This window comes from Caldinitratiruptor microaerophilus (assembly GCF_025999835.1).
GTDB lineage: Bacteria > Bacillota > Sulfobacillia > Symbiobacteriales > ZC4RG38 > Caldinitratiruptor > Caldinitratiruptor microaerophilus.
In genome coordinates, this window is the sequence record NZ_AP025628.1 from 1,371,618 (window position 1) to 1,427,966 (window position 56,349).

A 56,349-nucleotide genomic window follows, 5' to 3' on the forward strand; every position below is an offset into this window, starting at 1 on the left:
TGCGGCTCCTGGATGCCAGCAACGCCGTGGTGGATTCCTGGACGTGGACCGCGACGAACGTTTATGACCTGGCCGGCGCCTGGGCCGGAGTCCGGTATGTCGAGTGGGAAGCCCATGATGCCGGCCCGTCCGGGTCCTGCACGGGCTCTTGGGAGTTGCAGGTGTACGGCACAGCCACAGGGGCCCCACCACCTAGTACGACGGATTGGACCAAGAAGCTCTACGACTACCTGACTGACCCGCCTCCGGCCCCGTCTGCACCGGCCCTCCCCTCGTTCGGCGGCTGGACGAGCGTAGGTTCGCCTGGCACGATGGTTCCCCTGCCGAATCCACCACAGACCCAACATTCGGCCGTCACGACGGTGCCGGCGCGGCAGTTCCCGGTGCCGCCGGCCATGCCGGCCCCGCCGCCGCTTCCTCCTCTGCCGGAACCGGATACAACTCCCTTTTGGGACGTACTGGACCCCGTGCCTTCGGCGGACCCCCTGCTCCCTTCGGACCCGGCGCAAGCACCGGACCCGCCGCGATCCGCCGATCCTGTGATCCAGCGTGACGCGCCGGCCGCGAATGACCCGGTTCAAGCGCCGGACCCACCGCAAGCGAAGGACCCGGTGATGCCGCCCGACTACATGCAACCTGACCCGGTGCTACAGCGGGATCCTGTCATGGGAAAGGATCCTGTAATGCAGATAGACCCAATCATGCAACCAGATCCGTCAGGGTAAATTCCGATATGTCAACGGATGTGACTGCCATGTTCAGGCGTCTTGTCATAATGATTGCAGTTGCGATCATGGGTGTGGGTAGTCGTGTGGTGGCTGCGGGCGATTTGCTGCGCGGGGTTACCCCTACGTGGGACGGCTGGAGTAGTGTGTCCAATCCTGCAGCGGCAACTGACGGGGACCCGACGAGCTATTTGAACGCGTTGTTGCCGGCCGGTCGCAACGACGGTAATTTGTATTGGTCTATGTCAAGATCGTACGTGGCCGAATTGCGGATACGCTTGAAGTGGACTGCGGGCACTAGCGTTGTTGGGCCGATGAGTTTAGAATTGCAGAACAATGGGACTCGGGTTTGGTTTAGTTATCTTGCACTTGGTGATAATACTTATGTCTTTTATCCTAACGTTACAGCAAACAGAGTAAGGTTGTTTCTGAACGATAATTCCAGTTATGCTCAAAATGTTGAAGTTTACTGGTTAGAGGCGTATAGCGAGGTACGGGACACTACGCCGCCTTCTGCACCGAGTGGAGTGCAGGCGGTCGCGGGAGATACTACGGTAACGATTTCGTGGTCAGCGGTGCCTGATACCGACTTAGCAAAGTATCGAGTGTACCGTGACGGAAGCTTAATTGCTGAGGTAACAGGAACTACCTACATGGACGCGAATTTGACTAACGGTGTAACTTATACGTATGAAGTGTCAGCGGTGGACAAGGCGGGGAACGAATCGCCAAAGTCTGCTGCTGTGACGGCAACTCCTATGGGACCACCGCGGTCCCCCGTGTTGCAAATTACTTCTCTATCTCAAACAACTGTTGATATAGCTTGGGAGCCAATCGGTAACGCTGACGGATTTCGCATGTACCGTAATTCACTTCTAATAGCACAACTGCCTTCGGGGAGCCAAGCATTCCATGACTCTGGTTTAAGCCCCGAAACTGAATATACCTACAAGCTGGTTGTTTATAACAAAGTCGGGGAATCTCAAGCTACTGTAACTGTAACCACGCTGCCGCCTCCCCCACCGCCACCCGATCCCCCTGGCACCCCGGTGGGCCTGGGCATCTTAGACGTGAGTAAAACGACAGCATCACTGGGATGGTCGGTGCCCTTGGGTCTTGTTCGAGGCTATAGGGTATATCGAAACGGCCTCCTGGTTGCTGAAACTCGCGACACGGTCTTCGTAGACCGTAATCTCTTGCCTCAGACCCGTTATTACTACCAGGTAGTCGCCTGGAACGAGGGCGGCGAGTCGACCCCGGCCGCCGTGGCGGTCACTACGCTGGCGGCATCCTTTAGTGAGACTGTCCGGGCGGGCCTCGAATCGAGCCTTGGACGGGCCAGGGATTATGTCGTCTCTGCGGCCGGGGGCGTGGCCCCTTGGATCGTGGTAATTGCTGCCCTCGTAACTGCCGTCAAGTTGGGGAACTTCTTCCTCGGTTTGTGGAGGTGAGCCCTGTGGGCGTGATCGAAGGGTTCGGCCCCGTAATCCAGGAGTTGGTGCCCGGCCTCCTCGTCTGGTTCGGGATTGTGGCGGCCGGGAAGGTCGCGGTGCAGATGCTCTGGTGGCTCTCCCTGGTGGGCCGCGGGAGGCGGTAGGCCGTGTGGGACTGGTTCGAGTCGGTCTGGAGGCGTGGGCTGGACTGGTGGCGCACCACGATAGGCGGCGCTGTAGATGCCGTTCGAGACTACATCGCCGGCGCCGTCCGGGACATAGGCAGGTTCTTCCAGGATTTCGGCTCCGATCTCTCGGCTGCCCTGGCGCATCTTTTCGGCCCGATATGGAGCTTCTTGTCCGACACCTGGTACCTGATCGAGCGTGTGATCGGCCTGGTCGGTCTACTCCTTCGTATCGTCCTTGAGGTGCTCCAAATCCCGGTCTCACTGGGAGCCGGAATCATTAACACACTGGCCTCTGTCGCTCTGTTCGATCCTGCGGCAGTGGCGCCGGCGCCAAAGAGCCTGTACGCGAGTGGGGTTGACTGGGTACTGGGCCTGATCGGACCCTGGGTGTCGCCCCTGGCCGGGATAATTGAGGTCGGAGTGTGGCTCGCGGTCGGGTTCGCCGTGTTCCGCATTCTTGCGCCGGCGGCCTCGGACGGGTGATCGCCGATGCGGAACATCATCGATGCCATCTTCGGCCCCGTTGTGGACATTCTGAACAAGATCATCGAGTGGCTCGGCCAGGTGCGCCTGATTGCTGCACACGGGTTTGACCTGGGGATATACCTCGGCTACGTGGCGTGGCTGCCACCGCCCTGGCTGTCCCTCGTGAAGACGGTTGCCCTCGGTGCCCTCCTGGTCGCCGTGGTGTGGGCCGTCCGGGCTCTCTGGAGCCTGTACCTGACTCTGAAGTCCTCCGTGAAGTGGTGGTGAGTGAATCCGTGAGGCGCAAGCAGCGCGACGCTGGTGATATTGCCCTGGTGGTTACCGACGATGTGGGCCAACTGGAGCCCGTCGAGAGAGCGGACGCGGACACGATCGCTCTACCCTCGGGCACGTATCCTCGCCAGGACGTGCGCCGGGTCGTGCTGTCAGATGGCAGGAGCCTCTACCTGATCCATGCCGACCTCCCGGCTCGGGCTGAGGCAGCTCGCATCCGGCAACTGGAAGAGGCCGCCTTCCTCCGGGCGCTGTTCCGGCCGAGCCGCCCCGTGGGTCCGGGCGGGGTACCGCTCCCCTACTGGCTCCTCATGTTCGCTCTTGTGGTCGGGATGGTGATCTCCGGTGCGCGATGACCTGGAGCAGCTGGCGCTCGCAGAAGGTTACGACTCGCCGGCGGACGCGATTCAGGCCGACGTGTTCGAGGACGGTGGGCAGGGGGTCCCTGTAGGCGGGCAGAACGACGGCGCAAGCCTCCTGGCCGCCCTGAGCACCATCGAGCGTCACATTCACCCCCTGGCGCCGGATCAACTGGCCGCCGTGCTCTTCCTGCGCCACTTCGGTCCCGAGCGCCTGAGGGCGGTCGCAGACGATTACCTCGCCCTCTACAACCTCCAGGCTGGGCCGGATGCCCTCCTGGCCGCCCTGGAGTCGGCCGCTCTCATCCGGGCCTTCAAAGGCTACACGACCAGCGTCCAGGCTGGCGGGGTGTCCAGTCCTCTCCGGCGCCTGGGCATCAGGCGGTGACGGTGGTGATCGTAGCGTTCCTGGGCGCCCTGGGCGCCGGCAAGACTCTGCACGCTACCCGGTGGGCGATCCGGTACTCACTGGCTGCTCGGGGGGCAAATGTATATTCCAATATCTGGCTTAACGAGAGCTTCTTCCGTGAGCACAAGCGGATCAACCCAGCCTTCCAGCTCGGTCGCATAGCTACCGTCGACGACATCGTAGAGATGGCGGCGGCCGGTGGCGGCGTCCTCCTGCTGGACGAGGTGCACCGGTTGTTAGATGCCAGGCTGAGCATGCAGGCGCAGAACATCTTCCTGTCCGAGTTCTTCATGTTCCTCCGCAAGATCCGGGCGACCACCCTGGTCACGTTCCAGTCCCTGCGCATGGTCGACGTGCGGCTGCGCAACGCGTTGGACCTGGTGGTCATGTGCCGTGCCCGGGGGCCGCGCGGCCGGCGCACGTTCGAGCAGTTCGTGTACGACTACCAGGCAACGCCGCCGGTTCTGCGCAAGCACGAGCGACAGACCGAGGAAGAGGTGTTGCCGTACTTCAGCGCGTATGACACCTATCAGTTTGTCCGCTCCCTGAAGTTCCCCGCCACCAACAAGGAGTTCGACAAGTTCATGTCCCGGATCGAAGAAGCTGCGGCTGCCAGGAGGGAGAAGCGAGTTGGCTGAGAAGCCATGGGACGTGCCGGACCGGCTACCGGTGGACCCGGGCCGGGTGCTGTACCACCACCCCATGATCCCCCGGGCGCGGCTCATTACCCTGGCCCGGGAGCACGAAGAGGCCACGGCCTTGCTGCTCACCCGGGACGCGCTGCGCCAAGTGGGTTACGATCTCTTGCCCTCCTGGGCGGCCCCCTGGTCCTGGCGGAAGGACCCGTACCGGCCTCGGGTGTACCTGCGCCGGCGGTGCTACTACATCGCCCCGGCGGCCGAAGTGGCGGACAGGCGCCAGCGGCTGGCTCAACGGGAGAGCCGGGCCGCAGCGCAGGAGGGGTAGGTCGTGCTGACGGTGTGGGCGTGGTTCGCGGCTGCTGGGTTCGGTGTGGCGTCTGGAGTTGGCCTCGCGCTCTGGATCGGATACGAGGTGTACCGCCGGCGCTACCTCCGAGGACCGAGGGGGCTGCTGTAATGCGGCTGCTTCTGTCTGCGGCTTCCTGGGTGATCACCCTCTACGTGGGCGTCGGCCTGCTCGGGCTCGCTCTGTCGAAGCTCCGCTCGTGGCTCCAGCCGGCTACCCTGCCCGCCGTTCGCCGGTGGCCGGCCATCCTGGTGCTCGTGCCCGCGCACAACGAAGAGGCCGTGATCGGCCCCTGCGTGGCCAGCATCGGGCACGCAGCCCATCTTTACCCAGGCCGCGTCCGGGTCATCGTCGTCGCGGATGGGTGCATCGACTGGACGGCTGATGTGGCCCGCCAGCACGGGGCCGAGGTGATCGAGATACCGGACGGCGGGCGAGGCAAGCAGGTGGCCATCGCCCGCGCACTGGCGCGGGTGTGGCACGACGACTGGGACGCCCTGGCTCTGGTGGATGCCGACAACCTGCTGGATCCCCGCTTCTTCGTGGAAGCCGGCCGCCGGCTGGCCGCCGGGGCGCCGGCCGTGCAGGGGTACATCGCGACGGCGAACCCCACCGCGTCCTGGGTGTCCAGCGCATACGCCCTGGCCTATTACTGGGCGCACGCCATCGCCCAGGCCGGCCGGGAAGCCCTGGGACTCTCGGCCATGCTCGGGGGCACCGGCTGCCTGATCTCCCGCGCTACCCTGACCCGGCTGCCCTGGTCCGGCCGGACGGTCTCGGATGACCTGGAGTACACTGTTCGCATGGTGGCCTCGAGGTTGCGGGTTCACTACGAACCCCGTGCGCTCGTGTTCGACCAGAAACCTACGTCCCTGCGGGTGTCGCTGCGGCAGCGAACGCGTTGGCTCCGGGGGCACCTGCAAGTATACGCTGCCTACGGTGCACACCTAGTCCGCCGGCTGCCGACGCCGGCGGCGTTAGACCTGGTGCTGTATGGCCTCTACCCGTTCGCTGCGGCCGTGGCTCTACTCCAGGTGGTGGCCCTGCTGCTGTCCGGGCACGCCGTATCGGCCATGACCGGCCTGGCCATCGGGGCTCTGTTCATGGCGCCGGCCGCGCCCCCCCGGTACTGGGGTCGCCTGTGGCTCATGCCCCTGTGGAGCCTTACATGGTTGGTGCCGTTTTGGGTCGCCCTGGCTACGTGGCGGCAGCGGGCGTGGTATCACACCCCCCACGTCCCGCAAACGGGCTGACGGGGGGTGTAACGCTGTGGGCAGGCCTGGATTCTGGCGGGGTCAATACGTGCGGCTGCGGTCCGGGGGGCTCGGGGTGATCGTGTCGGTTTCCGCTGGGAGGCAGCTGCTCAGGGTGCGAACCGACAGGGGGCGGGAGGTCCGAGTCCGAGCCTCCGCGGTGCGCCCCATGGACTACCTGGACATGGCCGCTCTCCGTATCCGCCGGTTGACCCGGGGTGTGCAACCCAGTCTGCTGCTTCGTCGAGATCCCGTTCTGCACGCTCGTCGAGGTAGAGTTGAACCTGCAGCCCGGCGAGAAGTGCGAGGAGATCGACGTCAAGAAGCTCAAGTGCCAGCTGGAAGAGGGCGACGTGGTGGCCCAGAGCGAGGAGTTCGAGCGCGACGAGGACGGCCACATCTGCCGGGTGATCGAGAAGGACGTCGTGCGGGTGGTCGTGAAGGTGGTCCGGGAGGAGCAGCTCGAGATCTCGGCCGTGCCTTGCCCGCCGCCGAAGATCTGCTGACGAGAACGAGAGGGTATCCCGGCGAGGGGATACCCTCTTTCCGTTGGCAGACCGGTGCCCTCAAGACGTCTCCGCCGCCCCCTCTCCCCAGCGCACCTTCGCCTCGACCACCTGGATGTCTCCCAGCGGGCCGATCACCCGGGCGAGGACCGCCTCCGGCGTTGGCCCTGCGGGAACCGCGTCCTCTCCTCCCGCCTGCGCCCGAGTGTCGGGCTGCGGCCCGGCCGTGCCGTCTCCCGGGCTTGACTCGGCACCCCGAGGGGGTGGCACGGGCGTGTCAACCACCCGCATGCGGGGGGCGCCGCCGTCGGCGGGCCGCCGCCCTCCGGCAGAGCCGGCGCGGCTCTCGCGCTCGCGCAGGAGCTCCTCCCGCTCGGCCAGGAGCGCCGCGCGGGCTGCCAGCGCCTCCTCCTGCTGCCTGAGGATCTCGCGGCGCGCCTCCAGCGCCGCCCGCTCAGCCTGCAGCTGCTGGGCCAGGCCGGCCAGCTCGAGGCGCTGCTCCTGCATCTCTCGCAGGGCCGCCTCCAGCTCCCGCTGGCGCTCGGCCAGAATCCCCTCGCTGCGGGCGAGCGCCATCGCCCGCTGGGCCAGTTCCTGCTCCTGTCGCCGCGCCCACTCACGAAGCTCCTCGACGAGAAGCCCGAGCCCCTCTATGTGCCGCACCAGTTCCGAGCGCAGGATGGTGCGCGGCAGCATCGGCATCCCCTCTTCCGCGCCTCGTCGCCGTGGGGTGACCTCGCCCCATAGTATGTGGCCGCGCGCGAGCACGGCACGGCCCATGCCGGCAGGCCGCCCGGATGCACGGAACTACAAGAATAAGGAGGCGACCTGCCGTGGCGGATGCCCGCTTCCAGCCCGGGAGGCCGGAATCCCGCTGGGTGGCACTGCTGGTGAGGGCCGGGGTCTTCCTCGGACTCTGGTTCGTGCTCGGCAACCTCTTCGTCCAGATCGGCGCGCTGGTGGTGATCGCCTCGGGGGAGCCCACCGGGACCATGAGCACGAGCGCCGCGTTCCGGACGTGGAACTGGGCGTCGTGGGCCCTGGGCGCCCTCCTGAGCGCCTGGAGCTATCGCCGGCTCATCCGGACAGCGGGCGACTGAGGTCCGCCAGCACCGCCTCCACGTCCTCGTCCCGAACGTGCTCCGTCACCTGCACCTGGCCCACGCGGACCGGCAGCACCCAGCGCAGCCGGCCGGCGCGGGCCTTCTTGTCGTAACGCATGGCCTCCCGCACGGCCGCGAGGTCGGTGCCCGGCGGCAGGCGCACGGGCAGGGTGAGCCGGCGCAGCAGGTCCTCGAGCCGGCCCGGCAGGTCGTCCTGGGCGAGCACCCCGGCGCGGCGGCTGAGCCAGGCGGCCGCGATCAGGCCGATGCTGACGCACTCTCCGTGCAGGAGTCCCTCGCGGGGTGTGGCGCCGGGTTCGCCCTTCTCCACCCGCCCGAGCACCGCCTCCACCCCGTGACCGACCGTGTGGCCGAGGTTGAGGATGGCGCGCAGGCCGCCCTCGCGCTCGTCGGCGCTCACCACGGCACCCTTGATGCGGCAGTTCCGTTCGACCAGGTCCTCGAGCAGGGCCGGGTCGCGAGCCAGCACGGCGGACGTCTCGTCCTCGAGCAGGGCGAACAGACCCCGGTCACGCAGGAGGGCGTGCTTGACCACCTCGGCGAGCCCGGCCACGTACTCCCGCGCCGGCAGGGTGGCGAGGGTGGTCACGTCGGCGACGACCGCCCGGGGCTGGTGGAAGGCGCCCACCAGGTTCTTGCCGCGGGGCAGGTTGACGGCGACCTTCCCCCCGATCGACGCGTCGACCTGGGCCAGCAGGGTCGTGGGCACCTGGACGAAGTCCACCCCGCGCAGGAACGTCGCGGCCACGAAACCGGCGAGGTCGCCGACTGCGCCGCCGCCCAGCGCCACGACGCACCCGTCCCGGTCGAGACCCGTGTCGAGGCAGGCCTCGTAGAGCCTCGCCGCCTCCGACAGGGTCTTGGCCGGCTCGCCGGCCGGCACGGTCGCAGAACCGGCCTCGATGCCCGCGGCGCGCAGCGCTGCCAGGGCCCTGTCGAGGTAGTGCGGTCCGGCGCCCTCGTCCGTGACGACGAGGGCCCGGGTGGCGCGGGGCAGGGTCTCCCGCACGATGTGCCCCAGGTCGGCCAGGATGCCGCTGCCGATGTGGATCCGGTACGAGCGCTCGCCCAGTTCGACGCGAACGGTACGGGCCAACCCCAGTCACCTCGCAGGCCGCAGGGCCGGCGCCCCCGCGGCTTCGTGTGCGGATCTCAGGAGCCACCTCGCCGCCTCCAGGCCGCCACCACCCTCTCCGCCACGGCGGCGGGGGGGCCGCGGCGCCCGCTCACCACGGCGTGGGCGACCTCCCGGTACAGGGGCTCGCGCTCGGCAAGCAGGGCCCGGAGGCGCCCCAGCGGGTCGGGCACGGAGAGCAGGGGGCGGGAGGCGAGCCCCCGCCCCCGCGAGAGGCGGCGGTGAAGCTCCTCGGGCGGCACCTCCAGGTAGACGGTGAACCCGGTCGAGCGGAGCAAGGCCCGGTTCTCGGGCAGGAGCACGATCCCGCCGCCGGTGGCCACCACCCGGCCGCCCTCCCGGGCGACCCGGGCCAGGGCCTCGTGCTCCCGGCGGCGGAACCCCGCCTCGCCCTCGGCGGCGAAGATCTCCGGGATGGTGCGTCCGGCGTCCCTCTGCACGAGGTCGTCGGTATCGAGCCACGGCCACCCGAGCCGGGCCGCCACGATCCGGGCCACCGTGGTCTTGCCGCTGCCCATGAGCCCGACCAGGTACAGGTTGCCCGGGGGCCGGTCCTCAGCGGGTCCGGAGGTAGGCCAGGTACCCATCGTAGGCGCGCCGCACCTCTTCCAGGCTGTCGCCCCCGAACTTCTCCAGGAAGAACCTTGCCAGCTCGAAGGCGGTCACGCACTCGCAGATGACCGCCCCGGCGGGGACGGCGCACACGTCCGAGCGCTCCACGCTCGCCTCGGCCGGCTGGTGGGTGCCCATCTCGACGGTCGGCAAGGGGCGGTACAGGGTGGCAATCGGCTTCTGAGCCACCCGGATCACCAGCGGCATGCCGGTCGACATGCCGCCCTCCGTGCCGCCGGCCCGGTTCGACGTGCGGAAGTACCCGCGCTCGGGCGACCAGGCGATCGGGTCGTGAACCGCCGACCCCCGGCGGCGGGCCGCCTCGAAGCCGAGCCCGATCTCCACGCCCTTCATCGCCTGGATCGACATGAGGGCGCCGGCCAGGGCGCCGTCGAGCCTGCGGTCCCAGTGCACGTGGCTGCCGAGCCCGGGCGGCAGCCCGGTGGCGATGACCTCGATGATGCCGCCCAGGGAGTCGCCCTCGGCCCGGGCGGCGTCGATCTCCGCCACCATGCGCGCCGAGGCGGCCGGGTCGGCGCAGCGCACCGGCGACGCCTCCGCCCGGTCCGCCAGCTCCTGCGGGCTGAGCGCGCCGAGGACGGCCGGGTCGGCCTCGACGGGCCCGATGGCCACGACGTGCCCCACGACCTCGATGCCGAACTGGCGCAGGAGCTGCCGTGCCAGGGACCCGGCGGCCACCCGCGCGGCCGTCTCGCGCGCCGAGGCCCGCTCGAGCACGTTGCGGGCGTCGTCATGGGCGTACTTCAGGCTCCCGACGAGGTCGGCGTGCCCCGGCCGGGGCCGCGTCACGCGCCGCGACTGCGCCCGACGGGTCTCCAGCTCTGCAGGATCGTCAGGCGGCAGGGGGGACATGATGTCCTGCCAGTTCGCCCAGTCCCGGTTCTCGACGAGAAGCGCCACCGGGCTACCCAGCGTGCGCCCGTGGCGGATTCCACCCAGCACCCGGACCCGGTCGCGCTCGATCTTCTGCCGGCCGCCGCGGCCGTATCCCCCCTGGCGCCGCTCCAGATCCCGGTTGATGGCCTCCAGGTCCACGGGAATGCCCGCCGGCAGCCCTTCCACGATGGTCACCAGCCCGGGCCCGTGCGACTCCCCGGCAGTCAGGTACCGCAGCACGCGCGAATGCCTCCTCTCACGGGCCCGCCACGCCCACCGACAACCACGCGATCCCCGGCGTCCCCAGGGCGGCCACGATCGCCCCGGCGGCCAGGAAGGGGCCGAAGGCGATCTGGTCCTTGCGCCCCACCCGCCGCAGGGCCAGGAGCGCCAGGCTGACCAGTCCCCCGGCGACGAAGGCCGCCAGGAGGGCCGCCAGGGCCGCCGGCCACCCGAGGTAGAGGCCCACCACCCCGGCCATCTTGACGTCACCCATCCCCATGCCGCCCCGGAAGAGCATGCCGAGCAAGAAAAGGACCCCGAAGCCGAAGGCCCCTCCGGCCAGAGCCTGCAGCCAGCCGGCCGGATCGGCGACCTGCAGCACGAGCCACAGCGCCGCGGCAGCGAGCAGGAGCTCGTTCGGGATGATCCGGTCGTGCAGGTCGACGAGGCTGGCCGTGATCACCACCGCGCTCAGCACGGCCAGCCGGAGGAACTCCGGCCCGAGCCCGGCCGGCCCCCGGCCGAAGCCGTACCCCAGCGCCGCCCCCAGCACCGTGCACAGCGCCCACTCCCAGGCCCCCCGGGGCCGGGTGGTCCAGCGGGGCGAAACCCACGCGCCCAGCCACGCCAGGACGCCGCCGATCGCCGCGCCCGCCAGCGAAGCCCCCATCCGCCCGCCGCCCTCCCGCTCAGTCCTCTCCCCTGAGGGCCGCCTCCGCAGCGGCCCACATGACCTGTACCGGCCCGGGCCGGCCGAACCAGAGCTCCCAGGCGAGCGCCCCCTGGTGGACCAGCATCCCCAGGCCGCCGACCGTGACCAGCGCCCGGGCACGCGCTTCCCGCAGGAGGCGCGTCTCCGCGGGCCGGTAAACCGTATCGTAGACGACCGTCCCCGGGCGCAGGCCCCCGAGGCCGTCCGGGAGCGGAGACTCCTCGGTGGCCGGGGCCATGCCCACAGGGGTGCAGTTGACGACCAGGTGCGCGTCGGCGAGACACAGCTCCGCCTCCCGGCTCGGCAGGGGGACGGCCGTCGCCTCCACCTCCGTGCCTGCCGCCGAGGCCGCCCGGCGGGCGAGCCCGGCCACCGCCTCCGCCCGCTCCGGGGTACGGCCGGCGACCACCAGGGTTTGGACGCCCGCCGCGGCCAGGGCCGCGGCGATCGCCCGCGCCGCCCCGCCGGCACCCAGGATCACGGCGTTCTGGCCCGCCGGGTCGATCCCCTCGGCGTAGAGATGGCGGAGAAAGCCCTGTCCGTCGGTGTTGTGCCCTACGAGGCGTCCGTGACGGCAGACAATGGTATTCACGGCCCCGATCAGGCGCGCCTCCGGGGTCACCTCGTCCAGGTAGTCGAGCACGGCTTCCTTGTGGGGTATCGTGACGTTGGCGCCGCCGAAGCCCAGCGACGCGAGCCCCCGGACGGCCTCCCCCAGCGCCTCCGGCGGAACGGCGAGCGCCACGTAGATCGCCTGGAGCCCTTGTTCCCGAAAAGCCGCGTTGTGCATCGCAGGGGAGAGCGAGTGGCCCACGGGCCAGCCAAGCAAGGCGTACGGGCGCGGCTGCCTCCCCCAGACATCACGAGGCACCGACATTCCCAACCCCTTCCCATGCGACCCGGGAGCGTCCGTTCCCGGCCATCTTGTCGCCTGATCCGCGATCTCACTTCTAACTTCATGGGTGCGACCGCGGATTCCTGCCGGACCGCCGGTCGGGAGCGGGGACCGCCCCCGGGCGGGCGAGGCGACCCAGCACCAGCTTCTCGAGCAGACGCATGAAGCGAGTCCCGATGAACTCGCGCGGCGACACCGGCGACACCAGGATGGTGTAGAGCCCCAACCGGTTACCCCCCAGCACGTCCGTGAAGAGCTGGTCCCCCACCACCGCCGTCTCCCCCGGGCCGGTGCCCAGGCGGGCCATCGCCTCCCGGAACCCGTGGCGGCGGGGCTTGCCCGCACCGCCCACGTAAGCGACCCCGGCCTGGCGGGCGAAGGCCTCGACCCGCCGGCTGCCGCCGTTGGACACGATGCAGACGCGCAGGCCAGCCCCCTCGGCCCGCCGGAGCCACTCGAGCGCGGCCGGGGTCGGCGCCGGGTGGCGCCAGGGGACCAGGGTGTTGTCGAGATCGACGATGAGGCCCCGGATGCCCCGGCGCCGCAGCGCACCGAAGTCCACGGCGAAGATCGACGACTGAACCTCGGCAGGGACCAACACCCGCAGGATTCGCGTGCACCTCCCCACCCGGGAATGAGCGTAGCACACCCGCCGGGACCTGTCACTGGCGCGGGCGGCCGGCGCCCGGGGCGGGCCGTTTCCCCCGGGGTCGTCATACGGTGGGGTGGAGGTGATGGCTGCCTCATGTTCATCCACAAGAAGGAACTCCTCCGCCCCGTCCGGGTCGTCACGCCCGATCCGCGCTGGGGAGAGATCATCCTGGATCAGTACGCCGGCGCGGACTCCGAGGCGACCGCACTCAACACGTACCTCACCCAGCGGTACAACACGAACATACCGGCGATCCGCGACCTCCTGACGGACATCGGCACGGAGGAGATCTCGCACTGGGAGATGGTGGCCGAGCTCGTGCGCCAGCACGGCTGCACGGTCAAGATGCGGGACTCCCGCGGGTCGCCGTGGACCTCCAGCTACGCGGACGTCACCGGCAACATCATCACCGACCTGTACAGCGACATCGCGGCCGAACTGCGGGCCCGCGACCTTTACCTGCGCCTGGCGAACATGGTCGAGGACCCCGGGAGCCGCGACACCCTGCTGTTCCTCGGCGCCCGGGAGGAGGCCCACGCCGCCGCGTTCGCACGGGCCCTCGAGGCCATCAAGGGTACCCTCGAGCTCCCGGTCGAGTGGTTCCGCCACCCCTACCTGAACATGTCGCCCGGCACCTACGAAGCGATGCGCGCCCGGTCGGCTCCGCCCCCTCCGCCGCTCACCTATCCGCCGTCCTACCCGTACCCGACGGCCTTCGAGTACCCGCCGCGGTGAGCCCCGGGGCCCGCGCGCAGGACGCCCGGCGCCGGCCGGGCGTCCTGCGCGCTCGGGTCAGTCCGAGCCGTCGGCCACGTAGAGCGCGTAGAAGGCGAACTCGGGCTGGGGCGGGGCCAGAGCGGGGCTCGGGCCGCTGCGGGCCGCCCACTCGAGCCACTTCGCCGCGTACGGGTGGAGGGCGTGGGGGCTCCACCGCTCCTGCCACCCGTCCGCCCCCAGCAGGAACACACCGGGCTCGCCGGAAGGCCGGCCGTACTGCCACGGCACGGGGTCCGGAAGCGCCTCGGAAGTCCGCATCTTCGCACCCCCTCAGCCCTCACGGTGGTAGTAGGGGGCTCCGGCCACGGGTCCCGGCACGAACCACGGAAGCCCTGTGTAGAGCGGGTTGGGCTGTGCCGGGCGCACCATCCCGGCGGCCACCCATTCCTCAACGGTGCGGACCGCCTCGTCCGACGGCACCCCGGTGCCAACCAGGTAGCCCAGGAGCGCGGCCTGCAGGGCGAGGTCGGCCTCCCGGACCCCGTCCCAGCCGGCCAGCAGCCGGTGGGCGAGCGGCTCGACCGCCGCCAGCGCCTTCTCCAGCACCTTCGCGTCCCCCTTCCGGGCGAGATCCGGTCCCATCCTATGCTGGAAAGGGCGTCGCCGGCCGTGGGGCGGACGGAGCCGCTGTCGGATTCGGCCGCGAGGCCGCCGGCCACATAAGCTGTAGCGGTACCGTGCCCGACCGAAAGGTGGGAGACCCGATGCCGATCGCCGTGCCCGCCTTCTTCTCTGCCCTCCCCGTGTGGACGCGCGGACCCGCGCTGGCCCCCTGGCCGGCCGGACTCCGCCCGCTGCCGGGCCTCACCGCGACGATACCGGCCGGCCTCGGCCCGTGGCAGGATCAATCCGAGCCCGCGGGCCTGGCCGTCCCGGAGCCCGTGCGCGCTGCGCTGCAGCGCTTCCTCCTGGCGCCGTGGAAGCCAGCCGTCGACGTCTCGGCCCTGGCGGAGGCGCAGCGCAGCATGATCGCACCGGATCACCCTTAGCGCCCTGACGCTTCGGAGTCGGCACCCCTCGGCCCTTCCTCCAGCAGCGCCTTGCACAGCTTGGTGACGGCCTTCTTCTCGATCCGGCTCACGTAGCTGCGGGAGATCCCCAACATCCGGGCGATCTCCCGCTGGGTCTTGCGGGGGCCCCCGTGGATGCCGTACCGCAGCTCCAGCACCTGGCGCTCCTTCGGCCCCAGGCGCGCGAGCATCTCCCGCAGGCGCCCCTCCTCCAGGCGCCGGCCGACCAGTTCGGGAACGACGTCCGGGTCGCTCCCCAGCACGTCGATCAGCTGGATCTCGTTGCCCTCCCTGTCCACGCCGATCGGGTCGTAGAGCGACACCTCGCCGCGCAGGCGCTTGAGGGACCTCAAGTACATGAGGATCTCATTTCCCATGACTGCGCGGCGCGGCAGCATCTGCCAGCTTCGTCGTACCCGCAAACAGTCAACGGGTGCCTCGCCGACTCCCCTTCGGCGTAGGCACCCGCTGCGTTAGGTCCACCAGCCCCACACCACGACCCGAGTCCGGGCTGGCGGCGATCCGCTCAGTCGCGCCGTACTGGCAAAACGCCCGCGCACTGGGCGGCTTTTTTGTATTCTCGCACGCCCAGCCCGGCCGGTCAAGAGGAGGCAGTATCATGTCTCGTGAAGACCGGCTGCCTGACGTTGACACTCTGACCAAACTGCTCGGCCCCGGATCGGCCCGGGCCATCTTCTCCCTGCTAGAGGCCGGCGCGCCCAACGTCTGCCCCGGTCACCCGTGGGCAGTCGCCTTCGACGGAAAACCACACACCGTCGCAGAACTGGCTGCTATCGCCGGCCGCGGCCTCTTCACCATGTACCGCGACCTGGCCAAGGCATCCCAAAAGAAGGTCCTCCGTCTCGTCCCGGGTCCCACTCGGGCCGCCAAGATCCTCGAGTTCGCACTCTCCTTGCCGTCGCCATCTGCAGATTCCGCCACGCCGGCTACCCCACCATCCGAGGCATCACATCGGCTCAGCCCGCGCGACCACGCACCCATCCAGCCCGTACATCAGCCCGAGTGCTGTGCCACATGTGCCTCGGCCCTGCAGACGCTCCACGACCAAGTCGCAGCGCTCACTGCTCGCCTCGAGCACACCCTTGCGACCGCCGAAGCCCTTCTGTCCTCCTTGCGCCCCACACCCGGTACGGGCGCCTACCCCACATCCCTCACTTATCTCGAAGCTCCCACGGCGCAGTTTGAAACGCCCGCCCCCCAACCTCCCAGCACTCACACTCTTGCCGCCCCTGCACCAGTCCTTCCGTCCGATTCGCCGGAACCCGACGCTCGCATCACCGTCCCCCGCCCCACACCTCACGCGGCGGGACTCACTCCATCCGGCCAGGCGCCGGCCTCCGAACAGGTAGGTGATCGCCTCAACTTAGGCATCCGCCCTTCGCCTGTTGGACCGCCTGTTTCCTCTCGGCCCCAGGCCCCCGCACCGGGTGCGTCTGTTACCGGATCCCCCACCTCCGCACCGCCACCGCCCGGCGTCCGGCTGCCCGAGCCGGTCCTCCACGTCTTCCGCGGCATCGTCCGCCGCCACCCCACCCCGAGCGAGGCGGCCCGCATCGCCGCCCACCTGAACCGCTTCCACGCCGCCGGCGCCGATGTGGGCGACCTCATCCACGCGATGTGCGTGGCCGAGGCGAAGTACAAGCCCAGCCCGGAAAGACCCCGCATCGAGTGCGAGGCGTTCTTCGAAAAGTTCTTCCACCGCGAGCTTCTCGACTTCCTCCGCCGTCGCTATGGGCGTCCCACTCCCCGGCCCTTCGCCACAGCGCGCCGGCCAGTCCCTCCCCCCTCCAACGTCTTCCTCCGCCGCCCGGACCGCCAACAGCTCGACTACGAATCCTTCTACGCTCTGCCCCCAGCAAGTTGTGCCCGGGCAAGCTAGGCCCCATCCGCATCGGGTAAGCGCAATTGTATCCACTTATTGGCAAGGTTTGCCGCAAGATATTCCAGAAAGCGGAACTGACTGCCTCCCTCTCCTTCCTCTCCCCCCACCCCCTCTCTTACCTCTCCCTCGTCGTATTTGGGTACTACACGTATGCCTTCTGGAGAGACTAAGGGGGGAGACTATAAAAGAGAGTCAATGCCAGCGACAGACGCTCAAATGACCGAAGCGGCCCCCGGCACGGGGCCAGCAGTTCCAGGTGCCTGCGGGAACAATCGCCGAAGGACGACTGCTTACGGACCGGACTGCTGGAGCGCCCGCCGCAGGAGACGCCCAAGGCGCCAGTACCCGGTGCCCCGGACGACCACGTTGCGTGGCCAGAGGAAGGGGTCCTGCGACGGGCCCACCGCGCCGGGACGCCCGGTGACGGCGGCGAGAAAGCCCGCGCGGCGGACGGCGTCCACGACGCGCGGGTTCAGCGCGCCATAGGGGTACGCGAAGAATGCCGGGGCGTGACCGAGGCGGGCAGAGAGAACCTCGCGGGACCCTGAGATCTCCGACCGAAGCTGCGTGTCGTCAAGCCCCCGCAGGTCGGGGTGATTCACCGTGTGGGCGCCGATCTCGATCCCCGCCCGGTCGAGTTCCCGGATCTGATCCCAGGTCAGGTACCCCGGCCGACCCACCAGTCCGGTGCTGACGAACACGGTGGCCGGGTAGTGGTACCGTTGCAGCAGCGGAAATGCCGAGCGGTAAAAGCTTTCATACCCGTCGTCGAAGGTCAGCACGATCGGACGGCCCGGTAGCGGGGTGCGACGAGCGACAGCCCTGTACACTTGGTCGAGCGTGACCGGCGAGTAGCCCGCCCGCGCCAGGTAGCGGAGCTCGAGCGCGAAGTCCCGCGGCGAGAGATCGATCGGCGAGGGCCCGTCGGCGATCTCGTGGTAAGCCAGGATGGGGACCGGAACCCAGCCCGGCGCCTCCCGGCGTTCTGCCCGCGCATGGGCCAGTCTTGCCCCGGAAGAACGGAACGGGACCAGCACGTACGCGGCGATCAGGACCAGCACAACCAGCGCTGCCTTCAGGACCCGCCTGGTCCCGGAACCCCTTCGCGTCATGGCCTTCACCTGATATCCCCAATACACGACACCGGGCCGATCCCACAACATGCACACAACCCCATTCTATCACCGGGACCGCGTCGCGGCGAGGCCGATTCGCGAGGATGGCAGGTTGCACGGCCCTCATCCACGTTCCGTTCCACACCTCATCCACGTTCCGTTTGACAGCCGCCCCGCGGCGGTATTAGATTGGGCCTGGCACCAGGTTTCGAAGAAGGACCTCGGACATGCGGGGAGGTGAGCGGCGGTGGCGGATTCGGTACCGGACCCACGAAGATGGGCGGTGTTGCCCCTTGACTTCTCCGTCCCGCCGCGTCCCTCCCGGCCAGGCTGATCGGCGGCCTCCCGGCCGGGCGGACGGCGGGCCCAGCCCGCGTGCACCGGCAGAAGGGAGGCTGACCGCCAGTGGCTTCTTTTTCCCGTCCCGCGCTCCCGCGACGTCCGGCCGTCGCCGACTTGATCGTCGGGATTGGGACGCTGGGGCTGGTTTACGGAATCGTCCACGTGGGAGCCGGCATGGGGGCTCCTCTGGAAGCGGGCCGGGGTCCCGCCATCCTCCTGGACCCGCGAATGCTCCCGTACTACGCCGGACGTTCGCTTCTGCGAATGTTCCTGGCGTTTGCTTTTTCCATCCTGTTCACCATCGTGTACGGTTACATCGCGGCCTACAGCCGGTCGGCCGAGCGAATCTTGATCCCCCTGCTCGACGTGCTGCAGTCGGTCCCCGTCCTCGGGTTCCTCTCCGTGACGGTGGCCGGCTTCACCGCGCTGTTCCCGAACCGGCTGCTGGGGGCGGAGTTGGCCTCCATCTTCGCCATCTTCACGAGCCAGGTCTGGAACATGACCTTCAGTTTCTATCACTCCCTGACCGTCATCCCCCAGGACCTGCGCGAAGCCGCCCGGATCCTCCGGCTCGACCCCTGGCGCCGGCTGACCGCCGTCGAACTTCCGTATTCCATGGTGGGCCTGGTCTGGAACGGGATGATATCCTTCGGCGGCGGCTGGTTCTTCCTCGCCGCCAGCGAGGCGATCACGGTGTTGGGGCGGGACATCCGCCTGCCAGGACTGGGGTCGTATCTCGCCACCGCGGTGGAGCAGGCCGACCTCCGCGCCGTCACCTGGGCCGTTGTCACGATGGTCGTGGTGGTCGTGCTGGTCGATCAGCTCTTCTGGCGCCCCGTGGCCGCCTGGACCCAACGGTTCAAGATGGAAGAGGTGGACGACGAGGAGGAGCCCAGCTCCCACGTCCTGGATGTGCTGCGACGCTCCCGCGTGGCTGGGGCCATCTGGCGCCGGGCGGTGGAGCCGGTCTGGCGCGCCGCCGACGCCGCCCTCTCCGGTCTGGCGAAGGTTTTGGAGGGGCGCTTCGCCTCGGGTGCCGCGCCTCGGGTCCTCACCCGGGCTACCGGCGCGGTCGTCGGGGCCCTGGTGCTGCGGTACGCCTACCTGGCCCTCCGCATGCTGGGCGGCATGCCTCCGGGGGCATTGACGGGCGTAGTCGGCCTGGGCCTCCTCACGCTTGTCCGAGTCCTGCTCTCGACGGCGCTGGCGGCTCTCTGGACGGTCCCGGTCGGGGTGGCCATCGGGCTGAACCCCCGTCTGGCCCGGGTGATGCGTCCGCTGGTGCAGATCGCCGCCTCGTTCCCGGCCAACCTCGTGTTCCCGTTCCTCACCGCCCTGTACCTGCGGTACCACGTGAACTTCGAGATCGGCACCATTCCCCTCATGATGCTCGGGACCCAGTGGTACGTCCTGTTCAACGTGATCTCGGGGGCGACAGCGCTCCCCGCCGACCTCCGGGAGGCCGCGGCCATGCTCCGCCTGCGGGGCTGGGCACGCTGGCGCAGCGTCTACCTGCCGGCGATTGCTCCCTCGCTGGTGAACGGGTGCATCGCGGCCGCCGGGGGTGCGTGGAACGCCTCCATCGTGTCCGAGATCGTCACCTGGGGATCGACGACGCTCTCGGTTCCGGGCCTTGGCGCCTTCATCACCCAGGCCGCCCGGGTCGGCGACTGGGCCGGCATCGTCTGGGGCATCACGGTGATGTCCACCCTGGTGGTGCTGATGAACCGGCTTCTGTGGCACACCCTCTTCCGAACGGCCAGCGCTCACTACCATGCATGATGTCGCGAGCGGGGTGACATCCGATGAAGCCTCATCCGGTGCTGACCCGGGAGCGTTCGCCGGAAGTCCTGGTCGAACTCCGGGGCGTCTCGAAGATGTACGAGAAGGCCCGGGGCACGTCCATCGCGGTGCTGAGAGACATCGACCTGGCGGTGCGTAGCGGCGAGTTCGTGGCGATCCTGGGGCCCTCGGGGTCGGGCAAGTCGACCCTCCTCCGGATCGTCGCAGGGCTGAGCCGGCCTTCGGAGGGGGAAGTCCGCTTCCGCAACCAGGCCGTGGAGGGGATCAACCCGGGTGTCGCGATGGTCTTCCAGACCTTCGCGCTCTACCCCTGGCTGACGGTGCTGCAGAACGTGGAGCTCGGCCTGGAGCACCGCCAGCTCCCGCGCGGCGAGCGCCGGGAGCGCGCCCTCCGGGTCCTGGACATGGTGGGCCTCGACGGCTTCGAGCACGCCTATCCGAAGGAGCTCTCCGGGGGCATGCGCCAGCGCGTCGGCCTGGCCCGGGCGCTGGTCATGGAGCCGGACGTGCTCCTCATGGACGAGCCGTTCTCTGCCCTGGACGTCCTGACGGCGGAAAACCTGCGGCGCGACCTCCTGGAGCTGTGGGTGGAGCGCAAGATCCCCACCCGGGCGATCCTCCTGGTGACGCATAACATCGAGGAAGCCGTCTACATGGCCGACCGCGCCGTGATCCTCTCCCGGGACCCCGGGCAGGTCGTGGCCGACGTGCCGATCACCATCCCGCACTGGCGGGATCCCGCATCTCCCGCCTTCACGCGCCTGGTCGACGAGATCTACGGTATCGTCACCCGGCGCCGGCGCCTTGAAGCCGCGGATGCCGCTGCGGGCGCCGCCTCTGGCCTGATCCCCAACGTTCGCGCCGGGGCCCTGACCGGTCTGGTCGAGCTCCTGGAAGAGAAAGAGGCGCCGCGAGTCGACCTCTACGCCCTGGGAGACGAACTGCAGCTCGACATCGAGGACCTGCTTCCGCACGTCGAGGCCGCCGAGCTCCTGGGGCTGGCCCGGATCCACGAGGGGGACATCGAGCTGACGGAGACCGGCCGGCGTTTTGCCAACGCCTCGGTGCTCGAACGCAAGGAGCTGTTTCGCTCCCTGGCCCTGGCGCGGGTGCGTTCCCTGGACCAGATCGTCTCGGTCCTCCGGTCCAAGGCAAACCGCCGGATGCCCCGGGAGTTCTTCCTTTCCTTCCTTGAGCGTCGCCTGAGCCCCGGCGAGGCGGACCGCCAGCTGGACACGTTGATCGACTGGGGGCGTTACGGCGAACTGTTCGCCTACGACGACGAGGCCCGGGTGCTCTACCTCGAGCCCGAGGAGCCGGCCTGACGGAGGAAGCCCGCCAGGCCCTGGGTCGACCCGGCCCGGACGGCCGCCAGCGCGACCCGGGGCAGCACCGTCGCCGATGGGTACACGAGGTAGCGGGGCTCCCAGCGGGGGTTGAACTTCTCCTTGAACGCCCGCAGGCCCTGGAAGTTGTAGAAGCGGTTGAACCGCAGGTAGAGGAACCGCACGGTGCGGTGCGGCAGGTCGGTCTCGCCCTCGCCCCCGACGTTGGCGAAGGGCGCCATCCCCAGGTTCAGCGTCGCCACGCCCTGCTCTCGGGCCCTCAGGGCGATCTCGCTCAGGAGGAACTCCATTGTCCCGTTCGGCGCGCCGGGGTGGTAGCGCATCAGGTCGGGAGAGACCTGATCCAGTCCGTACATGGGCTGCAGGTTCGCAAACGCGACGATCTCCCCGCCGGGACCCTCCACGTAAACCACGGGCGTCTCCTTCAGCGCCCGGGAGTCGAAACGACCCAGGGAGAAGGTGCGTTCAGGCCCGGCCTTGCGCCGGAGCCAGGCGTCCGAGACCTGGCGCAGGCGCTCCAGGAGGTCGTCCGGGATCGGCGGCTCGCACGTTCGCACCTGGTAGCCACGGCGCTGGAGTCGGTTGCGGGCCTGGCGGATGTCGCGCCACTGCCGTCCGACCAGGTCGAAGCCGGCCAGGTCCACCAGGGCCTCCTCACCGAGCTTCAGGACCTGGTAGCCGGTCTGCCTGTAGGCCTCGAGATGGTCCGGCAGGACCTGCAAGAAGGCAGGCACCCAGCCGTTGCGCGCGGCCTCCTCGGTGAACGCAGCGATCGCGGCCGGAACGTCGTCCGGGGGACCCACCGGGTCGCCCAGCACGAGGGCCACGTCGCCCACCAGGCGGTAGCTCACGTACGACCGGCCCGACGGGCTGAACCAGAAGAGCTTGTCGTCCTGCAGAGTGAAGTACACCAGCGCCGACCGCGCCCAGCGCATCGCGATGGCCTGGGCGCGCTCCCGCTCCTGCCGCCACGTCGTTCGCCGGTACACGAACGGCCGGAACAGCATCAGGAAGCCGTACAGCGCGGTCGATCCGAACACCAGGTAGACGGAGTCCAGGAACCAGCGCGCCCGCGGACTGAACGCCTGAAGGCGCATGGGGGTGAACGGGCTCAGCAGGAGGACCGCTTCCCGCAGCGCCGCCGAAAGCGAGAAGTGGCGGTGCAGTCCCGCGTCCAGGAAGTAGAGGCCCAGCACGGTGTACCCGTACCCGAAGACGATCCCCGCCACGAGGGTCAGGAGACCCCGGGCCACCGAGGGCGGATCGCTGCGGGCCCGGAAGGCCGGCCGGAACCAGATGAGGGCTTCCAGCACGCCCATCTGCACCAAGGCCTCGGGCCAGTTGAGGCCCTTCACCAAGTGCAGGACGACGGACAGCTGGAGCGTACCCACGGTCAGTTGCCAGGCTAGCCGCTTCGCCCGAGCCACCTGCGGGGCCAGGAGCAGGAGCAGGAACCCCGTGACCACGGAGAGCAGCCGGCTGCCGGAGGGGAGCGGGCGGAGTATCCACGCTCCGCGCATGGGATGAACCACCGGTGCCAGCAGGGAGGACACGGTGTTCAGCAGGCCCATCATGCCCACGATCAGGGCCAGGACAACCGGCGCGGCGGACCGATGGGTCAACCGTTCACCCTCCTTCCCGGGCAATCCGGCGCAGCCCGGGGATGCCGAGACCCAGAGGCAGCCAGAAGTTCAGGACACGGTACAGGAGCGTGACGGCCGCCGCCACCGGCAGGGGGACGCCCAGGGTACGGAAGACGCCCGTCATGGAAGCTTCGAACACGCCTACCCCGCCCGGCACCAGCGAGATGAGCGACAGGACGGTTGCCAGGCTGAAGCCCGCTACGAGCGTCACCGGCGGGACCGCGTAGCGGAACGCCCGGAAGCTCCAGTAGACGATCCCCATGTCGACCACCTGCACGCTCAGGCCGACGGCCGCCGCGGTGAGAAGACCGGTCGCCGAGGTGAGGACCGGCTGCAGGGCGCGGAGCTCCCGTTCGAGCGCGGACACCCCCCGGGACCAAGCGCGCCGCAGGCGCGCCAGGACAGCCGGATCGGCGGCGCCGGGTTCCGGGCCGTGCCGGCCCGCCATCCGCCGGAGGATGTCCGGCCGGAGCCACACGGTGACCAGGGCGACGAGCCCGAGCCCCACGGCTCCCGAGAACCCGGCCAGCGCCGGCCCTGCCCCCGGCGGCAGCGCCGTCACCCGCGGCAGCACCGCCGCGAGCACCGCGACCACCAGGGCGAAGGTGGCGTAGTCGACCACATAAAAGAGCAGGTGAATGGCCGCCGCCCGTGCCATCGGAACCCCGCGCCGGCCGGCGGCCAGCGCGAACACGGAGGCTCCCGCCCCACCCGCCACGGGCGCGAGCCGGTTGGCAAGGTTGGCGGCGAGGGTGATCTCCACCAGGAAGCCGATCGGCAGCGGGGTGCGGGCCAGGCGGAACAACACGAAGTAGAGCAGGGCCTGGTCTGTCAGGAAGGCCAGCTGCAGGGCCGCGGCCACCGCCAGGGCGGGCCGGTCCGCGTGCCGCAGGAGGGGCCCGACCGCGACGAACTCGCCCCGGTGCACGTAGGCATACGCCAACACGCCCCCCACGGCGAGTCCGGGCCAGAGTGCCCGCAAGGCGCCCCGCATCCGAGCCTCCTCCCCCGTCCTGCCCTTCATGGTGTGCCCGCCGGTCGGCGATGTCAACCGGCCGGACGGAGGCCTGACCGGATTGGGGGACCGCGGCTCGGATGCTGAAGGGTAGTCGTCTGAAGCTCGTGTGCGGCAAGTCCTGGCGCTTCTGCTGTACGGCAGACGGGAGGTCTCGTTGGAACTCGCGACTGAACTCACCGACATGGGTAGCCAACAATTCCTGGACACCACGCCGAAGCACCGCCAGGTGAGCTGCTCTGACGAGGACCTTAATATAACGGACTCGCGCGCCATGGACAAACTGCTTGCTCCCCCACACTCCTCTCTTACCTCTCTCATGCTTGGGTACTCCGTGAATGCCTCTCAGAAGAGACAAGGCAGAGACGCGTGGGTTGGCGCACGTGAAGTGCCGCCCGATCAAAGCGTCCGGCAAGCGCGCCCGAACCGCGTGACTCGGCAGAATAATGTCCAGAATTGGCCACCCGTCGGGTGGTCGTCCAGCGGCCGCTGGCGTTTCGTCACTGCCTGACGTACCCCGCACCCCACTGAATCGTAGAGGAGATCTACCATCACGATCGCCCGCGCTGGCGCTTTCAGCACGGGTCTCCCGTTACGCCATCACACCCCCCCACCCGCTCCTTATCCCCAAGATCCAACACCTGCTTCCGTGTGTGCACACTCCTCAGCTGCGGACCCTCTCGGCCAGCCGCCGCAATTGACCCCATTTCCTCTCGTGGCTATCCCAGGAGATTGCTGCCGGCGCCCGGGTGTCTCCGGGAATTCGCACCACCACCCGGCCACCCGGCCCGAAGGCCTGCGTCTTTTCCACCTTGCCTTCTTCCTCAAGAGCGCTGACCGCCTTGTGTACTGTCGTATAGCAAACACCGACCACACCGGCCAACTCCCGTAATGTCAGCGGACCCCGAGCAGTCAGGATATCCAACAGACAATCCCGAATGCGGTGAGTCTCCGTCCCGGGCCGGCACCAAACGCGCAGCAGTCCTGCGACGTGGCTGGCTTGCCCCGGCGGAATCCACACGCGACCTCCACCGAACTCGATCAGGTTCCGCTCCGCCAGTCCACCGATCAGTTGCAACGCTTCTGTCCGTGTCAACCCGCTGCGCGCAGCCACGTCTACGACCTCAGCTGACCCCCCGATCTCCATCAACGCGCGAAGGAACCTGCACTGTCGCCGCCCAATCGACCGCTTCCGGCCTGCCTGCACGCCGCCCTCGGCACCTCTTTCTCCGTGTGTTATATTGGTTATCCCATCCTCGTCGTGTGGCCCGTGTCTTGACCGGTGACCCGAGGGGGTGTCTTTCGGATCAAACCCTTTCACCCGCCACCAGGTCTCATCGAGACTACTCTCCCCGACCCCGCTCAAGCTGATTTGAGCGCTGACACGATACTAGGGCTGACTAGTACCACGCAAGCGAGTCGCCTCACCCCAGTGAGGGCCTCTTCGTTCGCCCGCGTCCGTCTGTCAGCTGCCATGTCCGGGGTCCGTGAGATTCCGGACCTTCTTCGTCCCGTTCGGCAGTTCGACCAGCAGCTTGTCATCCGCTCACACCCAACGCATCCCTCCCTCCTCTGTGCGCACAATCGCGCGCCTTTCTCCCGACTCCAACAGGTGCACCACACGTTCCGCTTCTGCCTCCAGCCGGTCAGATCTCACCCATGCTGACAATTCGCTGACCACGATCGCCCTCAGGTCCACGCCCGATCGTCACCCCAAGTGAGAAACATGGTGCGACAGCACCTCCGCCTGATCACGCGTTGGACAGTTCCCTGAGAAAGAGTGGAAGAAGGCGATCGGGGCTTGCGACCTCGATGTCGTGCGGCACGCTCTGTCCCGTGGTGATGTAGGACAAGGGCTTCTCTGTCCGCGCCCGGAGATTGACCATCATTCCGGGCTGGGTCGCCTCGTCCAGCTTGGTGAAAAGGAGGCGGTTGTACCCGACGTCCTCGTAGGCCCGAGCCACGGCCTCGGCGTCCGTGGTGGAAGCCGTCAGGCTCAGAACCAGGTAAGTCTCATCAGGCCTCAGGGCCGCCAGATAGCGGACCAGGTCGTCCATCTGGGCTAGGTTGTTGTGGCTCCGCCCGGCCGTATCGACGAGAATGAGGTCAGCCGCTCGATGTGCCTGCAACCCGGCGGCCACGTCCTCCGGCGACTGCGCCACGGTCAGAGGCACGCCGATGAGCTCGCAGTAAGTGCGCAGTTGCTCCACCGCGGCGATCCGGTACGTGTCCGCCGTCATCACCGCCACCCGGCGCTCTCGGGTCAGCGCGAAGTGGGCCGCCAGTTTGGCCAGTGTCGTGGTCTTACCCACCCCGGTCGGCCCCACGAGGGCTATCACCCGGTGAGCCCCGGGCTCCAGTTGCACCGTCGCCGGCCAACCCAGGTGATCCGCGAGGACGGCCCGCGCCAACTCGGCCAGTGACCGGCCACCTTCCCGCCTGAGGCGCCCCTGCACCTGCCGCGCCAATCCGGCGGCGATCTCCGGCTCGACGCCCTGGCCCACCAGGGAGATGTACACCGGCCGCACTGCTACCTCCAGCCCCTGAATCCGCGAGAGATCCAGGTGGTCCAGGACGCGACCCATGAGGCTCGACAGCTTGGCCAGCTCAGCAGGCAGGTCGCCGTCGGCATCGGGCCACCGCTTTGAGTACGCCACGAAGCCCCGATCGCACTTCACTTCCACCCGGGGCAAACCGTCCCGCTTTGCCGGGGGCAGGGCCTCTGGGACAAAGGTGACCGGCCCGGATTTAGTTGCCGGAAGCGGGGGCGGCGGGGCAGCGGCAGGCGTCGGTGCAGGTGCCCTCGTGGCGGGTTCAGGAACGGACGATGCCCCGGACAGGACACGGCCTCCCACCGTATCGCTCGGCGACGTTTCCCTCGGGACCGGGAAATCGTCCACGGCAGCGATAGCCTCAACCAGCTTCCTGCGGAGGAGGCCAAAGACACCCCCCATCCGGACCGGCCTCGTGTACAGGATCACGGCCTGGGGACCGAGCTCAGCGTGAACCTGGGAGACCACCTCCGGGAACGTCCGGCCCACAAAGCGCTTCACCCGCATCCGGTCGTCACCATTCCCGCAGCTCAGCTTTCGGTTCGTCCTCTACGCTTTTCTCACAGAACTAACCAGAAAAGAGCACCGACCCTGTCCGTTCCCTGAACGACGCCCATACGTTCACACGAGGACCTCGTCCTTGCCCCCACGGCTGATGACAATCTCCTCCTGCTCCTCCAGCCGCCGGATGATGTTCACGATCTTCGCCTGCGCTTCTTCCACGTCCCGCAGCCGCACCGGCCCAAGCAGTTCGATGTTCTCCCGCAGGTTCTCGCCGGCCCGCTTCGAGATGTTCCTGAAGATCTTTTGCTTCACCTCGTCGCTCGCGGTTTTCAACGCCAGCGGCAGGTCCCTGTTCATGTCCACTTCCCGCAGCACCCGTTGCAGCGACCGGTCGTCCAGACGCACGATGTCCTCGAACAGGAACAGCCGCTTCTTGACCTCCTCCGCCAGCTCCGGGCTCTGCACCGAGAGCCACTCCATGATCGTCCGCTCGGTTGTCCGGTCCACGTGGTTCAGGATTTCCACTAGGCTTTCCACGCCCCCCGCCGCCGCAAGGTCTTCGCTAACCAGCGACGCCAGCTTCCGCTCCAGCACCTGCTCCACTTCCCGCAGAATGTCCGGGCTGGTCCAGTCCATGTGCGCGATCCGCTGGACCACCTCTACTTGGCGCTCCGGCGGCAGGGCAGACAGGACCACTGCGGCCTGATCAGGCTGCAAGTGGGCCAGCACCAGGGCAATTGTCTGCGAGTGTTCCCCTTGAATGAAAGACAGAAGCTGGCCGGGATCGGCCTTCCGGGCAACGTTAAACGGCCTGGTCTGCAGGGATGCCGTCAGCCGGTCCACGACCTCCTTGGCCTTGGCTGCCGGCAGCACCCTTTCCAACAACGACCGGGCATATTCAATCCCGCCCCTGACAACGTGCGTCTGGGCCGCGGCCAACTGGTAAAACTCATGCATCACGGCATCCTGTACAGCCCGGGACACCTGTTGCCGTCTGGCGATCACGAGGCTGAGGAGCTCCACCTCGTCCTGCCTCAGGTGCTGAAACACCCGCGCTGCCAACTGCGGGCCGATTGCGATCAGAAACAGGGCGGCTTTCTCCACCCCGTCGAGCATACCAACGCTGCGTGAACGCACGCCCGCCTTTCACCTGCCGCGGTGGGTTCCAACCCCTGCTCTACCCTTCCGCAGCAAATCTTACCAACCCATGATCAACGCCTTTCGACACCCGTCCTGCTCGAAAGGCCTCAGCCAGTGCTAGGTGAATCAGGATGTCCCCGCTGCTGGTAGTAAACGGGATCACCAGACGCCTGACGTTCGACCTGGAAATCCGCTTCTCTCCCACTACGATCAGTGGTGGTGTGATATTCACGTCTCGCCCTCTTTTTGCCAGTTCCATGGCCGCGCGGCCTGCGATCATGTTCCCTATCTCGCCGACAGCACTCTGCACCAGGGCATCCCGCGCCTGCACCGGTCCTCCCATCATGACACTCACAAGCCCCTTGGCCGTCGTGCCAGACATCCCGTATAGGACCACGACTCCACCTTGACGGCCTGTCATCCCGATGAGCACGGAGACCTCATGCGATACCAGCGGGGAGTCCACGGTGGTCACCGCACCAACGCGAACTGGTGAGAGATCCTCTGCAGTCAAGATGTCGTGAGCAGCGACCAAGAACGAATGGACAAGATCAGAGTCCATGATTCACCCCACGCCCCCAGTTACGGATCCTTGACAAATGCCCCGTTCTGGGGAAGGAGAGACCGGACTAGCTGCAGCAACAGCGATGGCTCGACGGGTTTGCTCAGGAAAGCCATCGCGCCAGCGCGAATTGCATCTCGCAGAACGCGGTCCCCCTTGAGTGCACTCATGACGATAATCCGGGCGTTCGGATCACTGCTGCGGATCGCCCGGGTCGCCGTGAGCCCGTCCATCCCTGGCATCACGACGTTCATGATCACCAGCGCAGGCCGGAGCTTGCTATACTTGGCACAAGCCTCTTCGCCACTGCTCGCTTCCTCGGGCTGATACCCGTTTCTTACAAGCTGGTACGATATCTTCCTCCTCATGAAAATCGAGTCATCGGTCACCAGAATCGTTGCCATTGCGAAGGCCACCCTTCGACGCGGGTGTTTCGCCCGGTGCGTGATGGGACGAGGAAGCGTACGTCTCCCATGCCAGAATCATCTCGAATAGGCTATCAGCTTCTTGTGATAATTGCCGAATCTTTCCCCGAAACTCCATCAGGGCTTGCTTGAGCAACTTCACCCGGACCGTGTCTCCCTCCAAACCCCATTGAGCGGGTCCGTCCACATGGCCGAGTTCGGTGGAAACCGCGGCTAGATCTGAGTTCAAAGGGGACGGAGTAAACATTCCCGCCCCGGCTTGCCCTGCCCAGGAGGCAGCCGGATGCCGTCCGCGAACAACCCAACCGGACGGAGGAACCCTTCGGGGGGCGTATCCTCGGGGATCTTTCCGCAGCCGGCGGGGTGGAAACGAAGACACGCCGGGCGCCATCGCAGGGTCGGCGCCGCTGGCAAGTCCACCCGGCGAGGGGGGAACGGACGCGGTCGGAATCGAGGGCTGCGAGCCTTCCGGAAGACCAGGTCCATTCCGACTTCTCTGCGTCCTCCAGCTGCGGCGCAGCATGGTGGTTCCGACCAGGGCCGCCAGCAATCCCAACCCCTGCCTCCACGGAAGCACGCCTAGCCACGCCTCACCCTCCAGCTTGCCGGTCGAACCGAAGCGTAGGATAAGGTGAGCCCGGAAAAGCCCCGCCAAGGGTGCGTCTTCCCATACGATCTCCAGCCGGCTTGTGTCGTTCGGGTAGATGGGTTGCCGGGACTGGACCCTCACCCTTCCGGCCTGGCGCCCGAAAATGTCGTAAAGGGCCACCTCTCCCTCCGGTTCAATCTGCACGTTGCCGCGGTTCTCCAGGACCAGTTGCAGGGGAACGTGTTGCTGACCGCGTTATTTGTCGCTCCGGTGACCAGCGACGATGTCATGGCCGTTCATGAGATGTGACCGGCCCACTGGCGCTGAAGGGGCGCAGCCCGTGGTAAGGATGCGCCCCAGAGTCCGAAATGCAGGGCCGGCAGCCACTAGAATCCGCCGGGGCCGTACGGGTGGTTGACCCCGGGGCTGTGAACGAACTCCCGGTAGAGGCGCCACCACCAAGCCTCGTAGTCCTCGATGTACCGGAAGACGGGAAGGTCGAGCCGGCACGTGGGCCGGCTCTTCAGGTTCCGTAACCGGTGGAGCAGACGGTAACTCAGGATGAACGCCGTGACCGCCTGGCCGCGCCGGACCCCATCTCCGGTCGTGGCCTGCCGGATGGCGGCCTCCAGCAGGTCGAGCAGGTCGGTGATCTCGTACCCGTAAAGCCGCAGCGAAACCCCGGCGTGTTGCAGGCCAGAATCTGTCACCACGGGCTACCTCCTCTGGGGGCCTGGGTATCCTGCAGCTCGAGCAGCACCCGCTCGACGTGGGCCTCCTCCACTAGGCGCTGGTCATGGGCGCAAGCGTCCAGGAGGCAGCTCGTGCAGATCGTGTTGATGACCCGCGGGATGCCCCGGGACTCCGTGACGATCTTGCGCAGGGCCTGCTCGGAGAAGAGGGGCCGGTCGGCGCCGGCCAGGTGGAGATGGTGCTGGATGTAGGCCAGAGTCTCGGCCTCCCCGAGGCCGGTGAGGTGGAAGCGCACCTGAACCCGCTGGGCGATGGCCTCGAAGGTGCGAAGCCGGAGCAGCCCCCGGAGTTCGCTCTGGCCGGCGAGGATGAACGTCAGCGGCGAGATGGAGTCCATGTGGAAGTTCAGGAGGAAGCGGACCTCCTGGAGCATGGCGCCGCTGAGGAGGTGGGCCTCGTCGATGACGATCACTGGCTGACGGCCGTTGGTGGTGTAACCGTCCAGGATGGTGCGCTCGAAAAGCCGTTTCACCTCCCGCCCGTGGAACAGAGAAGGCGGGGCCACCCCAAGCTGGGTGAGCACGTCTCGGTAGAACGCGCTGGGGGTGAGACGGGAGTCGGCGATGTACACGAACAGGTGGCGGGTCCGGTCGAGCTGATCGTACAGGGCCCGGATGGCGGTGGACTTCCCGGCGCCGACCTCACCCGTGACGACCGCGAACGCGCGGTGGCGGATGGCGTACTGGAGGCGAGCAAGCAGTTCCTGGTGCTGGGGAGCGGGGAACAGCCGGTCGGTGGGAATCTCCCTGGCGAAGGGCACCGCTTTGAGGCCGAAGTACTCGGTCAGCGTGACGGCTCACCGTCCTTGTGGCCGACCAGGCGAGCGTAAGAGGTCTGACCCAGGCGGCGCTGCTTCTCGGCCTCGTGGTGCTTGCGGGCCAGGGTGAGGAAGTTCATCCCGTCGCTGGACGGGGGTTGGGCCGGGGCAGGGACGGCGTGGTGGTGAGTGCGGCGGAGCTGGAGGGGGGCAGCGTCCGGGAAACGCTTTCCCTCGTGCCAGACCTGGATCTGGCTGAGGTCGTAGGGGTCGTAGCGCAGGAGCACCCGGTGGCCGCTGAGGGCGGCGTCGACCTCGTAGCGGTTCCCATGCAGGGAGAAGCATCCGGTCTTGTCGACGACCCGCTGCTCCTCCCAGAGGAACACCTCCCGCAGGGCCGTAGGGTCGATGCGGCGCAAGGGCTCGGTGTCCGCCTCGAACCGCTGGCGGGGGGTCTGGTGGGTGCTGCCGTGGGGGCGACTGAGGTAGGCCACCTCGAGCCAGGCCCAGAAGAACTCGTTGAGTTCGTCCAGGGTGCGGAGCTGGCCGGCTTCGACCAGCGCGTGCGCTTCGGGTACAAAGCTGCGGCGGACGTACTGGAAAAACTTTTCAACCTTTCCCCGCCCCTGGGGTCGGTAGGGGCGGGAGTGGCTGAGGCGGATCCCGAGCTTGGCGCAGATCCGGGCCAGGTGGCGGGTGGAGTAGATCGCCCCGTTGTCCACGTAGATCTGGCGGGGCAGGCCGTAGCGGAGGATGGTGCGTTTGAGGCAGTCCTCCAGGCGGGGGAGCTTCTCCTCGAAATACATCTGGCCGTAAACGACTCGGCTATGGTCGTCGAGGAAAGCCATGAGGTAGACTTGGCGCCGCTTCCCGGGTTGTCCCGGCACCGGCAGCGACAGGGCGTGCAGGACGTCTCCTTGCCACAGGTCGTTGCGGTGTTGGGCCTCAAACCGGCGGAGCAAACTCCGGGCGGCTTTGCTGCGCAACTCCTGGCGGGTGCAGCCTGCCCGGGCCAGGTAGCGGCCCAGGGTGGTGCGTTTGAGACGCCCGGGTGCGACCTTTCCGTCCAGCTCGAGCAAGGCGATGATCTGTTGCACACTACGGTCGGGCACCGCCCGCCGCAAGGCGATCGCCGCTTCCAGGACCTCCGGGGGAACGGCCCGGCCCTGGTCCGCATCCGCCCGGGTGTGCGGTTTGAGCCCCTCGAACCCGTGCTGCCGGTAGGCCTGGACCCAGCGCTGCAGCGTCCTGAGCCCGACTCGGGTCTTGTCACTGGAAGGGATCTCGTGCGGGTGCCCGGCGATCTCCCGCAACAGGCGCTGGCGCTCGGACGGGCTCAGGTTCTGGGTCAGTACGGGGGCGATGAGGCTCCAGCGGAACGTGGCGATCTCTTCCCGCTGCTGCTCGTCCATGGAATCCCTCCCCTGCTGGCGTCGTTGCCGCCATTATGGCCGGCACGCCGAGCCAGCCGGGAGGGACAAAGTTTGTGGTGGGGGGGAGCCGTACCTCACAGAGGCGCCGGGGCCTCGCAAAAGCCGTTCAGGAACGCAAACAGCCCACGGTGGCGGGCAGGGTCCACGGACATCTGCCGCCGGAGCCAGTCACCCAGCGCGAGCAAAAAATGAAAGGTGGCGTCGGGACCCTCGTGGCGGGGGACCAGCGTGAAAACGTCGACGGCGGGTCGCTGTTCCAGCAGCCAGGCGGTCAGGAACTGTCCCCAATTCCCCGCGATACTGCGAACCGTGCGCACCCACCGGCGCAGCGTGCGCTCCGACACCACACTGACCGCCGGTGAACTGATTTCCCAGGTGAGATCCCTCCACGACCTTCCTCGCTGAAGGCGCCGGCGCACGACCACTTCCCGCAGCAGCGTGACAAAGCGGGCGTACGGACGTAGAAAGTCCGGCAAGACCGAGCACGTGTGCTTGCACCGGGGACAGAACCAGCGGTAGATGGGAATGCGGTAGATGCGCCGGCGAGTGACCGCCGACCGATGGTGGGCGCCATGTTTCCGCATCTGCCGGCCGCAGCCTGCACAACGAAGCGCCAGTGCGGGCCCGTCACGGCCGTACCGGCGTAAGTACGCTTTGACTGAGACCGCAAGGGGCAGTATGATGGACACGCAGAGGTAACTCCTCTGAAGCCTGCCCCGGGGCTCGGCTGGGAAATTCGGCCCGGGGCAGGTGTCTTTATTTCCACCTCCCACGCGAAAACGGGGAGGCTCGACCTCCCCAGGCTCTTCCACACCTATCTCCTGGTCCCCTTCCAGCGCCAACCACTCCGGTCAACGCGGCGACAAATAACGTGGGCGAAAACAGGAACGGGCGGATTATTCGCCACCGGCACCCAGGGAAGCTGCCAGACCACGGGCTTCATCTTCCAACCGAGGATTTGTGGGAACCGCCAGACAACAGTACGCCGCTCAAGCCCGAATGAGACGATTCGAGCCGCCTCAACGACCTGCCCAGGTACCCGGACGGCCAAGATCGTCCCCACGCGACCACCGATTACCATCTTCGATCCACCGTCACTCGGGGAAGGGGGAGCGTATTCGAAGAAAGCCATAGCTACGTGGTCTCCTGGTGGTGCGCTGGGAGGCGCCCGCACCTCCCAGCGCACCTCTTGGGCGGTTCGCGGGGAGAGCCAGAAGGTCTCCGGCTTCATCACGAGCCACCGGGCTGCCGAAATCCGAGGGTCTCCCGGATCCAGAAACCGAAGTCCGCTCTCGTCCTTCCTCCGCTCCATTGCGTAGGCCCTGACGGACAGCGGCACGTCTCCCTCGTTAGAGACCGTGATCACGCCTGAGGCAGAGCCGCCTGGGTCGATTTCAACGCTTACCTGAGTAGGCGTAACACCGATTCCGACCACTGCTCCTGCAGGGATCGGAAAGAGCCAGAAGACGGCGACGGCGGCAACAACCAGTGAGAACTGCGTCCAACGTCCAAGCAGGTACGTCATGGCGGCCCACCTCACTGGGTCGCCGTGTAGGTCACGGTGCCCGTATACGTGCTCGGTACCGCGGCCCACGGGAAAGTCAGCGTGTAGGTGTGGGTGAAGTCGAAGCCGTTGTTAGGCGTGGGGGGCTGCGCAGAGTAGATCGTTCCTCCTAAAGTTGAGAACGTTTGCGGAGTGGCGATGTTGGTGCCCTGGTATGTCATGTTGCTGATGCTGACTATGTTGGTCCCGTCCGACAGATCCGTGGCACTATAGGTGAGGGTCCAGGTCACGTTGGCCTTCACGTTCCCGGCCACGCTGTCCGACCCCGCCACCCCGGGATCGAGGGCGCCAAAGTTCGCCGCGGAATCGGGCATGGTCAGGACGATCTTCGGCTTGAGTGTTGCCGAAACGTTGATGGTCGCCGCGCGCGCTGGGCGATCGACCGACAGCCCTAGGACCAGGGCGACAGCCAGCAGGATCGAACCCAGAATGAGATCCATACCAACCCTGGTCTTCATCCGCTATTCCCCCCTTTCCCCTTGGATTCTCCGGTCTCTTTGTCATTCTTTTCACCCTTGTTCGCTTTCCCACCGTCCTTCCCCAGCGGAGGTTGATCAACCGGAAGAGCGGCGTAGCGAATTTCCGTACTGTACGGTCCTGGCTCCGCGTCTTCCGGGAAAGTGAGAACAAAGACGTGCTCGAACGCATAACCAGCTTCTCCGGTGGGAGGACGGAGCGGATAAATGTCTCCTGCCGGTGTGAGCGGAGTAAGTCCGTCCAGATCCGTCCCGCCGTAGGCCAAGTGAGAGATCGGGAACGACTTCCCCGTGGTCGAGGAAAAGTCCGAGGCAGTATAAGCAAGTCGCCAATACACGTTACTAATCACGCGCCCGCTCACCTTGAATTCCACGACAGCTCCCGGCTCCGCGTCCCCCAGGTTGATCGTCCTGGCCCCTGCCCCGTCATCAAGTAGCAGTACAATCCTCCGTTTCGGTTTTGCAGCGTGCGAACGGGGAATTCCACGCTGCACGCCACCCGAAACGCCGGGGTGCACAGTGGGTGCAGTCCGGTCACCATTCCCGCCTCCTTGTCCGGGGGGCCCGGGTGTTGGAGTTTGATGAGCCTCTTTCCCGGATTTGTTACGACCTTCTTCCCCGGGACTGCCGCGGAACTCCACCGGCTCCCCGTTCTCCTCCTCTTTAAGTTCCCGTTCGGTCGTCTCATCCGAAGCTGAATCCGGTGCCTCCTCCGGCGGCGCGGACTGGGACCCGGAGGCCTCATGCTCTTCCTCTCCGGAGGCGTCACCGCTTTTTTTCTTTCCGCTGACACTGGGGGAATCCACCGGCCCGTCCGGACCTAAACCCGGCTTCCCCTGCCACCCGGCAGTTTGACCGGGGAGCACTGCGGACTGAAACGAACGCTCCAGGGGAGCACCCCATACGGTTTTCGCAAGCACGAGGACCATCCATGCGCTAGCCCACACGAAACACCGCAGCTTTGACCAGTTGGCCATGGGCACTACGCTCCAGATCCTGACACCCGCCTTAGCGATAGTATAGGTTTATTCAATGGCACAAGGTCAAGCCATTGATTTTATCTATAGATACAATCAATGACTGCCCTCTTATCCATTGATTGTCTCTATCGATTGCCTCTATATCATCGTGTGGCGGCGACATCTTGATCGGCGAATAACTACGTTGTTTACCAACTTTGACAGCGACCGCATGAACAAGCCGTTCCGTAGTGACGTGCATCACAAGCCCCCAGGCCCCGGGGAAGCGCCCGGGAACCCGGGGGGGGCCAAGCCCGTGGGAAGCGACTGGTGTCAACGTGGCAGGAGTCGGGGCGGGGTGGAACATCGACAGCCTTGAGCACGTGCCCCACCTGGGGGTTCGGGGTCGTCACGGCGCAGAACGCCTTCCCCACGAAGGTCTGCGCCGTGGCATGCACCTGACCGAGAAGGTCCAGGATGCGCCGCTCCGTCAGCCGGGAGCTCTGCAACCGGCGAACCTCCTCCTCCCGGGCGGCGGGATCGGCCATCCGGGCGGCCTCGGCCAGTCGGACCTCCACGTGCCGGGCGGAGAGCACCTCCATCCACTGCTCAAACAGGTACGCCTGTACGCAGAGGAAGACGTACCCCCGAACCCACTGCTCGTTCCAGTGGTAGACAGGGCGGATGCGGAGGAAGTCCTTCAGTTCACGAAAAGCCGTCTCCACCCGCTGCAGGTTCTTGTAAGCCCGGATCACGTCCCATGCCGACAGGTCTGCACCAAGAACTCGCCGTCCCGCAGGGCTTCCTCAGCCGTGGGCGCTTCGTCTCGCTCGAGCCTCAGCTCACGCCCGTCGTACGCCACCCGGAAGAACTTCGCCACACCCCTGTGGCCGAGGATCTCCGCCACCCGCAGCATCACGCCCTTGGAGGTAAATCGGCGGCCCCGGCACCGGTCGTGGGTGGCCAGGCGCTGCTACAGGTCCCGAATGCGGCTGCCCGCGCCATCTGACGCTCAGATGACCAGTGACGATGTCATGGCCGTTAATGAGATATGATCGGCCGCCGGGCACTGAAGGGCTCTCCGTGCTCGAGGTCTCCCGGCGCACGTACCACAACCCGCGGCGTGTGGATGCCTACCTGAAGGCCTTCGATTCGCTGCTGATCCAGCACCTGTACGGTCTGCCGCTCCAGCTCATGGCCGCGGTCGTGGGACATGGCGGAATCCTTGATCCAAGAGTGCCTCGAACTGATTCACCAGTGCCTGAAAGAGCCGAACAGCATGGGCGAGCACCTGCGCCAGCGCGATGTGAATGTGCCCATTGATGTATCAAATAGACATTCATGCCGCCTTGGCGGCACCACGGCAGGATGAAAACGGGCCTGGGCAGCGAACCATGCCTTACCGGCTGGTAAAGTGAGGTCGGCTTCCGCTGGTGCCACGAGCCCGACAAATAGACGGACCCCGGCGGCTTGGAGCACCACGGACTGTCGCTACCCCCGGATAGGGGGTAAGCACGCAGGGTAGTTTTCTTGCAAAAGAGGCCGCCGCGCCAGCCGGAATCCGCTTGGGAGCTGGAGGCATGGGCCATGCAGGTCGTCTACGAACGCTGCTCCGGTTTGGACATCCACAAGAAGACAGTTACCGCCTGTGTGATCACGCCGGAAGGAAAAGAGACCCGCACCTTTGGCACGATGACCGGGGACCTGCTCATGCTGGGCGATTGGCTGGAGAGCCGCGGCGTGACGCACGTGGCCATGGAGAGCACGGGAGTCTACTGGAAGCCCGTCTACAACGTGCTGGAGGGCTACGAGTTCGAACTGCTGGTGGTCAACGCGCAACACATCAAGGCGGTTCCGGGTCGCAAGACGGACGTGAAAGATGCGGAATGGATCGCCGAACTCCTCCGGCACGGCCTTTTACGGGGAAGCTACATCCCCAGCCGGCCGGAGCGAGAGCTGCGTGAACTGGTGCGTTACCGCAAGTCCCTGATCCGGGAACGTACCACCGTGGTCAACCGTATCCAGAAGGTCCTGGAGGGCGCCAACATCAAGCTGGCGTCGGTAGCCACGGATGTGCTCGGGAAATCCGGCCGGGCCATGCTGGAGGCACTGATCGCCGGGCAAACCGACCCTGTTGCCCTCGCCGCGTTGGCCAAAGGACGCCTTCAGGAGAAGCGGGACCAACTCGAGCAGGCACTGCAGGGAGCGATCGGGTCGCACCAGCGGATGCTTCTACGGCTGCAGTTGCAGCACGTCGACTTTCTGGACCGGCAGATCGAGGAACTCAGCCGGGAGATCGACGAGCGGATGCTCCCTTTCGAGGAGAGCCTGCGCCGGATCGAGACGATCCCCGGGGTCGGCCGGCGTACGGCGGAGATGCTCTTGGCCGAGATCGGCCCTAATGTGAGCCGTTTCCCTTCCGCAGCCCACCTGGCCTCCTGGGCGGGGATGTGCCCGGGGAACAACGAGAGTGCTGGCAAACGCCGGACCGGTCGGACTCGCAAGGGAAGCCCCTGGTTGCGGGAAGCTCTGGTCGAAGCCGCCCGGGCTGCAGCTCCTACCCGCAACACCTACCTTTCGGCTCAGTATCACCGCCTTGCCGCCCGCCGGGGCGCGAACCGGGCCGCGGTGGCCATAGGGCATACCATTCTCGTCATCGTGTACCACATTCTCCGGAACGGTACCACCTACCAGGACCTTGGCGCCAACTACTTCGACGAGCGGGACAAGGCTGCGGTGATCCGGAAAGCCGTTCGGCGCATCCAGAGCTTGGGGTACAAGGTTACCGTGGAACCCAACGCGGCGTGACCGATACTTGGAAGTTAGTGGTAGTTTTCAGGGTAGTTTTCAGGGTAGCGGTTGACAGGGATCAACGCGCTCAGAGGTCGGCTTGGACGTGTGCGCGAGGACCTGTCTAAGAGGGGATCAGCCTGCGCCGGTTCGCCCACGCACGACCGGACACCGAGGTTAACGCGGCCCGCATTACAGGCGCTGGACACGTGTAAGCGGCAGAGAAATCCTACGGCGTCCGAAATACCGCTTGTATCGCCAAAGGCCCAATAGTATCCGCAGCCGGTTCCCCACGGCGGCCATCGCCTCGACAGATACCGCGCCCAGTCGGACCGAAAGCCGCTCCTTTGCCACCGACCGCACGTCCTCGCACTTGATGAAGCTGATCTGCTGCACACCGCCTTGAGGCGGATGGACCGGCACATGCCAAGGGATTCCCTTCGCCCGGCTGGTCATCGAGACCATAACAACCAGTTCGGCCGGCCCGCGATTGAAAAGGTCGATGGACACGACAAGACGTCGCCGCTTGCCCGCCTGTTCATGCCCGCGGGCCGCGTCAAGGTCCACCAGCCACACTTCACCGCGATGGGGCTGCTTCATTCCTGCCCCTCGCCCTTAGCCCCATCCACTGTGGCGGTATCCCAGGCTCTTCGTTCCTCAAGTTCTTTCTGCCACAACATCGGATCGTTCCGCAGCGCCCCGAAGGCTCGGTTTTCCTTCTCCAAAAAACCTTCCGCCGGTATTCCTCCGCCGCCCGGTCAACAGTTTCTTGCATGGTCGTTCCCCGGCTCTCAGAGATACTTTATGATTCGCCATGCGGCTTCGCTAACCCGCACCATCGTTGTGGATACTCGCTTCATCCCTGAAGCAAGTAGGCCCTTCCGTTTACTCGCGAGCAAGCAGATCTCCGCACCTTTCGCCTGGAATCGCCTGGTTCAAGAGACCTGACTGCTGCTCAGCAGCCAGGCCGGCCTCCAGACCAGGCGTTCGCCTCCTTTCGGACACTTGATTTGCCCAGCAACGAACACGGCGACAGCGCGTCGTGAATGCGCCGCGCACGCCCGCTTTGAGGGCACTGCTCCCCAAGATCGAAGCGCTACCGTCCAACGTGTCGCGGATACCACGCGGACCTCCCCTGCACCTACGATTCAGGGCCTACCCGTACTCTCCTAGCAGATTCATGGGTGTCTGGGCCATGATGCCGCACTTCCTCTTCGACTGCGTCGAGCAACTCTTCGACTCGCTCGCGACCTATGAGATGGGTCGCGTAACGCAGGAGCGATTGTAGAAGCTCGCTCCTCTCTTCGGCCGGCAGGGACCTGAGGTATTCGTAGCTCGCCAACTCGCCCTGGCGGCGCTTCCAGTGCTCTGCCTGTATTTCTTCTCCGCTGGGAGTGAGCGAGACCAGCTGGACCCGACGGTCGGTAGGGGACTCGTGCATGGAGATCAGCCCTTTGCCCGCGAGCCGCCTTAGCAGTCCAGACACGTTGGCTGGGTCAGTGAAGAGGCGCCGGGCCAGCTCCCGACCACTGACGGGCCGTCCCGGTACAAGGGCCAAAAGAAGCCGCAGCTGCCCCGACGTGAGCCCCCAGTTCACCCGTGCGTACTGGTCTAACAAGTTGTCCTGGACGCGTTGAATCGAAGCAACCAGCCGGATGACCTGGTGCACCTCCATGTTCTCCCGAGTCAATTCCGTCATCACTCACCCGTTCACCCCAATTCGCATCCTGAAATCGACACCTCTCCGTGCGTGGCGGGTCTGCCTGCTACCTCTGGCGTCCGACCCGCGACCCCTCTCAATACGGCCGGCAAAAGTGCCGGCAGAAGTCACACTGTAGGGATCAGTTCCGGGGCACAGCGTCTCCGAGCACTTCGCTGACCGGACGGGGCCGTCCGAAGTAATACCCCTGCCCATACCGAACGCCGTACTCCTTGAGCAGCCGGACGGTCTCCCCGTCCTCCACGAACTCCGCCATGGTTTCCAGCCCCAGCCGCTTGGCCGCCTCCGCCAGCGTCCGCACCAGGTGCCGGTCCACGGCATCCCGCGTCAGGTACCGGAAGCTGCCATCGATCTTGAGCAGATCGGCCGGCAGGTGCTTGAGGTGCTGGATGGATGAGAACCCGACCCCGAAGTCGTCCGATGCCACTTGCAGCCCCAGAAGCTTGAGAGACCTGACGAACCGCCTCGCCGCCTGGATGTCGGTGATCGCCGCGCTCTCCGTGATCTCCACTATCAGGTCTGCCGCCCTCGCCCCCTGCACCGTCAGCTCGTGTGCGATGACCGCAAAAGACCCCGATCTTCAAACGCGCGACCCGAAACGTTCACCGCCAAACGCACTTGACGGCCCGCTCTCTGCTGGGATGCCAGCAAGTGAATCGCCTGCCGCAGAACCCATCGATCGATCCGGTGGATCGCCCCGGTCCGCTCAGCCGCTTCCAGGAAGGCCGCAGGAGGCAGCACCTCGTCCTCCTCGATCTGCACGCGTACGAGCAGCTCGTACATCGCGACCCGGCCGGTCACAAGCTCGACGATGGGCTGGCAGAAGAGGAGCAGCCGGTCTGCCGCCAGCGCCTGCTGAATCGTGTCCTCCCACGAACGGGACGCCTTGCCAGGCACCGATCGGCGATCCTCACCCTCGTGGCGGTGCCAGCCATCTCCGCCACTGGCCTTCGCATCGTACATCGCTTCGTCGGCGCGCACTAGGATCTCGTCCGTCGTCGTCCCGTCGTCCGGAAAGAAGGCCACGCCGACGCTCACGGTGATCCGAACCGGCTCGGACGGCCCGGGAAACTCGTGGGTCCGAACAGCCGCCACGACGCTCTCCGCGGTGCCCTGTGCCTCCTCAGGCCCCTTGTTTGGCAGTATCGCGCCGAACTCATCCCCGCCAAGCCGCCCCACGGTCGCCCGGGTTGCGATCACCCCTTCCAGAACCCGCGCCAGGTCCGCGAGGACGGCATCCCCCACACGGTGCCCCCAGCGGTCGTTCACTTCCTTGAAGCCGTCGGCATCGATGAAAAGGACGGCACCCCGCGTGCCGTACCGTTGCGTCTCGGCCAGTTGACGCGCCAGCTCGTCCTCGAACCGCCGATGGTTTAGCACGCGGGTGACCAAATCGTGGTCCGCCAGGTACAGCATCTGCGCCTCCAGTTGCCTTCGCTCCGTAAGGTCCCGCAGGATGTGGGCAAAGAAGCGACCGGCAGCGCTGTCGATCTGGCTCGTCGTCCCCTCCACCGGCACCCGGCGGCCCGTTCCCACCGCCCCGTCTCGTCGTGCGGGCCCGGCAGAATCACCGAGACCACGCGCCCTACCAGGCCGTTCGGGTCGTAGCCGAACATGCGCGCGGCCGCGGGGTTGCAGTACACGATCCGCCCCACGGGGTCGGCCAACAGGATTCCCTCGGCGGTCGTCTCTGCCAGTGCGCGGAACCGCATCGCGGCCTCCGTGGCTTCCCGCCGCCGGCGGACGCTGACCAGATGCTGGACCAGGATCTCCAGAGCCTGCTGCGCCTCCGGGGCGGGGGCGGCCCCACGCGGCCGGACCTCCAGAACCCCCAGTGCCTCCCCCGCCGACTCCAGGCGGATCTCCTTCACCGGACTGCCTGTCGACGTCCCCGGCCGGTCGGGGGTGCCCGCGCTGTGTTCCGCCTGGCCCGCCGGCGCTACGTCCGTGCCGCCCGCAGCGCGCCGCGCACACCACCCGCCGGAACCCATGCGTCGATGCAGCCAGGCGGGCACCACACACCTCATATCCCAGGGCCGCTGCTTTCGCACACAAGATCGCCAGGATGTCCTCCGCTCCTCGTCCCTGCGCCAGGGCCTGGTCGATGGATCGCAGCGCTTGTTGCAGGGCCAGGTTGCGGCGCAGCACCACCTCCACCTGTTTGTGCTCCCGGATGTCCCGCGCCAGGATCGTCACGAACGGTTCGCCCCGCCCCTCAGCCCTGTGGGCCAGGACCACTACGGAGACCGGCACTTCCTCGCCGCTATGGGTCCCCAGGATCATCTCACCTTTCCAGACTCCGGCCTGCACCGCCGCCGGGATGGCTTCCCCGAGAAGACAGGCGCGGGCCGGGACAGGCTGTTCGTCTAAGGAAACTGATGGCGGCACCCCCTGCGCGGGTCCCGAGCCCCCGTATACTTGCCGCCGCGCGGTTCCAGTAGACGGGTCTTCCGGCAGTGTCCGCGACGATCACAAGATCCGTCGTTTCCTCGACGATTGCTGCCAGCCGCCTCCGCGTCTCGGTCTCCTCTTGCAGCGACCGGAGCGCGGAGGCGAGTCGGTCCCGCTCGACCTCGAGTTCTTCGTGCCGCTGGTGGAGCTCCCGGTTCTGCGCCTCGATCTGCTGCTGCTGGGCGGCCAGCTCTTCCTGTTGGGCGAGGAGCTCTTCGTTCGCCACCGGCAGGTCGGCGTAGGCCCCGTTGAGGCTCTCATGGGCCTCCCGCAGGTTCTGCACCAGCGTCCGCATTTCGTTTGCGCTGCGAATCCCGACCCCTGCCGCCACTGCCAAGATCACGGCGTTGGCCACTCCGGCAGCCGCAGCCTCCAGGTACCCGTGCCCGCCGCCGTGCGCTTCCCCGATTTCCTCAAGGGTGACCGCCGCCAGGCCCATAGCGAGCGTCCGCAGCCCTCCCCGAAGCCCGGCCATCCGGGTGGCCAGTGGCGGCAACACGACAAGCAGCATCATGAACCCGTGCCCCGCGTACCCAGCACTGCCCAGGAGAACCCCGATTGCCAGGGTCAGAAACCCCATGCGCCAGGGCACCCGCTGCCCCGGGGTGAGAAGACCCGAGAGGACCGTGTGGACGGCGAAATTCCAGACGCTTGTGGCCGCCACGGACGCGTGCGCCACGGACGGCACGGTCACCGCCAGCTCGCCGCCCAGCGCCGTGGTCGCGACCACGCCCACGGCCAGGAACCAGGTCCACGTCTCGAGCAAGCGGTCCACCGCGGCCGCATCGGTGGCTTCTCCCTCCGTGGGGGTTTCCGCCTCCTCTTGCCGGGCTTCCCACCGGCCCAGCAGCAGGGTCGGCACCCACGCCCCCCACGCCGTCACACCGGTCCAGATCCTGGTCTGCAAGAGGGTGCCCGCGATCACGAGCGGGAAGACCGCGCCAACTATCCGGCATCCCCAGACGGCCAACCGGCCCGCAGACCACTCCGACACCAGCAGGCCGGCTGCCCCCACGAGGCCCATGAGCCCGACGAGCCGGAGCGCTGGCCGGATCGGGTCGTAGTACGGTGCCGTGAACGCGCCGGGCACAGCTAGCAGGAGCGCACCCACCACCGCCTCGATGCCCGCGAGCGTCACCGCCGCAAGGTCCACGCGGCCCCGCGCCTCGTCCGCACATCCTGTCACCAAGACGGCAACAGCAAACAACGCGTAGTACACGGTCCCCGTCCATACCCCGGCCAGGGCAAAAAGCCATGTCAGCACAGCGCGGCACCGCCGGCACCAGGAAGAGCACCCGACGCACCCAGGGGGCCCAGCGGTACCGGCGCGAGGCCAGCAGCACCACGCCGCCGGCCATGAGGACGGCCGAGAAATGCGCCAAGAAGGGCCGTAGCGGCCCGTAGGCCGGAGCCAGGAAGGTACACGCTCAGCCCCTGGGCCATCTCGACCGCCGCGGCCACCACCGTGAACCGCGCCGGATCCAGCTTCCCAAGCCGACTTGCCCACCCGCTAGTCGTCACGCCGCGACCTCTCCTCCGGGAACACCTACCCGCATTCGGTCTCCGGCTGGCGTGGGTGCGTTACGTGAATGCAACGACCTGGCGTTGCAAACCGTGCGCCCGGGAGACGACTTGCCCGCTCACACGAGGATCTCGTCCTTGCTCCCGCGGCGAATAACGATCTCGTCCTGTTCCTCCAGCCGCCGGATGATGCCCACGATCTTCGCCTGGGCCTCTTCCACGTCCCGCAACCGCACCGGCCCCAGCAGTTCGATGTTCTCCCGCAGGTTCTCGCCGGCCCGCTTCGAGATGTTCCTGAAGATCTTTTGCTTCACCTCATCGCTCGCGGTCTTCAGCGCCAGCGGCAGGTCCCGGTTCATGTCCACTTCCCGCAGCACCCGTTGCAAGGACCGGTCGTCCAGGTGGACGATGTCCTCGAACAGGAACAGCCGCTTCTTGACCTCCTCCGCCAGCTCTGGCCTCTGCACCGAGAGCGACTCCATGATCGTCCGCTCCGTGGTCCGGTCCACCCGGTTCAGCACCTCGACCAGCGCGTCCACCCCGCCCGCTGCTGCCAGGTCTGCCCCAGCCGTCGACACCACCCGGCGCTCCAAAACCCGCTCCACTTCCTGGACTACGTCGGGGCTCGTCCGGTCCATGATCGCAATCCGCCGGACCACGTCCACCTTCAGTTCTGGCGGCAGCGCCGACAGAATGGCCGCGGCCTGCTCGGGTTTAAGGTAGGCCAGGACAAGGGCGATCGTCTGCGGATGTTCCCCGTGGAGATAAGGAGAGAAGCTGAGAAGGATCGGCCTTGCGGGCGAACTCGAAGGGCCGCACCTGCAGAGAAGCCACCAGGTGCTCCATGATCTCAGCGGCCTTCGCCGGCCCGAGGGCCTTCTCCAGCAACCCCCTGGCGTACTCCAGCCCGCCCGTGCTGATGTACTCCTGCGCCACGGCCAGCTGGTAGAACTCGTGCAGCACCCTATCCCGCCGCTCCGGCAACACCTGACGCTGCCGGGCGATCTCCAGGCTCAGCAGTTCCACCTCGTCCTGATTCATGGGCCGGAACACCCGCGCGGCCAGCTCGGGCCCGATGGCGATCAAGAACACGGCTGCCTTCTCCAGGCCGGTGGGGGAAGCGCTTTTGCCCTGGCGCACCCGCCGCTTACCAGCTGCCCTCAGCTCCGGCCAAGCTCCGGACCTTGCGCGCCCCGTTGGGCAGCTCGACCAACAAGGCAGTTTCCGTCAGCACCAGCCGCAGCTCCCCTTCCGGCGTGCGCACCACCGCACGCCGTTCCCCCGACTCCAGCAGGTGCACGACCCGCTCGGTTTCGTTTTCCAGCGCCTCGGCCGGTACCCATGGCCCCAGTTCGTTGGTGACTACTGCCCGAAGTTCCATGTCCGGCCGCCACCCCCACACGTCCTATCCACTTTGCCTTTTGCTGAGCGCCACGTGCACCACGATGTCCCCGTACTGGGTCACGAGCGGAATCACCAGCCGCCGGATCTGCAGTGTCGAGATCACCGTGTTCTTCCCCACCACCACCGACGGCGGGGCAATGGTCACCGAGTACCCCAGCTTCTCCAGCTCCATGCTCGCCCGGCCCGTGATCACGTTCGCCATCTCGCCGACCGCGCTCTCCACCATGCTGTCCAGTACCCGTACCGGCTCGCGGATGATCGCCCCGACGATCTCCTTTGCCGTTTTCTCCGACATGCTGTAAAGTACGACACCCTTGACCCGGCCAACCACTCCGATGAGAACCGTCACGTCGTCGGACATGAGCGGTGAGCTCCGAATCGTCGCCGTGCCCTTGCGCACCGTTGCTGATGCTTCCGCCTGCAAGACCTCCTGTGCCGCCACGAGGAAGGGATTGATGAATTCCGCCTTCATCCGCCGTCCTCCACTCGTCAGCGATCCGATACCGTTTCCCTGTTTCGCCCCGTTGCCCTTCGCGCGCTGCGCCGGGTCATCCCGTAAGTGCCTGTTCAGTCTCTCGTTGGATCTTCTCCGGCGAAAACAACCTCACCACGACATCCCGCGTCCCGGCCTTGTAGTGGCGCCGTGATGTCCCTCAGCACCGGGTCGGACTGCCAGTCGACGTATCTCTTCTCTCCACCGCTTGTTGCCCGTTGTCCGCAGGCTCACATCCCGGACCCGTTATAGAGAGATACCGGACCAGCTGCAGCAGCAGCGACGGCTCGACGGGTTTGCTCAGGAAAGCCATCGCGCCGGCGCGAATCGCATCCCGCAGAACGTGCTCCCCCTTGAGCGCACTCATGACGATGATCCTGGCGTTGGGGTCGCTGCTGCGAATCACCCGGGTCGCTGTGAGCCCGTCCATCCCTGGCATCACGACGTTCATGATCACCAGCGCAGGCCGGAGCCTGTTATACTTGGCACAAGCCTCTTCGCCGTCGCTCGCTTCCTCCGGTTGGTATCCGTTTCTTGCGAGCAGGGAGGAGATCTTCTTCCTCATGAAGATCGAGTCATCGGCCACCAGAATCGTTGCCATGCCGAGGGCCACCCTTCGACGCGGCTGCTGAGCCCGGCGAGTGCCCGGACTTGGCGACGCCCATCGCAAAGTCGGAATCCGGGAGAGATGGTCACAGTATCATCAGGCGAGGCCAACAAGGAACCGGATCACAACCCTCCACTGGAAGGAAACGGGAAACGACAGTACGGCGGGCGCAGTCTGAGCCTCCGTGCCCAATTCACTTGTGGCACGCGACCGGCCCGGCTTCCCCAGGCACAGCTGCCGACGACCACCCCTCACTCGCTGGCCTTGGGTGCGGGATCATCCCCGTACGCCCTTCTCGTTCCCATCTTCCCCAGGTACAGACCCGGCTGCGAGGTGCTCAAGGAGCTCCACCGACTGGGCGAGGTCACCCGCCAGGCCCTGCACGGAGCGGGTGACGGCTGCAGAAACCTCCCGCCCTACCGCGGCGGTACGCGCCACCTCTTCAGCAAGTGCCCGAAGGCGCATGCCCTCTTCTGCTGCCATGGCCGCGCTCTCCGCCTGGCGCGCCGCGACGTTCGCCAAAGACTCGAGTTCCTGCCGCAATCGAGATACGGAATCCGACAGGCTCTGGGTGGCTTCAACGATGGTACGCATGCGCCCGGCACTCGTCCCGGCCGCCTCGCCGGCTTCCGACAACGTAGCGGATGCGGCGCGCGCACTTTGTACCAGCTCCCCCAGTACGTGGGTTGCCTCGCGCATGTCCGACATGCTGCGTCCGGTGCCGGTCACGATTTCGCGCACCAGCGCGGCGACGTCCTTGGCTGCCGCGGATGTCTGGTCCGACAGGCGCCTCACTTCTTCTGCCACCACGGCGAAGCCGCGCCCGTGCTCTCCGGCCTGGGCCGCCTGGATGGCCGCGTTGAATGCCAGTAAGTTGGTCTGGCGCGCGATACGGCCGACCGTGTCGATAAACTTAGCGATCCGTTCTGTCTGTGCTCCCAGGTGTTCCATGTGCCGGGCCCACGCCATCACCACGTCCTGGAGCCGTTCCAGTTGCGCCGATACCTGGCCGAACCGCTCCATGGCGGCGCGCAAGGCCTCAGCGGCACCAGACGAAGACGCCGCACTTTCCTGAGCAACGCTTGCCGCGGCGCCGGCGGCCCCGGCGATACGCTCGAACTCCGCCAGGGCAGCCTGGGTCAAGCGCGCCTGTTCCTGCGTGCCGGAACGCAGCACCCCGGAGCGGTTCTCCAGTTCCCCGACGACAGATGCCAGGAGTTCGATCTGTTGCTGTTGAGCCGACTGGTGCTCCTCCATCTGACGAAGAGTGGGGTAGAGCACCCTTTGCAGGGTCTCTTTCAGTGCTGCTGCTGCATCTGCGAGCATGTGTGTGGTCTCTTGCTCCAGGGACATAGCGTGAGTGGGTCGGGATGGGTACGGTGAAGACGCGTCTGCCGGCTGAGACTGCCCGTGAGCCTCCTCTGGAGCCACTGCGGGAAAGCCGGGCGGGACCGGATCGTCCGGCCGGCGCATTAAACGCCAGAACTCAAACAGATCGAAGACACCCCCCTTCTCCGGCCGTATCGCCGAGCACGCGCTCCAGCTCCAAGAGCGCAACCGGTGTGCCGCGGTGCAAGATCACCCGCGTGCCGTACCAATCGCGTCCGCTGCTCTCGTACGCCTGCTGTTCGTCCAGTTCCGTCACCGCTACCACCTGCTGCACCCCGAGTGCGAGCCGCCCCCGTCCCCAGGACACCACCACGAGGTGTTGCATGCCGTCACTACCCGAAGTACCCCACAGACGCCGCTCCAGGTCCACCAGCGGCACCACGAGACCCCGCAGGTTCACCACACCCGCGACGTGTGGCGGCACGTACGGCAGGCGGGTCACGGGTACCGGGCGGGTCACCTCCACGACCTGCTTCAGTGGCAGGGCCATCTCCAGAGAACCGACCCGGAAAATGAGGTAGCGGTTCTCGGCTCCTTCAACCAGTTCACGAGCCGCTATCTCGGCCTCTCCGTCGGTCGCCTGCCCTGCGGCTGCGGCGCGCTGCACCAGGGCTCGCAGGCGGTCCACCCCGGACAGGAGTTCGTTGATCACGCCTTCGTCGAGGGACCCGGTTCTCTGCTGCACGGGTTCCAGCAACGTCTCGAGGCGGTGGGCCAGGTCGGAGATCTCCCGCAAGCCCAGGTACGCACTGTTCCCCTTGATGGTGTGAAACGAGCGCATCAGCCCTCGGATCAGGTCCACCCGCTCGGGCTGCTCTTCGAGTTGAAGCAGGCTGTCTTCGGCCGCCGACAGCTGCTCCAGGGATTCGACCACGAAATCCGCCAGCAGGCTGGACTGGTCGTCCGGAAGCATGGACATCGTTCATCCCGCCTTGAGTAGAGCGCGCACGCTTTCCAGGAGCTTTTCGGGCGGGGCCGGCTTGATCAGGTACAAGCTGGCTCCTGCGCGCAGGGTGCGCTGGACCTCCTCCGGACTGCTGTTGGAGGAGAGCACCAGGACCGGCAAGCGGCCGTACTGGCTCTCCTGCCTCACCTGCCGCAGGAACTCCAGGCCGTCCATCTGCGGCATGTTGATGTCGGTGATCACGAGGTCGTATGCCGTCTGGTAGAGACGCTCCAGTGCCTCCAGTCCGTTGCCGGCGCTGTCCACCTGGTAGCCCTCCCGGCTCAGGATGGAGATCACCATTTTTCGCGTCATGTTCGAGTCATCCACAACCAAAATGCGCTTCATCCGCGCGCCCTCCTACGGCCGGATGTACACGAACCCCGACCCTACCCGCCGGAGCTGGAACGCCCGGGAAATCCGGCTCATCGACTCGGAGGCTCCCAAGAAGAGGTAACCGCCAGGTACCATGAGATCGAACAGGGTCTCCGCTACCTGCCGCCGGGAGGCATCATCAAAGTAGATCAGGACATTCCGACAGAACACGATGTCGAAGGCTCCCTGGACCTCTCGGCCAGGACGGAGAAGGTTGGAATACCGGAATTGCACCCGGTTCTTGCAGGGATGGGAGAACTCCCACCAGGTGTCGCGGCGCCGGAAGTACTTCTTCAGAAGGTCCGGCGGAACGTCCCGGACCTCTCGGTCGCTGTAGAGGGCAGACTCTGCGACCTCGAGGCTCGAGGGGCTGATGTCCGTGCCGAGTACGTGCCACTCCAGGGGCACTCGCTGTCGATCCAGCTCTTCTTGGATGCACATCGCCAGGGTGTATGGCTCGCACCCGATGGAGCATCCGGCACTCCATACCCGGAGCCGCCCGAACGGCACTTGCCGCCTCTCCGCGACCATCTCCTCCAGCACCTGTCGAAACACGGTCATCTGGGGCAGGTCCCGGAAGAAGTAGGTCTCGTTGACCGTGAGCAGGTCGAGGAACTCTCGGGCCTCGCGTTCGTCTACCGCCAGGCGCCGCAAGTACTGCTGCACGGACAGGCCAGAGTGCTGTTGCATCCTCGCTCCGAGACGGTTCTCGACAACGTCACGCCGCCTGTCATCGAATACCATCCCGGTTTGCAGGTATACCCACTCGCACAGGCTGCGGTACTCGGCATCGCTCAGCACCGGGCCCACGGTAGACTGCCCCGGGCCGCTCATCCCCATGCCTCCTCTTCCACCGCCGCCCCTTCCAGGCGATGCCGAAGTTCGGTCCGCACCAGGTCCGCCAGAGCGCCGTCGGGCATCTCCTCCAGGAGGGCCTGCACCTCATTCGGCGATGCAAGCCGGGCCACGGCGCCGGCCAGGGCGAAGCGCACCCAGTCCTCCCGCTCTTCGGCCAGGCGTTGGACGAGGTGCTGCGCCGCGCCCCTGCATCCGAGGGCCGCCACGGCGGCAGCGGCCGCTGCACGCACCACCGGATCGGGATCGTCAAGAACGGCCTCCAGCGCAGGGCAAGCTTCCACGTAGGTCCCCTGAGCGAGTACCTCGGCTGCCATTTTCCTCAGCTCCCGGTCGGGATGCCCCAGCAGTTCCACCAGTACGGGGCCGGCCGTACGACCGAGACCGATCAGGACATCCAGAGCGACGCTGCGGGGCCGGACTTCTTCGTGAGCGAGCAGTGGCACCACGGCTCGGGCCGCTGCCTCGCCGCCGATGCGGAGGAGGCTGTGCGCAGCGGCGTCGGCCACGGCGGGCTCATCGCAGAGACCGGCGACCAGTGCCGTCAGGGCCTCGGGGACCGGGTACCGGGCCAGTTGCCGCATCGCGGTCCGCCGGATTCCCACATCGCCGCTGCGAGCCTGTTCAAGCAGATACTGGAGTTCCAACTTCAACGGCTCCCCTCGTTGGCATGCGCTGCGACAGCAGGGTGGATGGATCGAGCACCAACGCCACCCTGCCGTCGGCCAGGATGGCTGCACCGGCAACCCCTGGCAGCCGCCCCACGTAGTCTCCCAGGGGTTTCACCACCACGTCGCCAAGGCCCAGCGGTCGGTCGACCAGGAGGGCGAACTCTTGCCCGTCGGCCCGCACCAACAGAGCGCTGGCGCCGGTGCCTTCTTCCTGCCACCACAGGCGCCCCAGTTCGACCAGCGGCACCAGGCGGTCTTGGTGGCGCAGGGCGGCCCCCCACAGCACGCGGTTTTCTGCACCGATGCGCACCAAGCCGGTCAGACAGGACATCGGCACCGCCACGGTCTGGTCGCCCACCTGGGCCAGCATGACCTGGAGGATGGATACGGTCAGCGGTAGCCGGATGGTGACGCGGGTCCCCCGACCGGCATCACTCTGCAGGTGCACGCTCCCGCGCAGCTGCTCCACGCTGGCCTTCACGACGTCCATGCCGACGCCGCGGCCGGAGATGTCGGTCACCTCGGAGGTCGTGGAGAACCCGGGCTGGAACACGAGCTGGAGGACTTCCTGGTCGGACAGGGCGACTGCCGTTTCCGCCGTGATGAGCCCCTTCTCCACTGCCTTGGCACGGATGCGCGCCACGTCCATCCCCCGGCCGTCATCCTCCACCTCGATGAGCACCTCGTCCCCCTGGTCGAATGCCCGGAGCGTGATGGTGCCCGTTTCCGGCTTTCCAGCCCGGCGGCGTTCGTCCGGAGGCTCGATGCCGTGATCGGCGGCGTTGCGGATGAGATGGAGAAGCGGCGCGACCATCTCCTCGACGATCGCCTTGTCCAGCATGGTATCCTCGCCCTCACGGCGGAGGGTGAGAGGCTTACCGGTGGCAGCCGCCAGCTCGCGCACCAACCGGGTGAACCGTCGGAACATCATGCCCACGGGCACCATACGCAGCTCCGTGGACAACTCTTGGAGCTGGCCAGAGACGGCGGACAGCTTGCCCACCGAACGGCGCAGGTCTTGTGCCAGGCGCCGGCTCTCCCCTTCCGTGCAGATCGCCTCCAGGCGGGTCGCCAGGTTGGCCAGGTGTGCCTTTTCCACCGCCAGTTCGCCCACGAGGTTGCTCAGCGTCTCCAGTCGCTCCAGGTCCACCCGGATGGTGCGCTGCTCAGCCGCCAGGTCGGTCGGCTCTTCCGTCGCGTCTCGGCCCCTGCCCCCGGCCTGTGGGGGCGGCGCGCCCGCCGCTGCGGCCTCCGGCGGGCGAAGCACTCCTTCCGGGGCTACCTCCCGTACAGCGTCCAGTTCCCCCGGCTCCACCGCCTGCCGCACCGCCGCCTCGATCCGTTCCCAGGGCGCGGTCGTACGGAGCGCCAGCCAGAAACGGCCCAACTCGTCGTCGTTCGCGATCACGAAATTGGGCCGGAACGCGGTGACCTCGCCTAGTTCGAGCAGGGCCGAATAGATCTGGTTGGCGCGGATACCGCGGAAGGAGACGCCCTCCGCAAAGATCACCTCGATGCCCACGTCCCGCACCGAGAGATCCTCGCCGGCCTCCGGCAGGGGTTCCGCCGGAGTCGGCTCCGGTTCGCCGGAAGTTCCGCCTCCCCCTGTATGGGGCAGGAACCCCGGCGGCAGGCCTCCCGACCACACGGTTGTCACGGACAGCAAGGCATGATAAAGGACCGCTCGCAGCCACTTCATCGGAGACTGGCGACTCCTTCCACAATGGCCTCCGCGATCCGGTAATCGGGCAGGACGACCTCAGCAGCCGCTTCTTCGATGGCCGCCGCCGGCATACCGAAGATGACGGCTGTCTCCTCTGACTCGGCGATGGTGTGCCCGCCTGCCAGACGAATGGCCTTCATGCCAGCCGCTCCGTCACGCCCCATGCCCGTCATCAGCACCCCCACCGCGCCGGTGCCGTACACGCGGGCTACGGACGTCATCATCACATCCACGGAGGGGCGGAACAGCGCGTTGGCCGGCTCCGCGGTGAGTTTGACCCGCGGCCACCCCCCGGCCCGCAGCGGTGGAATGACCACGAGGTGCACGTCACCGGGGGCCAGGTAAATGGTACCGGGCAGCAGTTCTTCCCCGTCTTCCGCCACCTTGCAGCGCAGGGGACAAACCTGATCGATGCGGGCCGCATAGCTCCGAATGAACTGTGCGGGCATGTGCTGCACATACACCACCGGGGCTGGCAAGTCGGCCGGAAGCCGGGCCAGCATCTCCACCACGTTGCGCGGGCCACCGGTCGAGGCTCCCAGCGCCACACACCGCCGTACCCCCGGCAGGGCGGCCGGGTCGGCAGGGCGACGCGGGGGGCGCGCCGCCGACCCCGGCGTGGAAGTCCCTCCTCGCCGCAGGCGGGCGCGGGCCGCCGCGATGACCCGGGCGGCCAGGTCTCGCTCCTGATCCCGCAGGTCCAACCCTTGGCTCCCGCTTAACTTGGGAATGCAGTCCACCGCACCGGCCTCCAGGCAGGCCAGGGTGATGGGGGCGGCCTCCTGGGTACGGGCACTCACCATCACGACCGGCGTCGGGCAGCGAGCCATGATGGTCTTGAGCGTGGTCAGCCCGTCCTGACGGGGCATGTCCACATCCAGGGTGACCACGTCAGGGCGCAGGCCCAGAACCATCTCCACGGCCTCTGCCCCGTCGCGGGCCATTCCCACCACTTCGCAGCCGTGGCGGGCCAGTATGTCCCGCAAGATGCGCCGGGAGAAAGCCGAGTCATCCACGATCAGGACCCGAACCCGGCCCGGGCCGGTCACCGTCATGCCCCACCACGGCCCGCAGGGAAGTGGACCGATGTATGGCCAGTGGCCACCTCGATGCGCAAGCGCCTGGGGTTGGACCCCCCCACGTCCTCGGTCACCACCGGGATGCCGAGTGCTTCAAGAACCTCCTTAGCAGCAGCGACATTCCACGATCCGACATCATAGACCGGGTCGGTGACACCCCGGAACATGTTCCCTCCACCGGCCAGATGAGCCACGACGCGCTCGGGCGAGGCTCCCAGCGTTACCATCTCGGCCAAGGCGGCTGGGATCGCGAAATCGGCGCACCGTTCCGGCACCCCGCCAGGAAACCGGCTCTCGCGATCCAGGAGGATGTGGCACAGCCCCGCTACGCGCGCTTCTGGATCGTAGAGGGCCACGGCGACGCACGAGCCCAGACTGCTGGTTTCCAACGCCACTTCCGCATCCCGGCTGGCGCGGAATTGACCCATGCGCACCTCGACGGTGCGTAACCCGCTCGCCACCGTCACGCCTCCTGAACGGCGGCCTCAGCCATCCGACCGATGCCCGCGATCTCTTCTTCAGAGAAGATGCGGTCCAGGTCCAACAGAATGAGCAGTCGCTTGTCCACACGGCCGATCCCCTTGAGAAATCGGGCATCGATGCCCGCCACGATCCGGGGCGGCGGTTCGATCGCGCTGTTGGGCAGCCGCAGCACCTCGGTGATGGAGTCCACGATCAGCCCCAGGGTCATGTCGGCGAGGTTGATCACCACGATACGGCTCGTGGCGTCGTGCTCCCGAGACTCCAGGTGGAACCGGCGGCGTAGGTCCACGACCGGCAGCACCTTGCCCCGCAGATCCATGATGCCCTCGACGAAGGGGGGAGCACCCGGCACGCGGACGATGTTGCCCACGCGGATGATCTCCTGGACCTGCATGATGTCCACGCCATACTCCTCGTTGTCCACCTTGAAGGTCACCAACTGTACCTCGTCGGCAAGCAACTCGCCGTCTTCCTGGTCCACAACGGCCGCCTGAGCCCGGTTCCGGAGATCCGTCATGGTCCGCCAACCCCTTTCTCATCCCTGGTAAAGTTGCTCAGCGGTGTTACTGATCTCTTCCACAGCCCGAGCCAGCTCGGCCATTCCGCGGGCGTTTTCCTCCGCCGCCTTCGAAGCCTCGGACGTGTTCTGGGCGATGTTCTCCGCCGCCTTGGCGATCTGACCCACGGCTGCCAACGCCTCCTGCACGTTGGTCAGCGACGTTTCCGCCTGAGCGGTGATAGCCTGTACGCCCTCGTACACGACCTTCATGTCCCGTTCGATCGTCTGGAGGCTCGTGGTGGTCCGCTTGGCGTCCTCCACCTGGCGCCGGGCGGCAACACCCGCTTCCTCGATGTCGCGCGCCACTACCAGGATCTGGTCTTGAATGTCCCGCACCACTGTCTTGATCTTGTCCGCCGCCTCGGCCGATTCCCGGGCCAGGGAACGCACGTCCCCCGCGACGACGGCGAACCCCTTGCCGTGCTTGCCGGCACGCGCCGCCTCGATGGCGCCGTTGAGCGCCAGCAGGTTCGTCTGGATCGTCACGTTGACGATGGTGTCCACGATCTTGTCGATCTTGCGCGCCCGGTCCTGGAGCGTCTTGATATTGCCGGCCGCCTTGAGGTTTTCTTCAGCGGCTCGATTGATCGCGGCGATGAAGTTGTCCACGTCCACCTTGTTCTTCGCCAGGAGGTCCGACAGCTTGCGCACGTCTTCTTCGGAAGCCCGGGCGTTGTCGAGGATGACCCGGGCGTTCGCTTCGATCTGGCGAGCCCCGGCCAAGGCCTGCTGTGCCGCTGAGGACTGCTGCTGCGCCGCAGAGTTGATCTGCTGAAGGGACGCCATGATCTGCTGTGCGGCGCTGTTGGACTGCTGGATGGTGGCGCTCAGCTCGGCAGCGGCACTGGCCACCTCCTGGCCGGCCTTCCCGCCCTCGCTCGTATGCTTGAGCTCGTCCGCCATCTGGGCCAGATCATCGGCTGCCGAACTGATCTCACCCAGCGCCTTGTTCTGTTCCGCCACCGCCTGCGCTGCCTGCCGGGTGGCGGTGCTGGCCTGTTCGGCGGCGTTGCTGATCTGCTGCGCTCCCTGCCGCATCTCGGCCGCCGCCTTGGCCGCCTGCGCCGACTGGTCGTTGACCTGCTGGAAACCGTCCATGACATGGGCCATGCTGTTGGCGATCACGTCGAGGCTTTCCGCGATGGCCTTTCCCTTTTCCACCTCGGCGACCGCCGCGCGGCCGATCTGGGTGACGTCCTCGGTCACCCGGCGCACGTCTTCCTGGATGGTGGCGATCAGCTCCTTGATCTCCTTGGCCGCCGAGGCCGACGTCTCAGCCAGGGTGCGGACCTCGTCAGCCACCACGGCGAACCCCAGACCGTGCTTGCCCGCCCGTGCGGCCTCGATGGCCGCGTTGAAGGCGAGGAGGTTCGTCTGGTCTGCGATGGCTTCCACCGTCTGCACGATCTGGCCGATCTCCGCGGACTGCCGTTCCAGCTCCGTGATGTTCTCTGCCGACTTCAGGTTGGTCTCCGCCGCAGCGTTGACGCCCTCGATGAGCTTCTGGATGTCGCGAGTCGTGTCTGCCACCACGTCACGTAGCGCTTCCATCCGGCGCAAGGAAGCTTCGGCGGCCCTGCCGGCCTCGACGGCGTTCGTCTCCACCACCTGGGCGTTCTTCAGGCTTTGGTGGGCCGCGCTCGCCGCTTCCTGTGCGGCGGAAGCGATGCCCTGCATGAGAGCATCCAGGGATTCCGTAGCCGCCTTCGCCTGCTGGACACCGCTGGCCAGCTCGGCGGTGGCCGCCGCC

Annotated in this window: 60 protein-coding genes and 2 pseudogenes (1 of these 62 cut by a window edge); 16 read left to right on the plus strand and 46 right to left on the minus strand. The window is 67.0% G+C overall.

Going from position 1 to position 56,349, the window contains the following annotated elements; genetic code table 11:
• The first annotated feature begins 1,039 nt into the window (after positions 1 to 1,039).
• From caldi_RS17740 to caldi_RS06725, 10 genes are all read left to right on the plus strand, one after another.
• On the plus strand, positions 1,040 to 2,176 hold the full coding sequence (locus caldi_RS17740; protein WP_406568122.1) for a fibronectin type III domain-containing protein: 1,137 nt from the start codon (positions 1,040 to 1,042) through the stop codon (positions 2,174 to 2,176).
• Positions 2,177 to 2,181: 5 nt separating this feature from the next.
• On the plus strand, positions 2,182 to 2,322 hold the full coding sequence (locus tag caldi_RS06685) for a hypothetical protein (protein ID WP_264844339.1): 141 nt from the start codon (positions 2,182 to 2,184) through the stop codon (positions 2,320 to 2,322).
• A 3-nt stretch (positions 2,323 to 2,325) separates the two neighbouring features.
• Entirely contained in the window at positions 2,326 to 2,829 is a 504-nt protein-coding gene (locus caldi_RS06690; RefSeq protein ID WP_264844340.1) for a hypothetical protein, read from the plus strand.
• A 6-nt stretch (positions 2,830 to 2,835) separates the two neighbouring features.
• On the plus strand, positions 2,836 to 3,099 hold the full coding sequence (locus caldi_RS06695) for a hypothetical protein (protein WP_264844341.1): 264 nt from the start codon (positions 2,836 to 2,838) through the stop codon (positions 3,097 to 3,099).
• An 8-nt stretch (positions 3,100 to 3,107) separates the two neighbouring features.
• Complete coding sequence (locus tag caldi_RS06700; protein ID WP_264844342.1) at positions 3,108 to 3,461, plus strand: hypothetical protein; 354 nt, start codon at positions 3,108 to 3,110, stop codon at positions 3,459 to 3,461.
• Complete coding sequence (locus caldi_RS06705; RefSeq protein WP_264844343.1) at positions 3,451 to 3,852, plus strand: hypothetical protein; 402 nt, start codon at positions 3,451 to 3,453, stop codon at positions 3,850 to 3,852. Before caldi_RS06700 ends, caldi_RS06705 begins: the two co-directional genes overlap by 11 nt.
• A gap of 5 nt (positions 3,853 to 3,857) precedes the next feature.
• Positions 3,858 to 4,511, plus strand: coding sequence for a zonular occludens toxin domain-containing protein (locus caldi_RS06710; RefSeq protein WP_264844344.1), 654 nt, complete (start codon positions 3,858 to 3,860; stop codon positions 4,509 to 4,511).
• Positions 4,504 to 4,839 carry a hypothetical protein gene (locus tag caldi_RS06715; RefSeq protein WP_264844345.1) on the plus strand — a complete coding sequence of 112 codons (336 nt, stop codon included), beginning with the start codon at positions 4,504 to 4,506 and terminating at the stop codon, positions 4,837 to 4,839. Before caldi_RS06710 ends, caldi_RS06715 begins: the two co-directional genes overlap by 8 nt.
• Positions 4,840 to 4,970: 131 nt before the next feature.
• Positions 4,971 to 6,113 carry a glycosyltransferase family 2 protein gene (locus caldi_RS06720; protein WP_264844346.1) on the plus strand — a complete coding sequence of 381 codons (1,143 nt, stop codon included), beginning with the start codon at positions 4,971 to 4,973 and terminating at the stop codon, positions 6,111 to 6,113.
• A 218-nt stretch (positions 6,114 to 6,331) separates the two neighbouring features.
• Positions 6,332 to 6,619 carry a hypothetical protein gene (locus caldi_RS06725; protein WP_264844347.1) on the plus strand — a complete coding sequence of 96 codons (288 nt, stop codon included), beginning with the start codon at positions 6,332 to 6,334 and terminating at the stop codon, positions 6,617 to 6,619.
• Between the two features lie 60 nt (positions 6,620 to 6,679).
• Here caldi_RS06725 and caldi_RS06730 read toward each other — a convergent pair whose 3' ends face one another.
• A complete protein-coding gene (locus tag caldi_RS06730; RefSeq protein WP_264844348.1) occupies positions 6,680 to 7,315 on the minus strand; it encodes a coiled-coil domain-containing protein in 636 nt (211 codons plus the stop codon).
• A 137-nt stretch (positions 7,316 to 7,452) separates the two neighbouring features.
• Here caldi_RS06730 and caldi_RS06735 point away from each other — a divergent pair, with 137 nt between their 5' ends.
• Positions 7,453 to 7,719: a hypothetical protein gene (locus caldi_RS06735; protein WP_264844349.1), complete on the plus strand. Its 267-nt coding sequence runs from the start codon at positions 7,453 to 7,455 to the stop codon at positions 7,717 to 7,719.
• Here the strand turns inward: caldi_RS06735 and aroB are convergent.
• The 6 genes from aroB to caldi_RS06765 form a co-directional block, all read right to left on the minus strand.
• Positions 7,697 to 8,839, minus strand: a complete 1,143-nt coding sequence (aroB, locus tag caldi_RS06740) for a 3-dehydroquinate synthase (RefSeq protein ID WP_264844350.1) — start codon at positions 8,837 to 8,839, stop codon at positions 7,697 to 7,699. The two genes, caldi_RS06735 and aroB, sit on opposite strands and share 23 nt — an antisense overlap.
• 56 nt (positions 8,840 to 8,895) lie before the next feature.
• Positions 8,896 to 9,465, minus strand: coding sequence for a shikimate kinase (locus caldi_RS06745; protein WP_264844351.1), 570 nt, complete (start codon positions 9,463 to 9,465; stop codon positions 8,896 to 8,898).
• Positions 9,434 to 10,627: a chorismate synthase gene (gene aroC / locus caldi_RS06750; protein ID WP_319951802.1), complete on the minus strand. Its 1,194-nt coding sequence runs from the start codon at positions 10,625 to 10,627 to the stop codon at positions 9,434 to 9,436. Before aroC ends, caldi_RS06745 begins: the two co-directional genes overlap by 32 nt.
• A 16-nt stretch (positions 10,628 to 10,643) precedes the next feature.
• The gene (locus caldi_RS06755) at positions 10,644 to 11,279 is read right to left on the minus strand and encodes a prepilin peptidase (RefSeq protein ID WP_264844352.1); all 636 of its coding nucleotides are present in this window, start codon (positions 11,277 to 11,279) and stop codon (positions 10,644 to 10,646) included.
• 19 nt (positions 11,280 to 11,298) lie between these two features.
• Entirely contained in the window at positions 11,299 to 12,198 is a 900-nt protein-coding gene (locus caldi_RS06760; RefSeq protein WP_264844353.1) for a shikimate dehydrogenase, read from the minus strand.
• A gap of 79 nt (positions 12,199 to 12,277) precedes the next feature.
• Positions 12,278 to 12,973 (minus strand): YqeG family HAD IIIA-type phosphatase, encoded by a 696-nt coding sequence (locus caldi_RS06765; protein ID WP_264844354.1) that lies wholly within the window; start codon positions 12,971 to 12,973, stop codon positions 12,278 to 12,280.
• On the opposite strand from caldi_RS06765, the gene caldi_RS06770 reads away from it, so the two are divergent.
• Positions 12,962 to 13,603, plus strand: coding sequence for a manganese catalase family protein (locus caldi_RS06770; protein ID WP_264844355.1), 642 nt, complete (start codon positions 12,962 to 12,964; stop codon positions 13,601 to 13,603). The genes caldi_RS06765 and caldi_RS06770 overlap by 12 nt on opposite strands.
• 57 nt (positions 13,604 to 13,660) lie before the next feature.
• Here caldi_RS06770 and caldi_RS06775 read toward each other — a convergent pair whose 3' ends face one another.
• On the minus strand, positions 13,661 to 13,903 hold the full coding sequence (locus tag caldi_RS06775; protein ID WP_264844356.1) for a hypothetical protein: 243 nt from the start codon (positions 13,901 to 13,903) through the stop codon (positions 13,661 to 13,663).
• 12 nt (positions 13,904 to 13,915) lie between these two features.
• Entirely contained in the window at positions 13,916 to 14,191 is a 276-nt protein-coding gene (locus tag caldi_RS06780; RefSeq protein ID WP_264844357.1) for a hypothetical protein, read from the minus strand.
• Between the two features lie 158 nt (positions 14,192 to 14,349).
• On the opposite strand from caldi_RS06780, the gene caldi_RS06785 reads away from it, so the two are divergent.
• Positions 14,350 to 14,634 carry a hypothetical protein gene (locus caldi_RS06785; RefSeq protein ID WP_264844358.1) on the plus strand — a complete coding sequence of 95 codons (285 nt, stop codon included), beginning with the start codon at positions 14,350 to 14,352 and terminating at the stop codon, positions 14,632 to 14,634.
• On the opposite strand, the gene caldi_RS06790 is transcribed toward caldi_RS06785, so the two are convergent.
• Both caldi_RS06790 and caldi_RS06795 read right to left on the minus strand, forming a co-directional pair.
• Positions 14,631 to 15,014 carry a sigma-70 family RNA polymerase sigma factor gene (locus caldi_RS06790; protein ID WP_406568102.1) on the minus strand — a complete coding sequence of 128 codons (384 nt, stop codon included), beginning with the start codon at positions 15,012 to 15,014 and terminating at the stop codon, positions 14,631 to 14,633. The two genes, caldi_RS06785 and caldi_RS06790, sit on opposite strands and share 4 nt — an antisense overlap.
• A 1,834-nt stretch (positions 15,015 to 16,848) precedes the next feature.
• Complete coding sequence (locus caldi_RS06795) at positions 16,849 to 17,670, minus strand: polysaccharide deacetylase family protein (RefSeq protein WP_264844359.1); 822 nt, start codon at positions 17,668 to 17,670, stop codon at positions 16,849 to 16,851.
• A 408-nt stretch (positions 17,671 to 18,078) separates the two neighbouring features.
• On the opposite strand from caldi_RS06795, the gene caldi_RS06800 reads away from it, so the two are divergent.
• Together caldi_RS06800 and caldi_RS06805 are read left to right on the plus strand one after the other, a co-directional pair.
• Positions 18,079 to 19,797, plus strand: a complete 1,719-nt coding sequence (locus tag caldi_RS06800; RefSeq protein WP_264844360.1) for an ABC transporter permease — start codon at positions 18,079 to 18,081, stop codon at positions 19,795 to 19,797.
• Between the two features lie 23 nt (positions 19,798 to 19,820).
• Positions 19,821 to 21,143, plus strand: a complete 1,323-nt coding sequence (locus caldi_RS06805; protein WP_264844361.1) for an ABC transporter ATP-binding protein — start codon at positions 19,821 to 19,823, stop codon at positions 21,141 to 21,143.
• Here the strand turns inward: caldi_RS06805 and caldi_RS06810 are convergent.
• From caldi_RS06810 to caldi_RS06880, 15 genes are all read right to left on the minus strand, one after another.
• A complete protein-coding gene (locus tag caldi_RS06810) occupies positions 21,116 to 22,786 on the minus strand; it encodes a phosphatidylglycerol lysyltransferase domain-containing protein (protein ID WP_264844362.1) in 1,671 nt (556 codons plus the stop codon). The genes caldi_RS06805 and caldi_RS06810 overlap by 28 nt on opposite strands.
• Before the next feature lie 4 nt (positions 22,787 to 22,790).
• The gene (locus caldi_RS06815) at positions 22,791 to 23,801 is read right to left on the minus strand and encodes a lysylphosphatidylglycerol synthase transmembrane domain-containing protein (protein ID WP_264844363.1); all 1,011 of its coding nucleotides are present in this window, start codon (positions 23,799 to 23,801) and stop codon (positions 22,791 to 22,793) included.
• Between the two features lie 685 nt (positions 23,802 to 24,486).
• Complete coding sequence (locus caldi_RS06820; protein WP_264844364.1) at positions 24,487 to 24,936, minus strand: winged helix-turn-helix transcriptional regulator; 450 nt, start codon at positions 24,934 to 24,936, stop codon at positions 24,487 to 24,489.
• A 637-nt stretch (positions 24,937 to 25,573) separates the two neighbouring features.
• Positions 25,574 to 26,881 carry a flagellar biosynthesis protein FlhF gene (gene flhF / locus caldi_RS06825; RefSeq protein WP_264844365.1) on the minus strand — a complete coding sequence of 436 codons (1,308 nt, stop codon included), beginning with the start codon at positions 26,879 to 26,881 and terminating at the stop codon, positions 25,574 to 25,576.
• A 114-nt stretch (positions 26,882 to 26,995) separates the two neighbouring features.
• Entirely contained in the window at positions 26,996 to 27,994 is a 999-nt protein-coding gene (fliG, locus tag caldi_RS06830) for a flagellar motor switch protein FliG (RefSeq protein WP_264844749.1), read from the minus strand.
• Positions 27,995 to 28,055: 61 nt separating this feature from the next.
• Positions 28,056 to 28,580 carry a chemotaxis protein CheX gene (locus caldi_RS06835; RefSeq protein ID WP_264844366.1) on the minus strand — a complete coding sequence of 175 codons (525 nt, stop codon included), beginning with the start codon at positions 28,578 to 28,580 and terminating at the stop codon, positions 28,056 to 28,058.
• 20 nt (positions 28,581 to 28,600) lie between these two features.
• A complete protein-coding gene (locus caldi_RS06840) occupies positions 28,601 to 28,984 on the minus strand; it encodes a response regulator (protein ID WP_264844367.1) in 384 nt (127 codons plus the stop codon).
• Positions 28,985 to 29,980: 996 nt separating this feature from the next.
• Entirely contained in the window at positions 29,981 to 30,304 is a 324-nt protein-coding gene (locus tag caldi_RS06845) for a hypothetical protein (protein WP_264843437.1), read from the minus strand.
• Complete coding sequence (locus caldi_RS06850) at positions 30,301 to 31,107, minus strand: ExeA family protein (RefSeq protein WP_264841555.1); 807 nt, start codon at positions 31,105 to 31,107, stop codon at positions 30,301 to 30,303. Before caldi_RS06850 ends, caldi_RS06845 begins: the two co-directional genes overlap by 4 nt.
• A 23-nt stretch (positions 31,108 to 31,130) precedes the next feature.
• Entirely contained in the window at positions 31,131 to 32,516 is a 1,386-nt protein-coding gene (locus tag caldi_RS06855) for a DDE-type integrase/transposase/recombinase (protein ID WP_264841556.1), read from the minus strand.
• Between the two features lie 95 nt (positions 32,517 to 32,611).
• Entirely contained in the window at positions 32,612 to 33,226 is a 615-nt protein-coding gene (locus caldi_RS06860) for a DUF6431 domain-containing protein (RefSeq protein ID WP_264843435.1), read from the minus strand.
• 125 nt (positions 33,227 to 33,351) lie between these two features.
• Entirely contained in the window at positions 33,352 to 34,062 is a 711-nt protein-coding gene (locus tag caldi_RS06865) for a hypothetical protein (protein ID WP_264844368.1), read from the minus strand.
• An 11-nt stretch (positions 34,063 to 34,073) separates the two neighbouring features.
• Positions 34,074 to 34,559, minus strand: a complete 486-nt coding sequence (locus tag caldi_RS06870) for a hypothetical protein (RefSeq protein ID WP_264844369.1) — start codon at positions 34,557 to 34,559, stop codon at positions 34,074 to 34,076.
• A 1,186-nt stretch (positions 34,560 to 35,745) separates the two neighbouring features.
• A complete protein-coding gene (locus tag caldi_RS06875; RefSeq protein WP_264844370.1) occupies positions 35,746 to 36,291 on the minus strand; it encodes a hypothetical protein in 546 nt (181 codons plus the stop codon).
• Positions 36,288 to 36,452 carry a hypothetical protein gene (locus caldi_RS06880; RefSeq protein WP_264844371.1) on the minus strand — a complete coding sequence of 55 codons (165 nt, stop codon included), beginning with the start codon at positions 36,450 to 36,452 and terminating at the stop codon, positions 36,288 to 36,290. Before caldi_RS06880 ends, caldi_RS06875 begins: the two co-directional genes overlap by 4 nt.
• 671 nt (positions 36,453 to 37,123) lie before the next feature.
• Here caldi_RS06880 and caldi_RS06885 point away from each other — a divergent pair.
• Entirely contained in the window at positions 37,124 to 38,344 is a 1,221-nt protein-coding gene (locus caldi_RS06885) for an IS110 family RNA-guided transposase (protein ID WP_264844372.1), read from the plus strand.
• Between the two features lie 174 nt (positions 38,345 to 38,518).
• Here caldi_RS06885 and caldi_RS06890 read toward each other — a convergent pair whose 3' ends face one another.
• From caldi_RS06890 to caldi_RS06980, 20 genes and pseudogenes are all read right to left on the minus strand, one after another.
• The gene (locus caldi_RS06890) at positions 38,519 to 38,926 is read right to left on the minus strand and encodes a type II toxin-antitoxin system PemK/MazF family toxin (RefSeq protein ID WP_264844373.1); all 408 of its coding nucleotides are present in this window, start codon (positions 38,924 to 38,926) and stop codon (positions 38,519 to 38,521) included.
• Between the two features lie 541 nt (positions 38,927 to 39,467).
• Positions 39,468 to 39,995: a MarR family winged helix-turn-helix transcriptional regulator gene (locus caldi_RS06895; RefSeq protein ID WP_264844374.1), complete on the minus strand. Its 528-nt coding sequence runs from the start codon at positions 39,993 to 39,995 to the stop codon at positions 39,468 to 39,470.
• Between the two features lie 172 nt (positions 39,996 to 40,167).
• A complete protein-coding gene (locus caldi_RS06900; protein WP_264844375.1) occupies positions 40,168 to 40,557 on the minus strand; it encodes an EAL domain-containing protein in 390 nt (129 codons plus the stop codon).
• Between the two features lie 32 nt (positions 40,558 to 40,589).
• A complete protein-coding gene (locus caldi_RS06905; protein ID WP_264844376.1) occupies positions 40,590 to 41,582 on the minus strand; it encodes a bifunctional diguanylate cyclase/phosphodiesterase in 993 nt (330 codons plus the stop codon).
• A gap of 11 nt (positions 41,583 to 41,593) precedes the next feature.
• Positions 41,594 to 42,073 (minus strand): annotated as a pseudogene (locus tag caldi_RS17745) (PAS domain-containing protein); the annotation flags it as partial.
• A 257-nt stretch (positions 42,074 to 42,330) separates the two neighbouring features.
• Positions 42,331 to 43,761 (minus strand): PAS domain-containing protein, encoded by a 1,431-nt coding sequence (locus caldi_RS06910; RefSeq protein ID WP_264844377.1) that lies wholly within the window; start codon positions 43,759 to 43,761, stop codon positions 42,331 to 42,333.
• A 376-nt stretch (positions 43,762 to 44,137) separates the two neighbouring features.
• Positions 44,138 to 45,158 (minus strand): annotated as a pseudogene (gene fliG / locus caldi_RS06915) (flagellar motor switch protein FliG).
• 7 nt (positions 45,159 to 45,165) lie between these two features.
• Positions 45,166 to 45,399, minus strand: a complete 234-nt coding sequence (locus caldi_RS06920; protein ID WP_264844378.1) for a hypothetical protein — start codon at positions 45,397 to 45,399, stop codon at positions 45,166 to 45,168.
• Positions 45,400 to 45,423: 24 nt separating this feature from the next.
• The gene (locus caldi_RS06925) at positions 45,424 to 45,894 is read right to left on the minus strand and encodes a chemotaxis protein CheX (RefSeq protein ID WP_264844379.1); all 471 of its coding nucleotides are present in this window, start codon (positions 45,892 to 45,894) and stop codon (positions 45,424 to 45,426) included.
• Between the two features lie 181 nt (positions 45,895 to 46,075).
• The gene (locus caldi_RS06930) at positions 46,076 to 46,516 is read right to left on the minus strand and encodes a response regulator (protein WP_264844380.1); all 441 of its coding nucleotides are present in this window, start codon (positions 46,514 to 46,516) and stop codon (positions 46,076 to 46,078) included.
• Between the two features lie 282 nt (positions 46,517 to 46,798).
• Positions 46,799 to 47,848, minus strand: coding sequence for a methyl-accepting chemotaxis protein (locus caldi_RS06935; RefSeq protein WP_264844381.1), 1,050 nt, complete (start codon positions 47,846 to 47,848; stop codon positions 46,799 to 46,801).
• 160 nt (positions 47,849 to 48,008) lie between these two features.
• Positions 48,009 to 48,830: a chemotaxis protein CheW gene (locus caldi_RS06940; RefSeq protein ID WP_264844382.1), complete on the minus strand. Its 822-nt coding sequence runs from the start codon at positions 48,828 to 48,830 to the stop codon at positions 48,009 to 48,011.
• A gap of 3 nt (positions 48,831 to 48,833) precedes the next feature.
• Positions 48,834 to 49,202: a response regulator gene (locus caldi_RS06945; protein ID WP_264844383.1), complete on the minus strand. Its 369-nt coding sequence runs from the start codon at positions 49,200 to 49,202 to the stop codon at positions 48,834 to 48,836.
• Between the two features lie 12 nt (positions 49,203 to 49,214).
• Complete coding sequence (locus caldi_RS06950) at positions 49,215 to 50,069, minus strand: CheR family methyltransferase (protein ID WP_319951805.1); 855 nt, start codon at positions 50,067 to 50,069, stop codon at positions 49,215 to 49,217.
• A complete protein-coding gene (locus tag caldi_RS06955; RefSeq protein WP_264844385.1) occupies positions 50,060 to 50,731 on the minus strand; it encodes a HEAT repeat domain-containing protein in 672 nt (223 codons plus the stop codon). Before caldi_RS06955 ends, caldi_RS06950 begins: the two co-directional genes overlap by 10 nt.
• Positions 50,709 to 52,286 (minus strand): chemotaxis protein CheA, encoded by a 1,578-nt coding sequence (locus caldi_RS06960; protein WP_264844386.1) that lies wholly within the window; start codon positions 52,284 to 52,286, stop codon positions 50,709 to 50,711. Before caldi_RS06960 ends, caldi_RS06955 begins: the two co-directional genes overlap by 23 nt.
• 164 nt (positions 52,287 to 52,450) lie before the next feature.
• Entirely contained in the window at positions 52,451 to 53,533 is a 1,083-nt protein-coding gene (locus caldi_RS06965; RefSeq protein ID WP_264844387.1) for a protein-glutamate methylesterase/protein-glutamine glutaminase, read from the minus strand.
• The gene (locus caldi_RS06970; RefSeq protein WP_264844388.1) at positions 53,530 to 54,018 is read right to left on the minus strand and encodes a chemotaxis protein CheD; all 489 of its coding nucleotides are present in this window, start codon (positions 54,016 to 54,018) and stop codon (positions 53,530 to 53,532) included. Before caldi_RS06970 ends, caldi_RS06965 begins: the two co-directional genes overlap by 4 nt.
• 2 nt (positions 54,019 to 54,020) lie before the next feature.
• Positions 54,021 to 54,557, minus strand: coding sequence for a chemotaxis protein CheW (locus caldi_RS06975; protein WP_264842039.1), 537 nt, complete (start codon positions 54,555 to 54,557; stop codon positions 54,021 to 54,023).
• An 18-nt stretch (positions 54,558 to 54,575) separates the two neighbouring features.
• Positions 54,576 to 56,349, minus strand: partial view of a methyl-accepting chemotaxis protein gene (locus caldi_RS06980; protein WP_264844389.1) — the 3' portion only. It continues 110 nt past the right edge of the window; only the last 1,774 of its 1,884 coding nucleotides appear in the window; the start codon falls outside the window, past its right edge; its stop codon occupies positions 54,576 to 54,578.

Excerpts from the sequence above, each read along its gene's own strand:
- caldi_RS06730 (WP_264844348.1), bottom strand. The coding sequence starts at position 7,315 with ATGCTGCCGCGCACCATCCTGCGCTCGGAACTGGTGCGGCACATAGAG.
- caldi_RS06755 (WP_264844352.1), bottom strand. The coding sequence starts at position 11,279 with ATGGGGGCTTCGCTGGCGGGCGCGGCGATCGGCGGCGTCCTGGCGTGG.
- caldi_RS06790 (WP_406568102.1), bottom strand. The coding sequence starts at position 15,014 with ATGTACTTGAGGTCCCTCAAGCGCCTGCGCGGCGAGGTGTCGCTCTAC.
- caldi_RS06775 (WP_264844356.1), bottom strand. The coding sequence starts at position 13,903 with ATGCGGACTTCCGAGGCGCTTCCGGACCCCGTGCCGTGGCAGTACGGC.
- caldi_RS06950 (WP_319951805.1), bottom strand. The coding sequence starts at position 50,069 with ATGGGGATGAGCGGCCCGGGGCAGTCTACCGTGGGCCCGGTGCTGAGC.
- caldi_RS06835 (WP_264844366.1), bottom strand. The coding sequence starts at position 28,580 with ATGGACTCTGATCTTGTCCATTCGTTCTTGGTCGCTGCTCACGACATC.
- caldi_RS06785 (WP_264844358.1), top strand. The coding sequence starts at position 14,350 with ATGCCGATCGCCGTGCCCGCCTTCTTCTCTGCCCTCCCCGTGTGGACG.
- caldi_RS06815 (WP_264844363.1), bottom strand. The coding sequence starts at position 23,801 with ATGCGGGGCGCCTTGCGGGCACTCTGGCCCGGACTCGCCGTGGGGGGC.
- flhF (WP_264844365.1), bottom strand. The coding sequence starts at position 26,881 with ATGCGGGTGAAGCGCTTTGTGGGCCGGACGTTCCCGGAGGTGGTCTCC.
- caldi_RS06720 (WP_264844346.1), top strand. The coding sequence starts at position 4,971 with ATGCGGCTGCTTCTGTCTGCGGCTTCCTGGGTGATCACCCTCTACGTG.
- caldi_RS06795 (WP_264844359.1), bottom strand. The coding sequence starts at position 17,670 with ATGACGCGAAGGGGTTCCGGGACCAGGCGGGTCCTGAAGGCAGCGCTG.
- caldi_RS06805 (WP_264844361.1), top strand. The coding sequence starts at position 19,821 with ATGAAGCCTCATCCGGTGCTGACCCGGGAGCGTTCGCCGGAAGTCCTG.
- caldi_RS06925 (WP_264844379.1), bottom strand. The coding sequence starts at position 45,894 with ATGAAGGCGGAATTCATCAATCCCTTCCTCGTGGCGGCACAGGAGGTC.
- caldi_RS06870 (WP_264844369.1), bottom strand. The coding sequence starts at position 34,559 with ATGAAGACCAGGGTTGGTATGGATCTCATTCTGGGTTCGATCCTGCTG.
- fliG (WP_264844749.1), bottom strand. The coding sequence starts at position 27,994 with ATGCTCGACGGGGTGGAGAAAGCCGCCCTGTTTCTGATCGCAATCGGC.
- caldi_RS06935 (WP_264844381.1), bottom strand. The coding sequence starts at position 47,848 with ATGCTCGCAGATGCAGCAGCAGCACTGAAAGAGACCCTGCAAAGGGTG.
- caldi_RS06865 (WP_264844368.1), bottom strand. The coding sequence starts at position 34,062 with ATGACGTACCTGCTTGGACGTTGGACGCAGTTCTCACTGGTTGTTGCC.
- caldi_RS06940 (WP_264844382.1), bottom strand. The coding sequence starts at position 48,830 with ATGTCCATGCTTCCGGACGACCAGTCCAGCCTGCTGGCGGATTTCGTG.
- caldi_RS06975 (WP_264842039.1), bottom strand. The coding sequence starts at position 54,557 with ATGACGGATCTCCGGAACCGGGCTCAGGCGGCCGTTGTGGACCAGGAA.
- caldi_RS06840 (WP_264844367.1), bottom strand. The coding sequence starts at position 28,984 with ATGGCAACGATTCTGGTGACCGATGACTCGATTTTCATGAGGAGGAAG.
- caldi_RS06760 (WP_264844353.1), bottom strand. The coding sequence starts at position 12,198 with ATGTCGGTGCCTCGTGATGTCTGGGGGAGGCAGCCGCGCCCGTACGCC.
- caldi_RS06880 (WP_264844371.1), bottom strand. The coding sequence starts at position 36,452 with ATGCTGCGGGTGGCGGAGATCCTCGGCCACAGGGGTGTGGCGAAGTTC.
- caldi_RS06920 (WP_264844378.1), bottom strand. The coding sequence starts at position 45,399 with ATGGAACTTCGGGCAGTAGTCACCAACGAACTGGGGCCATGGGTACCG.
- caldi_RS06855 (WP_264841556.1), bottom strand. The coding sequence starts at position 32,516 with ATGGACGAGCAGCAGCGGGAAGAGATCGCCACGTTCCGCTGGAGCCTC.
- caldi_RS06930 (WP_264844380.1), bottom strand. The coding sequence starts at position 46,516 with ATGGCAACGATTCTGGTGGCCGATGACTCGATCTTCATGAGGAAGAAG.
- caldi_RS06890 (WP_264844373.1), bottom strand. The coding sequence starts at position 38,926 with ATGAAGCAGCCCCATCGCGGTGAAGTGTGGCTGGTGGACCTTGACGCG.
- caldi_RS06945 (WP_264844383.1), bottom strand. The coding sequence starts at position 49,202 with ATGAAGCGCATTTTGGTTGTGGATGACTCGAACATGACGCGAAAAATG.
- caldi_RS06745 (WP_264844351.1), bottom strand. The coding sequence starts at position 9,465 with ATGGGTACCTGGCCTACCTCCGGACCCGCTGAGGACCGGCCCCCGGGC.
- caldi_RS06695 (WP_264844341.1), top strand. The coding sequence starts at position 2,836 with ATGCGGAACATCATCGATGCCATCTTCGGCCCCGTTGTGGACATTCTG.
- caldi_RS06770 (WP_264844355.1), top strand. The coding sequence starts at position 12,962 with ATGTTCATCCACAAGAAGGAACTCCTCCGCCCCGTCCGGGTCGTCACG.
- caldi_RS06885 (WP_264844372.1), top strand. The coding sequence starts at position 37,124 with ATGCAGGTCGTCTACGAACGCTGCTCCGGTTTGGACATCCACAAGAAG.
- caldi_RS17740 (WP_406568122.1), top strand. The coding sequence starts at position 1,040 with ATGAGTTTAGAATTGCAGAACAATGGGACTCGGGTTTGGTTTAGTTAT.
- caldi_RS06965 (WP_264844387.1), bottom strand. The coding sequence starts at position 53,533 with ATGACGGTGACCGGCCCGGGCCGGGTTCGGGTCCTGATCGTGGATGAC.